This window comes from Streptomyces sp. NPDC001530, assembly GCF_042894545.1.
Taxonomy (GTDB): domain Bacteria; phylum Actinomycetota; class Actinomycetes; order Streptomycetales; family Streptomycetaceae; genus Streptomyces.
In genome coordinates this window covers 112,395-167,309 of sequence record NZ_JBIAVS010000001.1, presented here as the reverse complement: position 1 = coordinate 167,309, position 54,915 = coordinate 112,395, and the positions used below count along the sequence as shown (strand labels likewise).

The following is a 54,915-nucleotide window of genomic DNA, read 5'->3' as shown; positions in this document are numbered from 1 at the left end:
TGATGGTGCCGGCAGTGGTGATGCGGCCCGTCGCGGGGTCGTAGGTGGCGAGGCCGATCCCGGTGCCGCCGCCGTCGACCGACGTGTACGTGCCGAGGAACAGCGGGCGGGGTCCGGAGCGGTGGGTGGGGGACGGCGAGGATCCCGCGGTCGGTGCGGTCGGTGCGGTCGGTGATGCCGGTGTCGTCGTGGCCGCCGCGGGGTCCGCCCTGGGGGCGGCCGGTGCCGGGACCGTCGTCACCACGGCGGCACCCGCCAGCGCGCCGACGAAGCGGCGCCTGGTCCAGCCGCCGCCCGAGCCTCGCGCCGGTTCTGCACCACTGCTCATGCCTGCACCTCGGGTGTCGGTTGCCTCAGCTGTGAGAGCCACCTTGGCGTGCGACACCCGTGGAGTGCAAGAACGGCAACAGTCGTTGCACACACTGCAACGACCTGTTGTCGATGAACAGTCGCCCGTGGTCGACTACCAGTCGCCGTCCTCGACCGGCTTGCCCGGCGCGTCCCCCAGCGGCTTCACCTGGTGGGGCGAGGGCTGCTGCCAGGGCTCGTGGTCGTCGCCGATCCAGTCGCCGACCGGCTGCACCGAACCCAGCGTGTCCGTCGGGGCCAGGTCGGTGGCGTCCTGGTCGTAGTAGTCGAACCACGGGAGGCCGGCCCGAGTGTAGGCAGCGCGGTCCACCGGGGACGGCGGGGGCGCCTCGCCGGTGATGCGACGCCACTCCGGAGGTGTCACGAGATGGACGAACACGCGTCCGGCCGGCTCCTTGGCCCAGGCCTTCAGCGGCCGGTCGTCCCGGTAGACCTCCTGACGCATGGAGCCGCCGACGCCGAGGCCCATCGCGGGGGCACTCCTCGGGCGGCTCGCCGGAGCACCCGCGGGCGCCGGTGCGGCGCCCGGTGCGGCGGGCGCGGCCATGGGGAACGCCGCGCCGTACCCACCGGCCGGCAGGGGCATGTCCCTGATCGCCTCCGCCCTGCGGCGCTCGGCCTCGCGCCACGCGGCCAGCTCCGTGTCATTGAGCGGGAACGACTGCAGCTGTACGCCGCCCCACACCTCCTCGCCGGTGACCTGGCCCTCGACGGTGGCGCCCAGGCCCAGGGGCACCGCCACGAACTGCCGGACGGTCCCCTTCCCGGAGTTGATCCCGTCGAGCCATGGCTGGCGCGGCAGCACCACATAGTTCTGCGGGTCCCGGGTGAGCCGGGAACTCCACGGCTTGCCGGAGACCGCGCACACCTTGCCCACGCCGACCTGCAGGGCAGCCGGCTCCGACGTCCCGGCGAAACTCAGCCACATGGCCTCCCGCAGATACACCGGCAGCATCACACCGCCGCGCGCCCGCCATGCGGCGGGCACGGTGTCCGCGTAGTCCTCGACCCGGCGGATCGGGAACTCGCCGAGCCCCGGGGGCAGCGCGTGCGTGCCCTTCTCGGGCAGCCGCAGGGTCCGCATGAACCGCACCTGCACCCCGCCCGGCAGTCGCAGTGTGTTCCCGTCGATCCGCACGGTGCCCTCGGTCATCCGCCCGCCCCCTCGTCGTATCGCTTCTCCGACGCCACACGCTTCGTCGGCGTCGTACCGCTACGTCACGTAGAACGACGAGAAGCAGCGGGGCGGTTCCGCTTCCGGCGCAGTGGCGGCGGGAGGCGCAGGTGGCGCCGCAGGCGGGTGAGGTGCGGGCGGCGCTCGCGCTCCTCCTGGGTGCAGCGGTCCAGCTCCTCCAGGAGCCGGTGGGTGCGGTGCTCGGTGTCGAGCTCGTCGATGAGGCGGTTGACCTCGGTCAGGACGGCGCCGTGCAGTTGCCACAGGCCGGCGTCCCGCTGGACCTCTTCGAGGAAGAGCTGGGCCAGCTTGTCGCGGGTGGCGGCCGCCGTGGTGAGTTCCGCGCTGAGCCGGGCCTCCGCCGAGGCGGCGCTGCGGCTCACATCGGTGGTGACCAGGACGGCGAAGCTGACGATGGCGTCGGCGACCTCGGACAGCAGCTGCTCCAGGGCGGCCCCGGCCTGCGGCTCGAACAGCGGCTGCGGTTCGCGCTCCTTGGCGAGATCGGTGAGGCTGCGCGCGAGGACGCGCAGAACCACCGTGCAGATCTCCAGCGTGTCGAGCCCGGTGCGCAGCACGACCCGGTGCAGCAGTCCCTCACGGACGCGCGGGTTGAGCTTCAGGCTGTCCTCGGCCTGCCGCAGCGCCGCGTCCACCTCGATGATGTCGTGGTCGAGGCGGCGTGCCTCGTGCAGCCGCTCGGCCGCCAGCTGGAAGGGGGTGCGGCCGGCGGCCTCCTCGCCGATCCGCAGCATCAACTGCCGCATCCGGCGTGCCAGGTCCTCGATGGACTCCCCGGCCTCGCTCACCCAGACCGGAGGCGGGAACACGAGGTTGGCGCCGAGTCCCACGACCGCCCCGATCAGCGTTTCCACCACTCGGGCCCACGCCGTGTCGCCCACCCTGGTGACGCCGAGGACCAGCATCGCGCTGATCGCCACCTCGGGCACGAACTCGTCGACCCGTACGAAATGCCCGACCACCAGCGAGGCCAGGATGATCAAGGCCAGGCTCCACCAGGTCAGCCCCACGAGACTGCTGAAGCCGATGGCGATGACGACACCGGCCACCACGGAGTTCACACGCCGGACACCGGTGGTGATCGTGGCGTACAGGGTGACCTGCACGACCAGCAGCGCGGTCAGGGGCGCGGTGAGGGGCGCGGGCTCGGGGCTGAGATGCAGGGCGACGACGTACGCGATCGTCGCGGCAGCCGTCGACCTCAGGGTCTGCACGACCACGGGCTCCCGGCGTCGCTTCACGAGCTGGGCGACCGATGTCGCCCACTCCTCACGTACCTCTCGCATCCTTGGGCTTTTCCCGTTCCACAGGTGTACCGAACGTTGTCCTTGAGGACTGTATCTGTCCGCAAGCGAGCCTAGATTGTTGTCCATCAGCCGGGCACCAGGAGGGGACCAGGATGAGCAACGTCGAGGGCATCGAACTGTTGACGCGGGCGCACACCTACCTGCGCGAGGTGGTCGCGGCCGTTCCGGAGGGGGCGTGGGGTGCGGCTACGCCGTGCGGTGAGTGGACGGTACGCCAGGTCCTCAACCATGCGCGACTCGATCAGCAGGCGTATGGTGCCGCGATCACCGGCGCGGGGTGGCCCGACTCCGACCCCTTCCGGCCCGCCGACGCGCTGGACGCCGACGCCGGGGCGGCGCTCGACAAGGTGCTGCGGGACGTCGCGGACACCTACGCGCCCTTGCCCGCCGACGCGGAGGAGGTGGCGACCCCGCTGGGACCGCTGCCGATGCGACTGGCCGCCGCCGCGGGCGCCATGGACGCGGCCGTGCACGCCTGGGACATCGCCGTCGCGACGGGCCAGGACGCGCCGCTGGACGAGGAGTTGGCCGACGGCATCTGGGCCGCGGCGGAGCGGCTCGCCGATCATTTGCGGGACTCGTTCGGGGTGTTCGCCGCCGCGCGCGAGGTGCCCGAGGGCTCGAGCCGGGCCGAGACGCTGCTCGCGTTCCTCGGCCGCGACCCGCACTGGACGCCCGCCGCGTCCTGAAGCCGGCGCGCCGGGAGTCGAGGGGAAACCACAGCGCCTGCCGCGAGGCTTTCCCCAGCCCCGGTGGGAGGCCTGACCGGTGGTCCGGGCGAGCCACGCACGGGCGCCTTGGATCATGAAATGGCACCGGTCTGGATATGCCTTAGCCCTGTTTCCACCCGAAGCCGCGCCCGGCAACGGCGCGGCAGGTGGGAATCGCCCTCCCTTAGGCGGGCGAGGATGTGAACCCAAGAATGCGGCCGTCCTCGGATTCCAGCTCACCAACCTGCAGATCCACGGCTACGACCCCCGAGAGGACCTGGGCGAGCCGGCCGACCGGGTCGCGGCCGGCAGGTACCGCGTATCGGTCGAGACCGTGCTCCCGCTGGACCAGGCGCGCGCGGCCCACGAGGGCCCGGAGCGACGCGACAACCGGGGCAAGATGTGCTCGTCGTCGGGGAGAACTGACGCCGACGGCGCCAAGGCGGGCCCCTGGCTCACGCGGCATGCTCACCGCATGAGTTTGTCCAGGAAGGCGGACAGGTTGCCCACGGTGCGGGCGATCTGCTGCTCCATGGTGAGGCTCTCCTCGAAGCGGCTCCCGGACTCGGGGACCTTCTTGCCTCGTACGTAAAGGGAACAGGCGAGGTCGCCGCACATATAGACGCCGACCGAGTTGCCCTCGCGGCCGGCCGCGCCCGCCTTGCGGGCCGTCATCAGCGAGACCCCGTTGCCCGGGTGGGTCGTCAGGCACAGCGAGCACATGCTGCGGTGCAGGAAGCCGCGTTGGGAGGAGGGGAAGCGCAGGGTGATGCCGACGAGACCCTCGTCCCGCTCGGTGACGAGATAGCTGCGGTCGGGCGCTCCGGGATCTCGCCAGCCCAGGAAGTCCAGGTCGTCCCAGGGGCGTTCGTCGAGGTCGCGAGGTATCGCCAGGCGCTTGGCCTCACCCTTGGAGCAGTTGATAAATGAGTTGCGGATGTCCTGCTCGGTGAGTGATCTCATGGGGGGAGTTCTCCTGGGGCATCGATGCGTGAAACCTAGGGGTACTAGGTTTTGCCCTAAGCTACATAGCCTCATGGGGGAGATCCAGTGGATTTCGGGAACGGCCGCACACCACAGGAGCGGGCACTGCGTCACGTCGCGGCCCGCTCGTGCGGCCCGGCGGTCGATCCCGCAATGCGCGTGACCCTGAACTTCCACCCCGACCGGCTCGTACGTGGGCTCCCGATCCTGCAGGCGCTGGCCCAGGACGGCACGTACCGCTCGCAGTTCGTCACGGGCGCGAGCAACGGCGGGCTGACCGCACACCCCGGCGGTGATCGCTGGCGCTGGGAGAGCCGGATCTTCGGCGCAGCGTACGACGCCGCGCCCGCGCACGAGCGCCCCGTGTACGGCGGGCTGAACTTCCGCGGCCAACTCGTCGGCGCATCACCCCGGTTCGGCTCCTCGCACTTCCGCATGACGGGCGCGGCACTGCGGCGCGCCACCTTCTGCTACCCCGACAGCGCCGCCGAGCCGTCCGCGTTCGGAGTGGCGGCCGGCATGTCCCTCATCGCGCTGGCCGAGGCGGACGACCGCGACGCCCTCGACGACTACATCGAGGCGCATGTGCACGGCCGGGTCGTCCTGGCCCGGGACATGGAGGCCCTGGTCCTCGACGCCTCATACCGTGGCACACCCGTCGAGGCCGCGGCCCTGCGGCTGCCGTGCCCGGTGGAGTGGCATCCCGGATACCGGCTCTCCGTCGAGGAGTTGCGCCGCCACCCCGACTTTCGCGGTCCGGAGTTCGTCGAGCTCGGCGCGCGGATCGCCGAGGGCGGATACCTCGACCCACGGATCATCGGGGACGCGGCACGTACGGGACGGTACGCACCGCAGGACCTGAAGATGGTGTGGCACTGCCTCGCCCGCTTCGGCGCCCCTCAGGGCGCGGGCACGGCAGTGGGTGGCCATACGCTCGGCCTCAGCACCCCCACCGGCTAGGCATTGGCAGCGCCCCAGCGCTCGGACAGCCGCCGCAGGTGACAGGTGACGCCGTCCACGGTCGGCCCGTCTCCCGGGCGGCCTGCGCCGTTGTCGCGCCCCGGCGAGCAGCGCCAGGATGCGGGCGGGCCTCGGCGGCGCCGACGGTCGGGGCGGACGGCTCGATGCTGCCGGGGCATTCGCCGCCCGCGCGGGAGTATGGCCAGCAGGGCGGTGGACGCCTCGACGCTGTCGCTGACGGGGTCCGCGGTCAGCTCACCGTGGCGCCGCACCCCCGTCGGCCGCGTCCCAGCGCGCCGAGATCGGGCACCGGGAGCGGTGGTGCAGCCGCAGCGCCTGGGCGATCCGCTCCACCTGCATCGCCTCCTGCGGCCGGAACAGGTCGAGCACGTTCCGGCCCCGCAGCCGGCCCGGCGCTTCGCCCCACTCCGCCGCCATCGCGGGACGCGGGTGGACGCCGCGGCGGGCCGCGACGGCGCGCGGCGGGTCTCCTCTCCCCGAGGTGCCCGCGAGAGTAAGGAGAGGCGCCTGGGGAGCGCGATGTTCGCGGGTCAACATCCTTCCGGGGAACGGCATTTGTCCCCATTACGAGTCGGCCACGAACCCTGCGCACACTCTGGTCGGACTCTCGATACCTCCCCACAATGACGGGCCACCCGAAGCGTTCTTGGGGGCACCATGCACGCCAGAGCCGCACTACTCACCGCCGCCCTCGTCGCCGCCGCGCTCACCGCCTGCTCCGACAACAGCCAGGGCCACGCCGAACGCGCCCCGCACGCGACGGCCGGCAAGGAGACCCGGACCCAGCAGACGCCCGACTGCGGGCCCGACTCCACGCTGTCGCAGTCCGACTGGATCGACCAGTGCGGCGACGCCGCCACGCCCACCGACAACCAGCCCGACACCGAGCTCGCCGTCGGCGACGCGTTCACCTACGACGACGGGGTGAAGATCACCGTCACGAGCATCCGGAAGCTCATCCGCTTCGGCGAGTGGGACTCGCGGCCGGACGCCGACCAGACCGCGTACCGCGTCACCTGGACCGTGGACAACGCCACCAAGCGTCCGTTCGACCTCGAGAACGTGTACGAGCAGGAGCAAGGCGCCAGCAACGGCGGCGAGGTCGACACCCTCTCGGTCGACAACGGATCGCGCACGATGACGGGCCGCATCGCGCCAGGCAAGACCGGCACCTTCACCAACGAGGGCGCGATCGACAAGACCTACGGCACCGACCTGGTCATCACCTTCAGCCGCAGTGACATCGGGGAGGACATGCTCGCCGAGGACCCGCACTGGACCGGCGGCATCAAGTGAGCCGGAGGTACGTCCCGTGTCCCGCAGGCGCACGCCGACGTGTGGGCCGCCGGATAAGGAGTGCAGGCCGGTGGGCCCACCTGGCAGAGTGGGTCCACCGGCGACAAGGGGGACTGCGGTGGACACCTGGGAGCGGGCGCGGTGGGTTCTCGAGACGGCGGGGCTGCCGCCCGAGGGCCTCGTGGACTGCCGGGCGTTGTCGGGCGGGACGTACAACACGGTCGAGGAGCTACGACTCGGCGACGGCACCCGGTACGTCCTGAAGAGCCCTCCGTCGGCCACCACCCCCGGCCTGAGCCACGAGCGGGAACTCCTTGTGTCGGAGGCGGAGTTCTACCGGGCGGCCGCGGCGGTCGGCGTACCCGCGCCCGAAGTGGTCACGGCAGGCGAGCGCCACCTCCTGATGACCCACTGCCCGGGCAGCCCGTGGGGTGACCTGGAACCTGGTGAACAGGGGTCTCTGCGCGGGGAGTTGGGTCATCTCGTGGCCCGCCTCCACAGCGTGACCGGCCCCGGCTTCGGCTATCCCTCCGGTGCCCTCGGTCCCCTCGCCCCCGACTGGCGGACCGCCTTCACCACCATGTACGACGCCGTCCTGGACGACGCCCGCCGCTACGACGCCTGGCTGCCCCGCCCCGCGGACGAGGTGGCCCGCACGGCGAAGACCGCGTACGACGCCCTGGACGAGGTCACCGTCCCCCGCCTCGTCCACTTCGACCTGTGGCGGGGCAACATCCTGGTGGACCACGCGCCGGCGGCACCCCGGATCGGCGGTCTGATCGACGGCGAGCGCATGTTCTGGGGCGACCCCCTGGCCGACTTCGTCTCCCTGGCCCTGCTCGGCGACATCAAGCGGGACGAGGATTTCCTGACGGGCTATCAAGGGGCGGGTGGACGGTCCGAGTTCGACTCCTCGGCCCGACAGCGCCTCGCCCTCTATCGCAGCTACCTCTACCTGATCATGCTCGTCGAGACGGTGCCCCGCGCATACGGCGCCGAACAGGTCGCCTGGGTGCGCGAGGCGGTGGCCCCGGAACTGCTCGCCGCCCTCGACGAACTCGGCTAACGCCTGCCCCGGCAAATCAGGGCCTATGCCGCGCTGCGCCCCCTCCCGCCGTGCGCCCGGATGATGTCCGCGTACCGGTGGCCGCTCCCCTTGATCGTGCGCTTCTGTGTCGTGTAGTCGACGTGCACGAGCCCGAAGCGCTTGTCGTAGCCGTACGCCCACTCGAAGTTGTCGAGCAGCGACCAGGCGAAGTAGCCGGCGAGCGGCGCGCCCTTGCGGACCGCCGACGCGCAGGCCGCGAGGTGCTGTTCGAGATAGGCGGTGCGCTCGGGGTCGTCGACGGTCCCGTCGGGGCGTACGACGTCGGGATAGGCGGAGCCGTTCTCCGTGACGTACAGCTTGCGGGCGCCGTAGTCCTCCGTCAGGCGGAGCAGGAGGCTCTCGATGCCGGCGGCGTCGACCTCCCAGTCCATGCCGGTGCGGGGGACGCCGAGTCGGCGGACCGTGCGGACGCGGGGCGCCGGTCCGGTCGGGTCGTCGGCGACGGTGGAGGGGAAGTAGTAGTTGAGGCCCAGCCAGTCCAGTGGCTCGGCGATGGTCTCCAAGTCGCCGGGCAGCTCCGGGAGTTCGACTCCGTACACCTCGCGCATGTCCGCCGGGAAGCCGCGGCCGTGGACCGGGTCGAGCCACCAGCGGTTGGTGTGACCGTCCAGCCGGTGGGCCGCCGCGATGTCCTCGGGGCGGTCGGTGGCGGCCTCGACGCTGGACAGGTTGTTGACGATGCCGACCTGTGCGCCCGGTACGGCGGCGCGGACCGCCTGGGCGGCCAGGCCGTGGCCGAGGAGCAGGTGGTAGGAGGCGCGGACCGCGGCCGTGAGGTCGGTCAGGCCCGGCGCCATCCGGCCCTCCAGATGGCCGATCCAGGCCGAGCACAGCGGCTCGTTGAGGGTGGTCCAGTGCTGGACGCGGTCGCCCAGCCGCTCCGCGACGACGGCCGCGTACGAGGCGAAGTGGTGCGCCGTGTCGCGGACCGGCCAGCCGCCCCGGTCCTGGAGCACCTGCGGCAGATCCCAGTGGTAGAGCGTGACGGAGGGCGTGATGCCCGCCTCCAGCAGGCCGTCGATCAACGCGTCGTAGAAGTCCAGCCCCTTGGCGTTGACCGGACCGTCGCCGCCGGGCACCACGCGGGGCCAGGCGATGGACAACCGGTAGGCGTTGGCGCCGAGTTGCCGCATCAGCCCGATGTCCTCGCGCCAGCGGTGGTAGTGGTCGCAGGCATGGTCCCCGTCGTCGCCGTTGTCGATCTTGCCGGGGGTGTACGAGAAGGTGTCCCAGATCGACGGTGAACGGCCGTCCTCCGCCACGGCTCCCTCGATCTGGTATGCCGATGTGGCCGTGCCCCACAGGAAGTCGTGCGGGAGTGCGGCGAGGTCGATGCTCACAGAAGTCCTCTCAGAATCAAGGGAGTTGGTCACTTGACGGCCCCGGCCGTCAGTCCGGCGACCAGATAGCGCTGCAGGAGCAGGAAGCCCGCGACCACGGGCACGCTGACGACGAGTGAGGCGGCCATGATCTGGTTCCAGTAGACGTCGTTGAGCGTGGAGTAGCCCTGCAGTCCGACGGCGAGTGTGCGGGTGGTGTCGTTGGTCATCACCGACGCGAACAGCACCTCGCCCCACGCGGTCATGAAGGCGTAGACGGCGACCGCGACGATGCCGGGGATCGCGGCCGGCACGACGACCCGGAACAGCGCGCCGAGCGGTCCGCAGCCGTCCACCAGCGCCGCCTCGTCCAGGTCGCGCGGCACCGAGTCGAAGTACCCGATGAGCATCCAGATCGAGAACGGGAGGGAGAAGGTCAGGTACGTCAGGATCAGCCCGCCGCGTGAGCCGAACAGGGCGATGCCGGTGGCGTTGCCGATGTTGACGTAGATCAGGAACAGCGGCAGCAGGAAGAGGATGCCGGGGAACATCTGCGTGGACAGCACGGTGACCGTGAAGACGCGCTTGCCCCGGAATTGGTAGCGGCTGACGGCGTAGGCGGAGAAGACCGCGATCACCACCGAGCAGACCGTCGCGGCGCCCGCCACGATCAGCGAGTTCACGAAGTACTTCGCGAGCGGGACCGTCGACCAGATGTCGATGTACGGGCGGATGGTCAGGCCGCTCGGCAGCCAGCGGAACTTCCCCGAGACGTCCGCGAGCGGCTTCAGCGAACTGGAGACCATGACGTAGACCGGCACCAGGACGAACCCGGTGAGCAGGGTCAAGAAGATCCGCCGGGACCAGAGGAAGGACCGGGGCGGGGCCATCGGGGAAACCACGGACCTAGGCATCGGCGGCCCTCCGTCCGCGTGAGGTGAGCACGAGGTAGACGCCCGTCACAATCAGCAGGAAGAGCAGCAGCAGGACGGACATGGCGGAGCCGCTGCCGAAGTTCCAGGTGACGAACGAGGCTTGGTAGATGTGCACCGAGATGAGGTCCGCGGCCTCCGGAGCCGTCTTGCCGAACAGGACGTACGGCGTGTTGAAGTCGTTGAACGTCCACAGGAACAGGACCAGGATCAGCACCTGGTTGACCGGGCGCAGCGACGGCAGCGTGATGCGGCGGATCCGTTGCCACATCCCGGCCCCGTCGAGGGCGGCCGCCTCGTACAGCTCGCCCGGGATGTTCTGCAGCCCTGCCATGACGATGAGGAAGGCGAACGGCCAGCCCTTCCACACGGACACGGTGAGCAGCGCGATGAAGCTGTTGTCGCCGATGAGCCAGAAGGACGGCTTGTCGGTGAGGTGCAGCTGGTCGTGCAGGACGTGGTTCACGAGGCCGTTGTCGTGCTGGAACATGAAGACCCAAGTGATGACGGCCGCGTACACGGGCAGCGCGTACGGGACGAGGAACAGGGCGCGCAGCAGGCCCCGGCCGCGGAAGGTGTCCTGCATATAGATCGCCGCCGCGGTGCCGATCAGCCAGCACAGGCCGACCGACAGCAGGGTGAAGCCCACGGTGACGAGGAACGAGTGGAGCAGCGCCTCGCCGACGGGCGCGTCGAAGTCCACCGACACCTTGTAGTTGTCGAGGCCGGACCAGGGCGCGGTGCCCCAGTCGCGGATGTAGAACTGCGTGAGCTCCTTGAAGCTCATCACGATGCCGATCACCATCGGCACGAGGTGGACCAGGAGCTCGAGGATCAGCGCGGGCAGAAGCAGCAGGTACGGCAGTCCGATGCGGCGGATCCGCCCGGTGCGGCGGCGACGCGGGTCGCGCGCCGCCGCCGCACCGGGTGAGCCCTTGCCCACCGGCTTACCGACGTCAACGGTGGTGGTCATCGTGCTCACTTCGTCGGCATCTGCTGCTGGGCCTTCTCCAGCGCCGCCTTCACCGACGACGCGGTGACCGGGCGTCCGGCCGCCGCGTCGGCGAACAGCCCCTTGATCGCCGTACCGACGGCTGTCTCGAACTGGGACTCGTCGGCGACCTGCGGCAGCGCGGCGGCGCTCTGGGCCAGGGTGTCCTTGAGGACGGCGTTCGACGGGGTGTTGAACGTGGCGTCCGCCTGGGCGGCCTTGACCGGCGGGATCGAGCTGTACGCCGTGTTGAGGATCTTCTGCTCCCCGTCGCTGGTCATGAACTTCACGAACGTGGTGGCGCCGTCGAGGTTGTCGGTGTTCTTGAAGACGGCCAGGTTGATGCCCGCGACCATCGAGTTGACGTTCGTGCCGGTCCCCGGGGTGCCGGACTGCACGGGCACCGGCGCGATGCCGTACGCGTCCTCGCTCATGCCCTGCGACGTGAGGTTGGCGGACGCCGACTGCCACAGCAGCATCGCGTTCTTGCCCTTGGCGAAGTCGCTCACGGACTGGTTCTGCGCGTACTCGGCGTTGCCCGGCGCGATGATCTTGTCCTTGGCCATCAGGCCGACGTACTGCTGGACCGCGGCGACCGCCCCGTCGTTCGTGAAGTCGGCCTTGCCGTCGGCGGTGAAGAAGTCGGCGCCGTGCTGCTTGGCGAAGACGAAGGCGTGGTGGATGTTCTCCGACGGGTTCGAACCCTCCGCGCCCAGGCCCCACTTGCCGCCCTTGGAGAGCTTCTTGCCGTCGGCGATCAGCTCGTCCCAGGTGGCCGGCGGCTTGGCGATGCCCGCGTCGGCGAACATCTTCTTGTTGTAGTAGAGGGCGTACGCCATCGAGTACAGCGGCACCGCGGCCGGGTCCTTGCCCTGCGCTCCGGTCGAGCCGAGCGCCGAGTCGACGAAGCGGTCCTTGCCGCCGATCTTGTCGAAGTTCTTGGCGTTCCACGGCAGCAGCGCCCCGGTGGCCTGCAGGGAGGCGCTCCAGGTGTTGCCGATGTTCAGGACGTCGGGGCCCTGACCGGAGGTGGTCGCGGTGAGGATCCGGTTGAGCAGGTCCGACCAGGGCACGACCTCCAGCTTCACCTTGATCCCGGTCTGCTTCTCGAACTTGTCGAGTTCGGGCTGGAGGACCTTCTTGTCGATCTCGATGCTGGCGCCCTGGTTGGAGGCCCAGTAGGTGAGCGTCTTCGGCGAGTCGTTGGACCCGCCGCCCGTCGAGCCGCCGCCACAGGCGGTCGCGGCGGTCAGCAGGGAGATGGTGACCGCACCGGCGGCCGCGGCTCGTATTCTGCGCATGGCTGCTTGTGTCCCTTTCCCGGAGGGAGAGCCGCGAGAGCCGTGCGCGTTCACTTCCCGAACGACCCTCATGGCTTAATTTAGGACGTGAGTTAAGACCCGGAAGAAAGTCGCGTCAAGGGATCGCGCAGGGGTATCTTGCAGGTCGGGCAGTCCGGAAGGGATTCATATGGCGGGGCGGAACGGACGGACAGTGCGTGACCTGCGGCGGGGCAATCGCACGGCCGTGCTGCAACGGTTGTATTTCGACGGGCCGATGAGCCGCTACGAGCTGGGCCCGGCCACCGGACTGAGTTCCGGATCCATCAGCAACGTGGTCGCCGAACTCGTCGCCGACGGACTGGTCGAGGAGGCCGGCAGCGTCGACTCCGACGGCGGCCGCCCGCGCACCCTGCTGCGCGTCGCGCCCGGCAGCGGCCACATGATCGGCGTCGACGTCGGCGAAACCCGCGTCCGCGTCGAGCTCTTCGACCTGACCCTCACCGAACTCGCCCGCACCGAACGGCCGTTGGAGCGCCAGGGCTACGACGTCGACGTCATCGTCGGCCACATCCGCGACGGCATCGCCGAGGTCCTCGCCGAGGCGGAGATCGCCCCCGAGCGGCTCCTCGGCGTCGGCATCGGCGTCCCCGGCATCGTCGCCCGCACCGCCGAGCGCGGCGCGGTCGTGCACGGCCAGACGATCGGCTGGGACGCCGTCCCGCTCGAATCCCTGCTCCGCTCCGCCTGCGAACTCCCCGACACCGTCCCGTACTTCGCGGACAACGGCGCCCGGACCCTCGGCCAGGCCGAGATGTGGTTCGGCGCCGGACGCGGCGCCCGCAACGCGGTCGTCGTCCTCTTCGGCTCCGGCGTCGGCGCCTGCCTCGTCACGGAGGAGGTGGAGAACGGCCGGTCCGTCGAGTGGGGGCATCTGACCGTACGGGTCAGGGGGCGCCGCTGCCGCTGCGGCGCCCTGGGCTGTCTGGAGGCGTACGCGGGCGCCGAGGCGCTCCTCGACCGCTGGCGCGAGGAAGGCGGACGCCCCCCCGAGGGCACCGACGAGGAGACCGCGCTCACCGCGATGCTCGCCGCGGCCTATCCGGCCGGGGACGGCGAGCCCGACCCGGTGGCCCTCGCCGTCCTGGAGGAGACCGCCGAGTACCTGGGCGCGGGCCTGTCCGACCTGATCAACCTCTTCCAGCCCGAGCGGATCCTCATCGGCGGCTGGGCGGGCCTCCAGCTCGGCACCCGCTTCCTGCCCGCGGTACGCCGGTACGCGGCCTCGTACGCCCTGCGCTACCCCGCCGAGCGCGTCTCCATCGACCTCGGCAAACTCGGCCCGGACGCCGTCACCGTCGGCGCCGCGATCCTGCCCCTGGCCGACTTCTTCGCGCGCGGCGGCCGGCGCGCCGAGCCCGTACAGGAGGGCAGGTCACCCGCCTGGCGCACGGCCCTGGAGGAGCGCGCTCCGCACTGATCCCGTGCGGGCGGTTTCGCTGGTCACCCCTGCGGTACTCGCGCCGGGCCCAAGACGGCCCGGCCAGCGTGTGCGGGCCGCGCCGACCTGCTGAAGAATGGAGTGCCGTGACCGAACAGCGACTGGAGGGTCCCGGCGAGAACGGTGAGCCGATCCCGCGGGACATGCCGGACCAGCAGGCGTACGAGGACGAGGAAGACCCCTGGGACGCGCGTCCCGCTTCGGGAGGCGCCGACGAGGACACGCCCGCCACGGACGTCCCGGACACGGACGAGGCGGGCACGGGCCGACAGGGCACCCCGCGCTCGGACACCGTCCACCCCGAGCACCCGGACCCGGACGAGTCCTCCGGCTGACCCGGGCAAGGAGACCCCAGGGAGACCGCATGGGCATCACCGACCGGTTCCGCGGCTGGCCCGTCTACCGTCAGCTCACCGGCGAGGACCGCCTGGGCCGGGGTGCCGCCGTGAAGTCCCGGCAGACCGACCAGCTGCGGCCCCGTACCGACACCGCCGACCGGGTGACGCGGTCCGTCTGCCCGTACTGCGCGGTCGGCTGCGGCCAGCAGGTGTACGTCAAGGACGACAAGGTCGTCCAGATCGAGGGCGACCCCGCCTCGCCCGTCAGCCGTGGCCGCCTCTGCCCCAAGGGCTCCGCGACCCTCCAGCTCACCACGGGGCCGGCCCGGCGCCACCAGGTCCTGTACCGGCGCCCGTACGGCACCGAGTGGGAGCCCCTCGACCTGGACACGGCCATGGACATGGTCGCCGACCGAGTGATCCGGACCCGGCGCGAGACCTGGGAGTGGGAGCGGGACGGCGTGCGCACGGCCCGCACGATGGGCATCGCCAGCCTCGGCGGCGCGACCCTCGACAACGAGGAGAACTACCTCATCAAGAAGCTGCTGACCGGCCTCGGCGTGGTCCAGGTGGAGAACCAGGCCCGGGTCTGCCACAGCTCCACCGTCGCCGGACTCGGCACCTCTTTCGGCCGCGGCGGCGCCACCACCTTCATGCAGGACCTCCAGCACTCCGACTGCATCGTCATCCAGGGCTCCAACTACGCCGAGGCACACCCCGTCGGCTTCCAGTGGGTGATGGAGGCCAAGGCCCGCGGCGCCCGCATCATCCACGTCGACCCGCGCTACACCCGCACCAGCGCGCTGGCCGACCTGTACGTCCCGATCCGCGCGGGCAGCGACATCGCCTTCCTCGGCGGGATCATCAACCACGTCCTCACCGAGGAGAAGGACTTCCGCGAGTACGTCCTCAACTACACCAACGCCGCCACCCTGGTGAGCGAGGACTTCCGCGACACCGAGGACCTCGACGGAGTCTTCTCGGGATTCGACGAGGACAAGCGGCACTACGACCCGCACAGCTGGCAGTACGAGGGCGTGGAGGTGCAACAGCCCACGGGCGACGTCGACGAGCAGTACGAGGACCGGGTGCGCGCGGCGGGCGGCGCAGAGACCCACGGTTCCGGCGGCGCCCGCACCGGCCACCGCGCGCCCACCGATCCCACCCTCCAACACCCGCGCTGTGTCTACCAGGTCCTCAAACGGCACTTCGCCCGCTACACCCCCGAGATGGTCGAGGAGGTCTGCGGCATACCCCGCGCGACCTTCCTGCGCGTCTGCGACGAGCTGACGTCCAACTCGGGCCCGGACCGCACCAGTGCCTTCGCCTACGCGGTCGGCTGGACCCAGCACTCGGTCGGCTCCCAGTACATCCGCGCCGCGAGCATCCTCCAGCTGCTGCTCGGCAACATCGGCCGCCCCGGCGGCGGCATCCAGGCCCTGCGCGGCCACGCCTCCATCCAGGGCTCCAGCGACATCCCGACCCTCTTCAACCTGCTGCCCGGCTATCTGCCCATGCCGCACGCCCACGCGCACATGGACCTCGACGCGTTCGTCACCGCGAGCCGCACCGAAAAGGGCTTCTGGGCCAACATGCGGGCTTACTTCGTGAGTCTGCTGAAGGCCTACTACGGCGACGCCGCCACCCCCGACAACGACTTCTGCTTCGACCACCTCCCGCGCCTGACCGGCTCCCACTCCACGTACGAGACGGTCATGGCCCAGCTCGACGGCGTCTGCAAGGGCTACTTCCTGATGGGCGAGAACCCGGCCGTGGGATCCGCCAACACCCGTCTCCAACGCCTCGGCATGGCCCAGCTGGACTGGCTGGTCGTCCGCGACTTCTCGCTCATCGAGTCCGCGACCTGGTGGCAGGACGGCCCCGAGATCGAGAGCGGCGAGCTGCGCACCGAGGACATCGGCACGGAGGTCTTCTTCTTCCCGGCCGCCTCCCACACCGAGAAGTCCGGCTCCTTCACCAACACCAACCGCTGGGTCCAGTGGCACTACGCGGCCGTCGAGCCCGAGGGCGACGCGCGCAGCGACCTGTGGTTCACGTACCACCTCGGCCGCCGCATCAAGGAGAAGCTGGCCGGGTCGACGGACCCGATGGACCGGCCCATCCTCGACCTTGCCTGGAACTACCCGCTGAGCGGACCGCTGAAGGAGCCCGTCGCCGACGCCGTGCTCGCCGAGATCAACGGCCACGGCCCGGACGGGAGCCCACTCAGCGCGTACACCGAGCTCAAGGACGACGGCTCGACGCGCTGCGGCTGCTGGATCTACTGCGGGGTGTACGCCGACGGCGTCAACCAGGCGGCCCGCAAGAAGCCCGAGTGGGAACAGGACTGGGTGGCCGCCGAATGGGCCTGGGCCTGGCCCGCCAACCGGCGCATCCTCTACAACCGGGCCTCCGCGGCCCCCGACGGCACCCCGTGGAGCGAGCGCAAGGCGTACGTCTGGTGGGACCGGGACGCCGGGAAGTGGACCGGCCACGACGTCCCCGACTTCGTACCCGACCGTGCCCCCGGCTTCGTACCGGACGAGGACGCGACCGGTCCCGACGCGCTGCGCGGCGACGACCCGTTCATCATGCAGGCCGATGGGAAGGGCTGGCTGTACGCCCCCGCCGGACTGGAGGACGGCCCGCTGCCCACCCACTACGAGCCGCAGGATTCCCCGTTCACCAACGCCCTGCACCCCTCGACGCCGCGCTCTCCGGTGCGCCGGCTGATGCCGCGCGAGGGCAACCGCTATCACCCCAGCGGTGACGAACCGGGCGCGGACGTCTACCCGTACGTCGTGACGACCCACCGCCTGACCGAGCACTTCACCGCGGGCGGTATGAGCCGCTGGTCGTCCTATCTGTCCGAGCTGCAACCGGAACTCTTCTGCGAGGTCTCCCCGCAGCTGGCCGCGGAGCGAGGTCTGGAGCACGGCGGCTGGGCGACCGTCATCACCGCGCGCAACGCCATCGAGGCCCGCGTCATGGTGACCGAGCGGATCCGGCCCCTGACGGTCCGGGGCCGCACCGTCCACCAGATCGGCCTGCCCTTCCACTGGGGTCCCAACGGAGTGTCCGCCGGCGACGCGGTCAACGAACTGGTCGCCATCGCGCTCGACCCCGACTCGCACATCCAGGAGGACAAGGCCCTGACCGCCGACATCCGCCCCGGCCGTCGGCCGCGCGGGCCCGATCTGCCGCGTCTGGTCGCCGAGTACCGCCGCCGCGCGGGCATCACCGCCACCACCGGAACGGAGGCCCGGAAATGAGCGAGGAACGGGTCGGCTTCTTCACCGACACCTCCGTGTGCATCGGCTGCAAGGCGTGCGAGGTGGCCTGCAAGGAGTGGAACGCGATCCCGGAGGACGGCCTCTCGCTGACGGGCATGTCGTACGACAACACCGAGGCGCTCGGCGCGTCCACCTGGCGGCATGTGGCGTTCATCGAACAGCCGAGGCCTCAGGGACGTACGGAACTGCCGCTCGCCGACGGCGATGTGGGAGGTGAGATGCGCTGGCTGATGTCCTCCGACGTGTGCAAGCACTGCACGCACGCCGCCTGCCTGGACGTGTGCCCCACCGGATCGCTGTTCCGCACCGAGTTCGGCACCGTCGTCGTCCAGGAGGACATCTGCAACGGCTGTGGCTACTGCGTACCCGCCTGCCCGTACGGCGTGATCGAGCAACGCCCCGCCGACGGACGGGCGTTCAAGTGCACCATGTGCTACGACCGGCTCGGCGTCGGCCAGGAACCGGCCTGCGCCAAGGCGTGCCCGACCGAGTCCATCCAGTTCGGTCCGCTGGACGAATTGCGGGAACGCGCCGCGCTCCGCGTGGACCAGCTCCACGAGGCCGGCGTCACCGAGGCCCACCTCTACGGGCACGACCCCGAGGACGGGGTGGGCGGCGACGGCGCGTTCTTCCTGCTCTTGGACAAGCCGGAGGTCTACGGACTGCCTCCGGACCCCGTCGTCACCACCCGCGACCTGCCCACCATGTGGAAGCACGCGGGCGCGGCCGCCCTGTCCCTGCTGGGCGGCGTCGCACTGTCGTTCGCGATGGCACGGAAGGGGCGCCGATGACCAGCTCCCGGAGCACAAGCCCACAGGAACCCCGGCGACGCGGGCCGGGGCGTGGACGTCGTGGGGAACAACTCATGGTCCCGCGCGCCGAGTTCGAGTCGTACTACGGCCGCCCCGTCATCAAGGCACCGGCCTGGGCCGCCCGGGACATCGCGGGATACTTCTTCCTCGGCGGCCTCGCCGGCGCGGGGTCGGTGCTGGCGGCGGGCGCGCACCTGACCGGTCGTACCACCACGGCCACCGCGATGAAGGTCTCCTCGCTCACCGCCGTCTCGCTCTCCGCCGCCGCGCTCATCCACGACCTGGGACGCCCGGACCGCTTCGCGAACATGCTCCGGGTCTTCAAACCCACCTCGCCGATGAGCGTCGGATCGTGGCTGCTGAGCGCGTACGGGCCTGCGGCCGGGGCGGCCGCCGTCAGCGCGGTGACGGGCCGGCTGCCGCGGGTCGGGGCCACCGCGACCGGCGCCGCCGCACTGCTCGGACCGGGCGTCGCGGCGTACACCGGAGTCCTGGCGGCGGACACGGCCGTGCCCGCGTGGCACGGCGCCCACCGCGAACTGCCCTACCTCTTCGCCGCGTCCGCGACGGCCGCCGCCGCGGGCATGGCCCTGGTGGCCGGCCCGACCTCCGAGAACGCCCCCGCCCGCTGGGCCGGCGCGCTGGCCGCGCTCGCCGAGCAGGCGGTCACCGAGGCCACGGAGCGGCGGCTCGGGCTCGTCGCGGAGACATACCGGGAGGGCAGGGCGGGCACGCTGCTGCGCACGGCCCGGGCCCTCACCGTGGCGGGTGCGCTGGGCGGGGCCGTCCTCGGCGGCCGGTACCGCGCCGCCTCGGCCCTGTCCGGCCTCGCCCTGCTCGCGGGCTCCGCCTGCACCCGCTTCGGCATCTTCGCCGCGGGGATCGCCTCGGCCGAGGACCCGAAGTACACGGTGGTTCCGCAGCGTGAGCGGGTGGAGCAGAGGCGGTAGGCGCCGCAGCGGGCGGTGCGCGACCCGTGCCGCGGCCGGTATATGACCTGGGGGGTAATCGACGCGTCGGCGGGCTCCCGGAACCATGAAGGACGTACCACTCGCCCCTCATGTCACCGGATTCCGGGAGGTTTCCCATGCCGTACTTCGAGAGCCCCGTCGATGGCGCCCGCCTCCACTTCGTCGACTACGGGCCCGCTGCCGGGCAGGTGGTCGTGTTCGTCAACAGCGCGTACTTCGGCACGGAGATGTGGGAGTACCAGATGCTGCCGCTCGCCGAGGCCGGGTACCGGTGCGTCGGGTTCGACCGGCGCGGGCACGGCCGGTCCGACGACGCGTGGGGCGGCTTCGACCTCGACAGCCTCGCCGATGACGTCGACGGGCTGCTCCGGCACCTCGATCTGCGGGAGGTGACACTGGTCGGTCACTCCGTGGGGACCGCCGAAGTGGTGCGCTGTCTGACCCGGCACGGTGTCGAGCGGGTGGCGAGGGTGGCGCTGGTCGCGGGCATGGCGCCGGGGCCCGCGCGGTCCGCGGACCACCCCGCAGGCGTCGACCCGGCGCTCATCGAGGCCGGCAACGAGACGTTCCGACGCGACCGGGCCGCGTTCTTCGCGGAGGGTGCCCGCGCGTTCTTCGCCCTCGACCTCCCCGGCAACGACCTCTCCGAGGCATATGTGCAGTCCATGGTCGACCGATGCCACGGAGCGACCGCGCGCGCCGGGACGGCCCTGAGCGACCTGGTCGTCACCCTGAACGTGGCCCCCGAGCTGGCCAAGCTCGACCTGCCCGTCCTCGTCGTCCACGGCACGCACGACGCGTCGGCGCCGCTGGATCTGACCGGCCGTCGGGCGGCTCAGCTGCTGCCCGACAGCACGCTCAAGGTCTACGAGAACGCGGGCCACGGCCTTTTCGCCACGCACGCCGAGCAACTCACCGACGACCTACGGGAGTTCATGGCCCGCGGCTGACGCCGCCCGGACGTCACGCGAACGCGTTCACCCCGGTCAGCTCCGCGGACAGCTGCCACAGCCGCGCGGCCTGCTCGGGGTCGATCGCGTGCTCGCATACGCCGACGCGCGTGCCGTCCGCCGGAGCGGGCTCGGCGATGTCGCAGTCCTCGCAGTACACGCCGCCCATGCCGGTCAGCTGCGGCGAGGTCGCGGCCCACACCTGGGTGGCCGCGCCCTGCTCGGGCGTCTTGAAGGCCTCGGGGTGCAGCACGGTGCCGTTCTCGTCGATCCAGCCGCGCTCGACCATCTCCTGCTTCTCGAGGTGACGCTGGAGGGGGGTGAGGATGCCGCCGGGGTGCAGGGAGAAGGCCCGTACACCGGAGTCCCGCCCGAGCCGGTCGAGGTGCACGGCGAACAGCACGTTCGCCGTCTTCGCCTGGCCGTACGCCTCCCACTTGTCGTAGCCGTGCTGCCAGTGCACGTCGTCCCAGCGGATGCCGGAGAAGTGGTGACCGGCGGAGGACACGGCGACGACCCGCGCTCCGCCCGGCTCGATCGCCGGCCAGAGCCGGTTCACGAGCGCGAAGTGGCCGAGGTGGTTGGTGGCGAACTGGGTCTCCCAGCCGGGCCCGACCCGCGTCTCCGGGCAGGCCATGATCCCGGCGTTGTTGATGACGATGTCGAGGGTGCGGCCCGAGGCGAGGAACCGCTCGGCGAAGGCGCGCACGCTGTCCAGGTCGCCGAGGTCGAGCTCGTCCACCTCGACGCCGTCGACCAGCGCCTCCCGGGCGACGGCCGGGCGCCGCGCCGGGACGACGACATGGGCCCCCGCCTTGGTGAGCGAGCGCGTCGTCTCCAGACCGAGGCCCGAGTAGCCGCCCGTGACGATCGCGAGCTTTCCGGAGAGGTCGATGCCCTGAAGGACGTCGTCGGCGGTGCTCCGGGCACCGAAACCCGAGCCGATCTTGTGCTGTGCAGTGGTCATGCGCCGCACGCTACGAATTGGAGCGGACTCGAAGTCAAGCGGACACCACCGTCCAGGTGGTCGGCCTCCGGGCACACACTCGGAAGGCGGCCTCGGGGCAAAGACTCGGCGGACGGCCTCCGGGCACACACTCCGGGCATGACGTGGGCAAAGAAAAGACCCCGACCGGACGGGGGAATCTCGGTCGGGGCCGTCTGTGGTGGGCACGGATGGCGGTCGCCTCTCGGCGAAAGGCTCCACAGGGCTTCAGCCGAACGATCGTCCCTGTGGGCAAAAGGTGAGGCCCGGGGACACTGTCCCATCCGCACCCACGGATCGTTCAACGGGAAACTACCGGCGAGTGTTCCCTGGCAGGGCGGTTTGCGTGGTGACGTGCGTCACGGCGCCGCTCCAGGCGGCCCCATGCAGGTCAGGGCTTCCTGGCCACCGCGCCGAACTGCGGGACCACGACGGGGGAGCCGGACTCGGCGCGCCACTGCGAGCACGAGACGATTCCCGGTGCGACCGGATCCAGGCCGTCGAAGAAGGCCGTGACCTCCGTGCGGCTGCGGGCGGTGATCGGCGGCGTGGCGTTCTCGTTCCAGAACTTCATGGCGGCGACGTTGCCCTCGCCACCGAGGTCGGAGTCGGTGGTGGGGTGCGTGAGAGCGAGATAGCTTCCGGAAGGGACCGCGGCCATGATCCGCCGCACGATGTCCTGCGCCTGCCCGGTGTCGAGGACGAAGTTCAGGATGCCCAGCATCATGACCGCGACGGGTCGGCCGAGGTCGAGGGTCGCGGTAACTCCCTCGACGATGCTGTCCGGACGGTGGACGTCGGCGTCGATGTAGTCGGTGCTTCCCTCGGGCGTGCTGGTCAGCAGCGTACGGGCGTGCACGAGCACGAGGGGGTCGTTGTCGACGTAGACGATTTTCGACTCCGGCGCGATCCGCTGGGCGATCTCGTGGGTGTTGTCCAGAGTCGGCAGTCCGGTGCCGATGTCCAGGAACTGCCGCACCCCGCAGTCGGCCGCCAGATACCGCACCGCGCGGCCCAGGAAGTCGCGGTCGGCGCGGGCCACGTCCCGGATCACCGGGAACATCGCGGCGACCTGGTCACCGACCACCTGGTCGACCTCGTAGTTGTCCTTGCCGCCGATCCAGTGGTTCCAGACCCGGGCGTTGTGCGCCACGCCGGTGTTCACCCGGGCCGAACCGCCCACCGGGCCCTCGCTCTCACTCACGTCGTCCCCTCTCCACATCCCCATGAGATTGTCCTGGGCCGAATAAACCAGACCCGAGGGGACCACGTCAGCGGCTTGGCGCGCGGGCCGGAGTCTCCCGGTCCGCGGCCCAGGTCAGCAGCTCTTCCGCGCTCCACGTGGTGATCACGCGCTCGGCGGGCACCCCGCACTCCTCGGCCCGCGCGCAGCCGAGGAGCTGCCAGTCGAGCTGGCCGGGGGCGTGCGCGTCGGTGTCCACGGAGAACAGCACGCCCGCGTCGACCGCCCGGCGCAGCAGCCGGCGGGGCGGGTCGAGCCGCTCGGGGCGGCTGTTGATCTCCACGGCGGTCCCGGACTCCGCGCAGGCCGCGAAGACCGCGTCCGCGTCGAATGTCGACTCGGGCCGGCCGCGCTCGCCGAGCAGGCGGCCGGTGCAGTGCCCGAGCACGTCCGACAGCGGATTGCGGACGGCGGCGACCATACGGCGGGTCATCGACCTCGCGTCCATGCGCAGCTTGGAGTGCACGGACACGACCACGACGTCCAGCCGGCCCAGCAACTCCGGCTCCTGGTCGAGCGATCCGTCGTCGAGGATGTCGCACTCGATGCCCATGAGCAGCCGGAAGGGAGCCCACTGTGCGTTGAGCTCCGCCACCACGTTCAGCTGCTCGCGCAGGCGCTCCGGGGACAGGCCGCGCGCCACCGTCAGCCTCGGCGAGTGGTCCGTGAGCACCGCCCACTCGTGTCCGAGCCGTGCCGCCGTGCGGCCCATGTCCTCGATCGGGCTGCCGCCGTCCGACCAGTCCGAGTGCAGATGACAGTCGCCGCGCAGCAGCGCCCGCAGCCGCTCACCCCCACGGGCGAGCGACCCCGCGGCCTCCCGCTCCAGCTTCTCCAGATAGCCGGGGACCTCACCGGCCAGCGCCTCGCGCACGACCTGCGCCGTCTTCGGCCCGATGCCCTGGAGCGACTCCAGCGACCCGCCGGCGGCGCGCTGCGCCACCTCGTCGGCGGGCAGCGCGGCCACTACGGCCTCCGCGGTGCGGAAAGCCCGTACGCGATAGGTGGGAGCCTGGGCCCGCTCCAGCAGGAACGCGATCCGGTCCAGGGCCTCGACGGGATCCATCGGCACCTCCTCGCTCCGCCTCCCCCCAGCGTTGCCCAGCCGTCGTCGGCCCGCACGGCGGAGGGACCCGCCCTGCCGCAGGGGCTCCGCCCGGCCGCTCACCTGGCTGGACGAACACGCTGATTCCGGCCGTCCGGCCACACGAGGAGCGGCTGCGACGGGGGCGCTCGAACGCCCCCTCAGCTGACCCGCGGTAACCGTCTTACGCTCTAGTTATGACCGAAAGCGCGAGCCCCCATATCTCCCACCCGCGGATCATGGTGCTCAAGGTACAGCCGGGCACACCGCCGTTCCGGATCATGGAGATCGACGGCGAAGTGGTCGGCGAGGCCAAAGCGATCACCGATGTCCTCGAGGCCGCCGCGGCCTACGGCATCACGGTGCACGACCTCGACGACCCGGAGGTCGTCCGCTGGGTGGGCGGCGACAAGCTCACCTGGAAGCCGCGCTGACACCGGGCGGCGCCCGGGCGCCGCCCGGCGGGCCGGGGAGAGCCCCGGAAGCGCCGGGCGGGGCCCAGGACATCCGGCCGTGACACGGCAGCGCCTGGTGGTGACGCCTCGGCGCCGGGTTGTGACGCCGGGTGCCCGGCCGTGAGGCGGTGACGTCCGGCCGTGAGCGGCAGTGCCTCGCTGGGACTCGCGAGCGCCCTGCCCCTGCCCGGCCCGTCCGCCCGCACCGGCGCGCGAAAGCCCGTAGCGGCCCGCGGAGCGCGCGGACCTGTGGGTCTCGCGCCGGTGTGAGCTGCGAGGGGACGAACGCCCCTCCGGACCCCAGCAAAGCCGGGGGCCGTGCGCCGGGGGTCGCGCCTGCGCACAGGGCGGTGGCGGCGAGGGCGGCTGCGGGCACGCCTCCTGGGCCAACCACGGCATCTCGGGACCGGGCGTCAAGGACCACGTCAAGGTCTACGAGGACTCTTGGACGGGCGGCGACATGACGATCTGCCTCACTCCGGGAGAGGAGGTCGGCTACAACGGCGTCGCCAACGACCGGGGCGACTCGCGCACCTGGGCCATGAGCTGCTGACCGGCTGAGTCCAGCCGAATCCGGCTGGATTCGGCTGGTGCCGGCCGGTGCCGGCCGACCGGTTCCGTCCGCCCGCGGTGGGAGCCGCGGGCGAGCAGTCAGGCAGGCGTGTGCCGGGGCGAGGCGGATGAGTGCCGGGTCCGTGCGGAGGGTCCGGCCGGCACACCCAGCCCGCCGGACCCTCCGCCCGCCCGCCCGAGCGGTCTCTCAGCCCACCGTCCACTTCTGGTTGGCTCCACCGGAGCACGACCAGATCTGCAACCGGGTGCCGTTGGCCGAGTTGTTGCCGGTGACGTCCAGGCACTTGTCGGCCTGCGGGTTCACGATGTCGTGGGCCGCGGTGACCGTCCACTTCTGGTTGGGGCCGCCGGTGCAGTCCCACAACTGGACGGTCGAGCCGTCCGCCGTGCCATTGCCGGTGACGTCCAGGCACTTGCCCAGTGCGCGCAGCGTGCCGTCCGAGGACACGGTCCACTTCTGGGCGGCGGTGCCGTTGCAGTCGTAGAGCTGAACGGGGGTGCCGTTGGCAGGGTTCGCCCCGGCCACGTCCACGCACTTGCCCGCGAGGCCCGTGATCGGGACGCCGGTGCCGCCCGAGCTGTCGCCCGTCGTCACCTTCACCTCGTCCACGACGAGCTGCTGCGGAAAGACGGTGGAGCCGTCGGGGTCGCCCGGCCAGTAGCCGCCGACCGCGAGGTTGAGGATCAGGAAGAACGGCTTGTTGAACACCCACGAGTTGCCGCCCAGATCGGCGGGCGTGCGCCGCTGGTAGACCGTGCCGTCCACCGACCAGGTGATCGAGCCGGGTGCCCAGTCGACCGCGAAGGTGTGGAAGGCGTCCGCGAAGGCCTGGCCGTTCGGCAGGGAGTACGCGGCGCCGATGCCGCCCGAGCCGGAGTACCCGGGACCGTGGATCGTGCCGTGCACGGTCGACGGCTCGTATCCGACGTTCTCCATGACGTCGATCTCGCCGGAGTTCGGCCAGCCGACCTGCCCGATGTCGTTGCCCAGCATCCAGAACGCGGGCCACATGCCCTGCCCGCGCGGAATCTTCATCCGGGCCTCGACATGGCCGTACGTCGTGGTGAACTTCCCGGCGGTGTTCAGCCGGGCCGACGTGTACTGGCACGTTCCGTACCAGCACTGGTAGTTGGCCGGATTCTCCTTGCGGGCGGTGATCACCAGATGGCCCTGGCCGTCCAGGGCCGCGTTGTTGCTGCCGGACGTGTAGTACTGCCGCTCGTGGTTGTTGACGTTGTCGCCGGTCTCGATCTGCCACTTGGACGAGTCGACGGCCGAACCGGCGGGGCCGTCGAAGGTGTCCTGGAACGTCACGGCCGCGGCAGCCGCTTGGGGGCCCGCGTGGGCGGGCGCGACGGCGGCGGACGCGACGAGCACGGCGGACAGTGCGGCGAAGAGGCATCTTCGGAGCAGGCGCGGGGAGTCCATGACTCTCCCTTCCGTACGGCGACCCGGGGGACGGGTGCGCCGACTGAGGTGGGGGGTGCATGCTTCGCCTCTTGATTTAAGAAGTGAGGTAAGGGGGTGTCAAGACTCTGGTACGGACCATTACTTGAGGTGACGTGTCAGGAGCGGCGAGGACTCTTGGGGTGCACCGCCCGGCCGAGCCGGCGCCCCAGCAGCAGATAGCCCACCAGCGCTCCGGCCGTGTTGAGGATGACGTCGTCGATGTCGAAGGCGCGCCCGGTGATGACCGCGCCCTGGACCAGCTCGACGAAGAGCATGACCGTCGCGGTGAGCAGCGCAACGCGCAGGATTCCCCGCGTCCTTGGTGCCAGCACGGGCAGCAGCACGCCGAAGGGCACGCCGAGCAGAAGGTTCCCGCCGATCTGCTTGACGGCGTCGCGCAGCGCCGGCTGGGAGAGGTAGGCGTGCAGGGAGCGGCCGGGGTGGATGTTGCTGTGGGTCAGTGCCTCCGACGCCGGGGACGGCTCCAGCGTCAGCCGGGCCAGCGCGGCCGCGAACGCCACCATCGCCGAGAACGCCAGCACCATGACGAGGAGTCGTACGGGAAGCGGGAGCGATGCTCGCTCCCGCTCGCGTGTTGCCGGTGTGCGGCGGCCGGACTTCGCGGCACGCGTGCGTAACCCCGTACGAGCCATGCGATCCTCCCGGTTTCAACTGCCTTCTGGTGAAAGGCGGTTACCCGCATCGGAGGCATCGATGCCGAGCCGCACCGCGACTGGGGGAGCTGTGAACCAAGGGGTGTCGTGAGGCAGGTCCGGCGCGCCCCTTCGCCGCCCGGCCGGTTTCCCTTCGCTCTGTCAGGGCACTCCGGGAGCCTGCCTCTTCGCGCGCCGCTGCCTCGCCGAGGTGGGGCGATGCTTGGATGGCAAACCGAACATATCCGTCCGAAGCGGCGATCGTGGGACTGCGGAGGTGGCTCATCAACCGACAGGCGATGCTCGGGGCCGCGCTCGAAGTCCTGGCGTGGTGGGCCGCCCTGGCCGTGTTGTGGCTGGTTCTCATCAGCACGGTGGACACGCTGGAACTCGTCGTGGGGGTGGCCACCGCGCTGGTCAGTGCCGTCGCGGCGTGGGCTGCGCGGCGGGCGGTGAGCGGGCGGTGAACGGCTGGACCGTCGCGGCGACGGCCGTGCTCGCCGGGGGAGTCGGGGCCACGGTCCGGGGCGTTGCCACCGGGCCGCTGCGGCGCCGCGTCGTCGCGCAGAACCTGTCCACGTCGCTGGCCTGCCCCGGTCTGCTGCTTCTGGCCCAGGGCTACGACCGGCCGTCGTACGTCGATCTCGCCCTGGTCCTCGCCCTCCTGGGCCCGGTCGGCACCCTCGTCTTCGCCCGGCTGCTCGCCGAGGACCTGGAGCAGGACCCGCCGAAGGCCCAGCGGGTCACGTACGCGGTCGCCGGGTTGGGAGGCGGGGTCGTGCTCGTGCTGTGCGCGGCCGCCGGGCCCGGCCGGGCGATGGTGAAGCTCCTGGTCACCGGCGCGCTGCTGATCGGCGGGAACCTCGTTGCGTCACGGGCGCTGTCCGGCGGATTCGCGAGGAACCGCCATGGATGACCCGCTCATCGTCGTCGCGCTGCTGCTGGTGGCGGCCTGCGCCACCGCGGCCGTCGCGGTGCGCGATCCCGAGCGCCAGGCCCTTGTGCTGGCGGTCCTCGGCACGACCCTGGCCGTCCTGTTCACCGTGCTGCAAGCCCCTGACGTGGGCCTCTCCCAGCTGGCCGTGGGCTCCGCCCTGACCCCGCTGTTGCTGCTGCTGTCGGTGCGCAAGGTCAGACGGCGCGAGCGGAAGCAAGGCGAGCGGAAGGAAAGCGAGCGGAAGCCGGGCAAACGCAAGCAAGGCGAGCGGAAGGAAGGCAAGGTGCGGTGACGCGGCGCGTACGGCTATGGATCCTGGCCCTGGGCGGCGCGGGCCTCGCGGCGCTCCTCGTCGCCGCCTGCCTGAAGCTGCCCGCGTTCGGTGGTGCCTCGCACCCGTACGGGGACCGGGCAGTCCGCGCGTCGCTGGACCGCCGCACCGCCAACACCATCGCGTCCGTCAACTTCGACCAGCGCGCCCTCGACACCCTCGGCGAGATGGGCATCCTCTTCGCCTGCGTCCTCGGCACGGTCGTCCTGCTGCGCCAGACCCGCGACGAGCGGCGCGCGAAGCCGGAACCCGCGTACGTGGCGCTCCCCGTGCGCCGCTACGCGCTGATCGTCCTGCCCGTCGCCCTCCTCACCGGCCTGTACGTCATCGCCCATGGACAGCTCAGCCCGGGCGGCGGCTTCCAGGGCGGCGTCGTCGCGGCGACCGCCCTGCATCTGCTCTACCTCGGCGCCGACTACGGCGCCTTGGAACGGATCCGGCCGGTGGGCCTGTACGAGGTCGGTGACGCGCTCGCCGCGTGTGCCTACCTGGTCACGGGTGTCGCGGGGCTGATCGGCGGCACCGCGTTCCTCGCCAACACCCTTCTTCCGTACGGCACGTTCAACACGCTGTCGTCCGGCGGGACCGTCCCCCTCCTGAACGCGGCCATCGGCATGGAGGTCGCCTGCGCGGTCGTCGTGCTGCTCGCCCGCTTCCTGGACCAGGCCGTGGAGATCGAAGAGGGGAGTGCGAAGTGATGTCCGTACTGCCGTATCTCGTCGCCGTGTGGATCTTCCTCGTCGGCTGTTACGGGATCGCCACCAGCCGGAACCTCATCCACGCCGTGGGCTGCCTCGCGGTCTGCCAGTCCTCCACCTACGTCCTGCTGCTGTCCGTCGGCTACCGCGACGGCGGCACCGCGCCCGTGTACTCCGACGTCAAGCCCGGATCGCGGCCCGTGGTGGACCCCGTCGTGCAGGCCCTCGCCCTCACCGACGTGGTCGTCGGGGCCACCGTCACCGCGCTGCTGCTCGCCCTCGTCCTGCAGATCTCCAAACGCCACGGCACCGTCGACCCCGACGCACTCTCGGAGCTGCGCGGCTGATGAATCACCTGCTGCCGTTGCTCGTCGCCGTACCGCTGCTCGGGGCCGGACTGCTCGTCGCGGGCGGCCGCCGACTCCCGCGCGCCGCCGCCGAGACGGTGGGCTGCGTCGTCTCCGCGGGCACGGCGGGACTGGCGATCGTTCTGCTGCTCAACTCCTCGCCGCCGATGACCGAATGGGTGGGCGGCTGGGTGCCGAAGGAGGGCCAGAGCGTCGGGATCGTCCTCGTTGGGGACGGGCCGGGGCTCGGCATGGCCGCGCTCGCCTCGCTGCTGACGATGGCGGCACTGGCGTACTCCTGGCGCTACTTCGAAGAACCGCCGCGCCGCCATGTCGGCTCCTTCCCCGCCCTGATGCTGCTCTTCCAGGGCGGCATGTGCGGCTTCGCGATCACCGGGGACCTCTTCGACGCGTTCGTGTTCTTCGAGTTGATGAGCGTCGTGGCGTACGCGCTGACCGGCCATCGTGTCGAGGAGGCGAAGGCCGTGCAGGGCGCGCTGACCTTCGGAGTCGTCAACTCCCTCGGCGCGTACGCCATGTTGCTGGGCATCGGGATGCTGTACGCGCGCACCGGCGAGCTCGCCATGGTGAAGATCGGCCGCGGCCTCGACCAGTACGGCGGGCCCGACGCGCTGACCCTCGCGGCCTTCGTGCTCGTGCTGACCGGACTGCTGGTCAAGGCCGCGGCCGTGCCCTTCCACTTCTGGCTGCCGGACGCGCACGCGGTCGCGCCGACACCCGTGTGCATGCTGCTGTCCGGGGTGATGGTCGAACTCGGCGCGTACGGCGTCTGGCGGGTGTACGGGACGGTCTTCTCCGGGCCCGGCGGGATCCCGGCGGCCGACCTGGAGCGCGCGCTCATCGTCCTCGGCGTGCTGACGGGCGTGGTCGGCGCGGTCATGTGCTGGTACCAGCGCCATGTGAAACGGCTGCTGGCGTATTCGACGGTCGCCCACATGGGACTCTTCTTGATCGGCATCGGACGGCTCACGCCCGAGGCGGACGACGGGGTCGCGCTCTACATCCTCGGGCACGCCGGGGTGAAGGCCGCCCTGTTCGCCTGCACGGGCATCCTGCTCGACCGGTACGGCAGCGTCGACGAACACGCGCTGCACGGACGTGCCCGGCAACTGCGCGGCGTCGCCGTGCTGTTCGTCGTCGGCGGCCTGGGACTCGCCGGACTGCCGCCCTTCGGCACCGGGCTCGGCAAGGCCGTCACGGAGGAGGCGGTCGGCGGTCCGCTCACCGCGCTGTTCGTCGTCGTGTCGGCGGTGACCGCGGGCGCTGTGCTGCGCGTCGCCGCGCGGGTGTTCTTCGGTCTCGGCCCCAAGCCGAAGGACGAGTCGTCGTACGAGACCACCGGCTCCGGTGAGGAACCGGAGACCCGGCACCGGCTGAAACGGGTGCCGGACACGATGACGGCGGTTCCCGCGCTGCTGCTGGCCGCGTCCCTCGCCGTCGGCGTGGCGCCCGGCTTCGCCGCCGTGGTCGGGCACGCGGTGAGCGAGGCAGGGTCCGGCGGGGCGATCACCTCGCCCCACTGGACCCTCGCCGGGGTGCTCCTCGACCTCACTTCGACCGTGCTGGCCCTCGGCCTGGCAGCGCTCGCCGTGACCCGCCCGGGGCTGCTGGGGGAGCAGCCCTGGACCGGGCCGCTGCGGCGCCTGCAGTCCGGCCACATCGGCGACTACGTGGCCTGGATGCTGGCGGGCGCGACCCTGCTGGGGGCCCTGGCACTGCCGGGGATTCTGAGTGGCTGAGCGGGTCTTCCCGCCAGGTGTCCGGGCGTGTGGTGCCCTAGGCGTTCGGCGCCTTCGCGTACTCCTTTGCCATGCTTCCCGCGAAGTCGTACACGACGACCTGCTCGTCGCCCACGACCCATGCGTCGTGTCCGGGCGGGCAGACGAAGACATCGCCCGGTCCGACCTCGCCCTCGCCGCCTTCGTCCATGCGGAGGTGCATGCGTCCCTGGACGACGTAGCCGTTGTGGTGGATTTCGCAGCTCTTGGTCCCCGCGATGGGCCCCACGGACTCCGTCCAGCGCCAGCCGGGTTCGAAGGTTGCCACGGCGAAGTCGAGGCCGGTCAGGTGGACCGCTTCGAGGTGGCCGCGGGGGAAATCACGCCGTTCATCCGGCTTTTCGACGGTCTTGATCTCCAGCATGACGGCTCCTCCCTTCGGTTGCCCCTCTCCATCGTCTGCCCGCGGCCGGGGGACTGCCATCCGGGAAGAAGGTCTCTGACGGGCGGTTGCCCCGCGGGGTGTGGGAGCGCTTCCATGGATGCCATGTCCATGCCACTCAGTGCAGGAAGACCCCTCCGGTCCGCACTCGGCGTGCTGCTCGCGGCGCTGGTCCCGTTACTCGCCGCGGTGCTGCTCACCGCGCCCCCGCCCACCGCCGCGCCCGCCGTTTCCGCCGCACCCGCGGCCCCCCCACCGCGTCCCTCGCCGAGGTGACGAACTTCGCCAGCAACCCCAGCAACCTCCAGATGTACCTGCACGTGCCCGACAGCGTCACCGCTCACCCGGCGGTGCTGGTGGCCAAGCACTACTGCACCGGCTCCGGTCCGGCGACGTACTCCGGCACCGAGTACGCCTCTCTGGCCGACCGCTACTGCATGGCGGCCCGCGTCCTCACCTTCTTCGGCCTGGACAGCACTGGTCCCGCGCCCCAACCCCAGCCGGGCGGCTGTCGGGTGGCGGTCACGACCAATGCCTGGGACACCGGCCTGACCGCCTCCGTGACCCTCACCAACACCGGCACCACCGCCGTCACCGGCTGGCAGCTGGGCTTCACCCTTCCCTCCGGCCAGACCATCACCAACGGCTGGGGCGTCGGCTACGCGCCGGCCACCGGAACCGTGACCGCGACCAACGCCTCGTACAACGGCACGATCGCCCCAGGCGGCGCCGTCACCATCGGCTACCAGGCAAGCCATACCGGCAATTTCGCCGCTCCCCTCGCCTTCACCCTCAACGGCTCGGCCTGCACTGTCACGTGACCTCGATGGGTCAGGCGCCGTAGGTGACCGTCACCTCCTTGAAGCCCAGGGAGCGCAGGAGACCTTCCAGCATGCCGGTGGTGTTCGCCTCGGCGCGCGCGGTGAGGCGGCTGTCCTTCGCCGCCTCACCGATGTGCTTCACCGCGAGCTTCTGTACGGCACGCTCGCTGTTGGGGTTGTCGGAGAAGAGATCGCCGAGCCGATCCAGCAGACCGCGCTGCTTGGAGACGGCGTACGAGTGGTCGGCGTCGAGAGCGGGCTTGCCCAGCGCCGCGTGGGGGAGTTGGAGCGTGGCGGACGTACGGTCGTCGTTGACCGTCACGTCGTTCTTGTCGAGCCGGCCCAGGTCGACGTACGCGTCGACGGTGCCCGCACCTACGTACAGGGTGCGGGTGCCGCGGATCGCGTCCGGCAGGTACTTGGCGTCCTTCTCCAGGTCCACGACCACCTGGAAGTTGCCCGAGGCGGCGTCGTAACGGCTCATGTCCTGGATGGACTTCAGGAGCGCGGGCCCCGACCGGTCGTGCGTCTCCGTGCCGAACAGGTCGCGCAGCCCCGGCAGCACGCTGAGCCGCAGCCCGGCGAACAGCACCACGAGCACCAGCACGATCGCGGTGACCACTTTCGCCCAGCCGGGCATCCTCCGCTTGGTGGACGTCGAGGGGGGCGTCTGCTTGATGGACGTCGTCATGTCGACAGTCCTCCCTTCTCTCCCGCGAGTGCCCCCCAAATCCCCTGTCAGAACGCCCTGTTGGACATCTGTGGACCTGATGGCCCCCTGCGCCGACCGCAGTTCGCTGTACGCCGATGACGCATCGCGTCTGCTGGGGATACGGAATCTGGGGGTTGCCCTACACCCGTCGGCCTCCCGGCCGCAGTACTCGATCCCCCGACACCCGCGACCACCACACTCCCTCCCCGTGCGTCAGCCCCGGCAGCCGCAACTCGACGTCCCGCACATGCCGGGCCGGCAGCTCACCGGTGACCAGCCAGGCGGTACGCCCTCCGGTCGTCTCCTTGAAATCCGCTCCACAGGAGGCGAGTTGAGCCGTCACCGGAGCCAGCGCGTCGAGCGGGAGCTCCACCTCGAAAGCGTGATACGGCTCGTACACGCGCGTCCCCGCCCGCTCCAGGGCCCGGCGCAGCACGATCGGGGTGAGTCCGCGGAAGTCGCCGGCCGTGCTGATCGGTGCCGCGAATCCGGAGCGGACGAGGGTGACCCGGTAGTCCGTCACCGGCCAGCCGTGCGGACCGGTGAGCAGGGTCGCGTGGACGGTGTCCTCGATCGCCTGGTGGAACGCCCGGGGCAGGGCGCCGAGTTCGGTCTCGTACGTGAAGACGCCGCCGGAGCCGCGCGGTCCCGGCTCGACGCGCAGCCCCACCGTCGCCCAGAACCCGATGTGCCCGTGCCGCTGGATCTCCTCATGCGCCTCACCGGTGCCCTCCGGCCGCTCCAGGAACCGCACCGTGCTCGGCTCGAAATCGGCCTCGATGCCGAAGTCCTGGGCGAGCGTGGCCGCGAGGACCTCCTTCTGGACCTCGCCGTAGAGCAGCAGCGCGGTGCTGCCGGATGCGTCGGGCCTGGCGTGCATCAGCGGGTCCTGGTCGGCCAGCGTGAGCAGGGCGGAGCGCAGCGGGGCGGCCTGGGCGGGACGCTTGGCCCGTACGAGCGTCTCCAGCGTCGGAGCCGCGAATTGGGGTGCGCGGTCGGTGACATGGCCCAGGCGGTCGCCGACGCGGATGCCGGCGACGCCTTGGAGCGCGGCGATGTTGCCCGGGGTGAGGGAGGCGGCTGCGGGCTGCCCGATCACCTCCAGGCCGAGCGCGCGGCCGGGCACCCGCGTGGTCCGGCCGTCGGCCTCGCGGCGCAGGAAGGTGAGTCGCTGACGGGGCGTCACCTCACCTTCGTGCAAGCGCAGATACGCCGTTCGCTCGCCGCCCGGTCCGGGCCGTACGGCGAAGACCGTGCCGCGCGGCTCATCGGCACGGGGGGCCGCCGGGCGGGGGATCAGCCGGACCACGCCCTCGACGAGCTCGGCGACTCCCTGTCCGCCGAGCGCGGATCCGAAGAAGACCGGATGAATCGAGCCGTCGGCGGTGCGCGCGGTGAGGGCGGCCCACAGCTCGTCCCGCGTCGGCGGCGGGCCGTCCACGAGGGCGGCCAGGACGTCGGAGTCCACCTCGGCGAGCGTCCCGGCCGCGAGGTCGTCCAGCGGGCGGGGCCGGACACGGGCGGCCGAGGTGCCGATGTCCGTCACGCGCGCGAGCGGGACGGCGTACGGGGTGAGGCGGCGCCGGATGTCGTCGAGGAGACCCTCCCCCCGTGCCCCCGCCCGGTCGATCTTGTTGACGAAGACGAGGGTGGGCAGCCCGAGCCGCCGCAGGGTCTTCATCAGGACGCGGGTCTGCGCCTGGACGCCCTCGACGGCGGAGAGCAGCAGCACCGCCCCGTCCAGGACCTCCAGGGCGCGCTCCACCTCGGCGATGAAGTCGGAGTGCCCGGGGGTGTCGATCAGGTTGATCTGGACGTCCCCGGCGCCGAGGACGTCTCCGGCGTGGAAGGCGGCGACGGCCGAGCGGATGGTGATGCCGCGCTGCCGCTCGATCGCCCCGTCGTCCGTGCGGGTGTCCCCGGCGTCGACGCTGCCGAGCCGGTCGATGGCGCCGCTGTCGAACAGCAGCCGCTCGGTGAGGCTGGTCTTACCGGCGTCGACGTGGGCCAGAATTCCGATGTTCAGGGTGTGCATGCGGGGTCGAGTCCTCGAGAACAGTCGTCCGGTGGGGGCGCTGAGACGTTCCGAGGAATCGGCGCATTCGGTTCTCCTGAATTCGAGGGGGGTGCTGGCACGGTCATCATGGCGCGGTCCGGGTGGCCGTCCGCAACCGAATTTTCCCCCCGTTCGAGTGTCCGAAAGGTGCCCAGTAGCATGAGGTACGCACCCCGGGTCGATGATGCCAACCGGCGACGCAACCCGGTTCGATCATGCGAGGAGCGGTCGTGCGTGACATCGCCGTGTTCAGCGGTAGTGCCCATCCCGAGCTGGCGGCCGAGGTCTGCGCGCACCTCGGTGTGCCCCTCAGCCCGACCCGTGTCAGCCGGTTCGCCAACGACTGCCTGGAGGTGCAGCTCCAGGCCAACTGTCGCGAGCGCGATGTCTTCCTGATTCAGCCGCTGGTCACGCCGGTGCAGGAGCACCTCGTCGAGCTGCTGATGATGTGCGACGCGGCACGCGGGGCGTCCGCTGGGCGGATCACCGTGGTCATGCCGCACTACTCGTACGCCCGCTCGGACAAGAAGGACATGCCGCGGATCTCCATGGGCGGGCGGCTGGTGGCGGACCTGCTGGTGGCCGCCGGGGCGAGCCGGGTCCTCGCGATGACGCTGCACTCGCCGCAGGTGCATGGCTTCTTCTCGGTGCCGGTGGACCATCTGCACGCCCTGCGGGAGCTGGCCGCGCACTTCCGCGGCTACGACCTGTCGCGTACGACGGTGGTGTCGCCGGACCTGGGCAACGCCAAGGAGGCGGCGGCGTTCGCGCGGCTGATCGGGGCGCAGGTGGCCGCCGGTGCCAAGCAGCGGTTCGCCGACGACCGGGTGAGCATCAGCTCCGTCATCGGTGAGGTCGCCGACCGGGACGTCATCGTGCTGGACGACGAGATCGCCAAGGGCAGCACGGTCCTCGAACTCCTGGAGCGGCTGCGGGAGTTGGGGCCACGGTCGATCCGGGTCGCCTGCACCCACGGCCTGTTCGCCGCCGGCGCGCTCAAGCGGCTCAGCGAGCAGCCCGACATCCTGGAGATCGTGTGCACGAACACCGTGCCGGTCCCGGTCGAGGAGCACACGGAGAAGCTGCGCATCCTGTCCATCGCCCCGGCGCTCGCCGAGGCGGTGCGGCGCATTCACAACGGTGAGTCCGTCAGCGCCCTGTTCGACGCGCCCCAGAGCGAATAGACAGGAAGGAGCGGAACTTCCTGCCCGTTCGCTCGGCGAGGGAGGCGGCGGGGCGCGCACCGAGAAGGCGGTGCGGCGCCCGGCCGGCAGGCCGCGAAGCAACGCTCGGCGTCACCCAGGTGATCAGGAGGGCTTGCAGTGGCGAAGGCGAAATTCGAGCGGACCAAGCCGCACGTCAACATCGGCACCATCGGTCACATCGACCACGGCAAGACGACGCTGACGGCGGCCATGACCAAGGTGTTGCACGACCAGTTCCCCGACCTGAACCCCTACACGCCGTTCGACCAGATCGACAAGGCCCCCGAGGAACGCCAGCGCGGCATCACCATCTCGATCGCCCATGTCGAGTACCAGACCGAGAACCGGCACTACGCGCACGTCGACTGCCCGGGGCACGCGGACTACATCAAGAACATGATCACCGGCGCCGCGCAGATGGACGGCGCGATCCTGGTCGTGGCGGCGACCGACGGACCGATGCCGCAGACCAAGGAGCACGTCCTGCTGGCCCGGCAGGTCGGCGTCCCGTACATCGTCGTCGCTCTCAACAAGACGGACATGGTGGACGACGAGGAGATCCTGGAACTCGTCGAGCTCGAAGTGCGCGAGCTGCTCACCGAGTACGAGTTCCCGGGCGACGACGTCCCGGTCGTGCAGGTCTCCGCGCTCAGGGCCCTCGAAGGCGACCCCAAGTGGAGTGCGTCCATCCTCGAACTCCTCGCGGCGATCGACGAGTTCGTGCCCGAGCCGGTCCGCGATGTCGACCGGCCGTTCCTGATGCCCATCGAGGACGTCTTCACCATCACGGGCCGCGGAACGGTCGTCACCGGCCGCATCGAGCGCGGTGTGCTGAGGGTCAACAGCGAGGTCGAGATCATCGGCATCCACCAGCAGAAGACGAGGACCACGGTCACCGGCGTCGAGATGTTCCGCAAACTCCTCGACGAGGGCCGGGCGGGGGAGAACGTCGGACTGCTGCTGCGGGGTGTGAAGCGCGAGGACGTGGAGCGCGGGCAGGTCGTCATCAAGCCGGGCTCGGTCACCCCGCACACGGAGTTCGAGGCGCGCGCGTACATCCTGTCCAAGGACGAGGGCGGCCGGCACACGCCGTTCTTCGACAACTACCGGCCGCAGTTCTACTTCCGTACGACGGACGTGACCGGAGTCGTGACCCTCCCCAAGGGCACGGAGATGGTCATGCCGGGCGACAACACCACCATGCAGGTGCAGTTGATCCAGCCCATCGCCATGGAGGAGGGGCTGAAGTTCGCCATCCGCGAGGGCGGCAGGACGGTCGGCGCGGGGCAGGTCACCAAGATCCGGAAGTAGCCACCGGGAGCCGGGGGCCGGGGGCGGTCACACGGAACCCGACGTGGCCTCGGGCCGGGCCAGCGCCTCGTCCAGCGACGCCGAGGGCGGCAGCAGGCGCGCGAGGCCGGTCACCCGCAGAATGCGCAGCGTCAGCGGCTGGGTGCAGACGAGGTGCAGCCGTCCGCCCCGGGCGAGGACACGGCGTCTGGCCCGGTACAGCAGACGCAGCCCCGAGCAGTCGAAGAAGTCGACGGGCCGCAGGTCGATCACGACCTGCGGTGCCGCACCACCGGTCGCCGAGTCCAGGAACGGGGTGATCTCCATGGCCGCGAGGATGTCGATCTCCCCGTGGAACTCCAGCACCAGATGACCGCGGTCCGGGCGGATACGCAGATGCCGGGTGGGCGGTGCGGGGTCGTGCGACACGAAGACATCACCTCCAACCGGCAGCTACCTGCTCCCGAGGGCAGGGGCCAGGGTCACCGGGGGCCGGGGCGAGGACGTCCAACGAGCGTAGACACGCCACGGGGGCACCGGTGGTTGCAAAACCGTTCCTTGCTCTGCAAGTTACCCTCGATGGAGTGAATTCCAGCATGTTCGATTGACATATGTCTTCGATTTGCGCGGCGCGTTGCCCCCTGAGGTGCGGGCCGACGTCCTGTGGGGTGCGCGGTCGGCGTTACGACAGTGCGTGCCAGGCCTTGGACAGTGCCTGACGGAACTGGTCGGTCTGGTGGGATGTGAGGTCCCGGACCATGCGCTCCTCCAGCTCCCGCACCGCCCCCGCGAACCGCGCGAGCAGCTCCCGCCCCTCGTCGGTCAGCAGGATCAGCAGCTCGCGCCGGTTGCGCGGATTGCGCTCGCGGCGCACCAGCCCGCGGCTCTCCAGTGAGCGCACCAGATCGGCCATGGACTGCGCCGTCACGAACGAGTCGCGCGCCAGCTGTGCCGCCGACAGGCCGTCGTGCCGCTCCAGAACGGTGAGCGAGGTGTACTGCAATGCGGTGATTCCGGCCGGTTTAACCAGTTCGTCAAGGTGTGAGCGCACCACCAGCTCCACCTGCTTGACCATGTAGAGCAGGGAGGGGGGTGCCTTCGTTGCCTGGGTGCCGACCATGGGTTCAGCCTAAGGCATTGACAGGAAACCTGTCTGTAATGAGACTGCGAACCAACAGGAATCCTGTTGGTTGAAATCTTGGCGATCAAGGCTGGGGAGTGGGCAATGACGACCACCTTCGAGAGTGGGCCCGGGCAGCTGTTCATCGGCGGACAGTGGCGCGAGGCGGCCGACGGAGCGCGTACGGACGTGATCGATCCGTCCACGGGCCAGGTGGTCACGACCGTCGCGGAGGCGGGCGCGGCCGATGTGGACGCGGCCGTACGCGCCGCACGCGAGGCCTTCGACCACGGCCCGTGGGCCGCGATGAGCGGCCGTGAGCGCGGCCGGGTGCTGCACCGTGTCTCCGAGCTCATCCGCGAGAACGCCGACGAGCTCGCCGCTTTGGAGAGCCTCGACGTCGGCAAGCCCATCTCCCTGTGCCGCCCCGTGGACGTGCTCACCGCCGCGGACGAGTACGAGTACTGCGCCGCCCTCGCCCAGACCCTGGACGGCGCCACCCGCGACACCCCGCTCAACGCCTTCGCGTACACGCGCCGCGGCCCGCTCGGCGTGGTCGCCGCGATCACGCCCTTCAACTTCCCGCTGATCCTCTCCAGTTCGAAGCTCGCCCCGGCACTCGCGGCCGGCAACGTCGTGGTGCACAAGCCCGCCGACGAGACCCCGCTGAGCGCCCTGTACATGGCCCGCCTGCTCCAGGAGGCCGGTGTCCCGGACGGCGTCGTGAATGTCGTCACCGGCAGCGGACCGGTCGCGGGCGAGGCGCTACTGCGCAACCCCGGCATCGACAAGGTCGCCTTCACCGGGTCCACCGCGGTCGGTCGGCACGCCGCGAGCGTCGCCGGCGAGGCGCTCAAGCCCGTCACCATGGAGCTCGGCGGCAACGCGGCCCACCTCGTCTTCGCGGACGCCGACCTGGAGAAGGCGGTCGGCGCGGTCATCAAGGGATTCGTCTTCAACACTGGACAGTTCTGCATGGGCGGGCCGCGTCTGCTGGTGGAGCGCTCCGTGTACAGCACCCTGCTGGGCATCCTCGCCGACGCCGTCCCCGGGGTGCCGGTCGGCGACCCCCGGGCCCCTGAGACCGTCGTCGGGCCGATGGCGGGGGACAAGCACCTGAAGAAGGTGGAGGAGTACGTCGCCCTGGCCCGCAAGGAGGGCGGCCGCATCGTCTGCGGCGGTGAGCGGCTCGACCTGAACGGCGGCTACTACTACAAGCCCACCGTGATCGCCGACCTCGCGGCCGACTCCCGCGTCGTCCAGGAGGAGATCTTCGGCCCGGTCCTCACCGTGCAGGCCTTCGACTCCGAAGACGAGGCCGTCGAGCTCGCCAACTCCACGCCGTACGGCCTGGCTTCGGGCATCCAGACCACCAACCTCACCCGCGCCCACCGCGTCGCCGACCGGCTCCAGGCGGGCATCGTCTGGATCAACGACTGGGCGATGCTCGACCCCGCGGTCCCCTTCGGCGGTGTCAAGGACTCCGGCTTCGGCCGGGAGTACGGGCCCGAGGCGCTCGCCGCCTACACCAAGGTCAAGTCCGTCGTCGTCTCGCTCGACTGAGCGCCCCCGAAGCTGTCGCAGTCGGCACAGTCTCTGCAGTCCCCGCAAAGGAGTTCATGCGATGCCCACCACTACTCGCGCCGCCGTGGTCGAATCGGGCGGGGCGCCGTTCACCCTCTCCGACGTCGTGCTCGACGAGCCGGGCCCGAACGAGGCGCTCGTCCGCATGGTGGCGACCGGCCTGTGCCACACCGACCTGGGAGTGGCGAGCGGCGGACTGCCCTTCCCCCTTCCCGGAGTTCTGGGCCACGAGGGGGCAGGCGTCGTCGAGGCCGTCGGCTCGGCGGTCACCGGTGTCGCGCCGGGCGACCACGTCGTGCTGTCCTTCACGTCCTGCGGTGACTGCCGCAACTGCCGGGGCGGGCACCCGGCGTACTGCGCGACCTGGCTGCCCCTGAACCTCATCGGTGGCCGCCGGGCCGACGGCACCAGCACGATCAGCCGGGACGGAGAACCGCTCGGCGGCCACTTCTTCGGCCAGTCCTCCTTCGCCGAACGGGCGCTGGTGGACGAGCGCAGCCTCGTCAAGGTCGACCGGGACGTACCGCTGGAGTCGATCGCCCCGTTGGGCTGCGGCGTACAGACCGGAGTGGGCGCCGTCTGGAACGTGCTCAAGCCCCAGCTCGGCAGCACCGTCGTCGTCCTCGGCGCCGGAGCCGTGGGCCTGTCCGCGGTGATGGCCGCCGCCCTCACCCCCGCGACGCGGATCATCGCTGTCGACAAGGTCGGCGAACGCCTGTCCCTGGCCAAGGAGTTGGGTGCCACTCACACCATCAACGCAGGCGAGGCCGACCTCGGCGAGACCCTCGCACTGCTGACGGACGGCCAGGGCGCCGACGGCATCGTCGAGACCACCGGCAGTGTCGCCGTGCTCCGCCAGGGCGCCGACGCGCTCGCCGCGCGCGGCACGCTGGTCGTCGTGGGCGCCCCGCCGTTCGGCACCGAAGTCGCCCTGGACGTCAACGGGTTGATCCCCGGCAAGCGGATCGAGGGCCTCACCCTCGGCGACAGCGAGACCCGGACCTTCATCCCCGCCCTGGTCCGGCTGGTCAAGGAGGGACGGCTCCCGTTGCACCGCCTGATCAGCACCTATCCGTTCGCGGACATCGACCAGGCGGTGCGGGACATGGGCGCGGGCAAGACGATCAAGCCCGTGCTGACGTTCTGATCCCGGTCAGTCCATCACCAGGACCAGCTTCCCCGTGGTCCGGCCGGTGTCGCCGAGCGCGTGCGCCTTGGCGGCATCGGCCAGCGGGAAGGTGTCGGCGATCGTGGCGCGCAGCTTGCCCGCCTCGACGAGCTCCGCGATCGCCTTCATGCCGGTGCGGTCGGCGTCGACGAGCATCCTGCCCGCCCGTACGCCGAGCCGCTCGGCCTCCTCGTAGAAGTCCTCCGACCCGACCGGCAGGATCGAGACCACGATCCCGCCCGGACGCAGCACGCGCAGCGAGCGGACGGAGTACTCGCCGCCGATCGTGTCCAGGACGACGTCGACGTCCCGCGCGACCTCGGCGAAGTCCGTCTCCCGGTAGTCGATCGCCTCGTCCACGCCGATCTCGCGCAGGAAGTCGTGCTTGCCCGCGCTCGCGGTACCGATGACGTACGCGCCCCGCGCCTTGGCGATCTGCACGGCCACGTGCCCGACGCCGCCGGCCGCCGCGTGGATCAGTACCCGCTGCCCCGGCCGCACGTCCGCCGTCTCGACCAGGGCCTGCCACGCGGTCAGGGAGACCAGCGGAAGCGCGCCCGCCTGGATGTGGTCGATCCCGGCCGGCTTGTGGGTGAAGGCGCGGGCCGGGCCGGTGACGTACTCGGCGTGCGAGCCGTGGCCGAACGGGTAGGGCAGCATGCCGAAGACCTCGTCGCCGGGCTTGAAGTGGGCGACGCCGATGCCCGCCGCCTCGACCACGCCGGAGACGTCCCAGCCGAGGACGAACGGCGGCTCGCCGAGGAAGCCGCCGGTCTCCCGGTGCTTCCAGTCGGTCGGGTTGACGCCGGCCGCGCGCACCCGGACCAGCACCTCGTTGGGGCGCGGCGCGGGCCGCTCCAGCTGCACTTCCTTGAGTACCTCGGGACCGCCGAGGACGTCCTGACTGATGGCTCGCATGGTGTTCACAGTGCTCATGGTGAACCAGCGTGCCCGGGTGGAGCCGACAAGAAAATGGCATGATTGCCAACCTTCGATAGGATCGTGCCATGCATCCCGTGGAGCGAGTGGTCATCCTGGCGCTGGATGGCGTCTACCCCTTCGAACTGGGCATCCCCAGCCGGATCTTCGGCGCGGCGGACGGCCGGTACGAGGTGGTGACCTGCACCGTCGACGGAGAGCCGGTCCGCACCAACGCCGATTTCTCGGTCACCGTCGACCACGGCCCCGAGGCCCTGCGCACGGCGGACACGGTGGTGATCCCCGCCATCACCCCGGCGAGCGTCACCGCGCACCTCCCCGACGAGGTGGCCGCCGCGCTCGCGCTCATCCGGCCCGGCGCCCGGATCGTCTCCATCTGCACGGGCGCGTTCGTCCTGGCCGCGGCGGGTCTGCTGGACGGGCGGCGGGCGACCACGCACTGGCAGCTGGCCGACCAGTTCCGGCGCATGTTCCCGCAGGTGTCCCTGGATCCGGACGTGCTCTTCGTCGACGACGACCCGATCCTCACCTCGGCGGGCGCCGCGTCCGGAATCGACGTCTGCCTGCACATCCTTCGCAAGGACCACGGCAGCGAGCTGGCCAACAAGGTGGCCCGGCGCTGTGTGGTCCCGCCCCTGCGGGAGGGCGGCCAGGCCCAGTACATCGAGCAGCCCGTCCCGGAGACGGCGGCGACGAGCACGGCCGCCACGCGCGCATGGGCCCTGGAGCGCCTCGGCGACCCGCTGACACTGACCGATCTCGCGGGCCACGCCCGGATGAGCCTGCGCACCTTCGCCCGCCGGTTCAACGACGAGGTGGGCGTGAGCCCCGGCCGCTGGCTGATCCAGCAGCGGGTCTGCCGGGCCCGCCATCTGCTGGAGGCCAGCGACCTGTCGGTGGACCAGATCGCCGGCGAGGTCGGCTTCGCGACCGGCACCTCGCTGCGCCAGCATCTGCACGCGGCGATCGGCGTGTCGCCGCAGGCGTACCGGCGTACGTTCCAGGCGACCCGCTAGATACCGAACGATCACCGTCACTCGTGCGTCGAAGGAGGGCTAACACAAGTCGGCGAACAGGGGTTGGTATGCGCAGGGGGATCTTGGCGACGGTGGTGCTGATCGGTCTGACGGCCGTGGCGTGCGACGACGGGATGCGCGACGACCTCGTGGTCACCGGCACGCCCCCGGCCGCGCCGTACGCCGGGCCGCTGGACGTGCCGTTCAAGGAGAGCGCCGACGGCAGCCCCCGAGAGGCCGAGGAGAGTTCGGGCGCGGCGGGCCGGGCGCTGGAGTGCGACGGCGAGATCTACATGGGCAGCGGGGGCGAGACGTGGACCAAGGGCGACGGCGGCTCGACGCCGGAGGAGGGCCTGAACGCGTACTTCGACATGGAACAGCCCGACGTGCCCGACCACGGCTACCGCGTGGAGCGCAAGGAAGGGGCCCGCGTCCTGTTCTCGTACGACGTCAAGGGCAGGACCAAGGTCGCCGTCGTCGTCGCCAAGGACCAGCCGCACCGGCCCGGTTGGGGACCGGAGACCAGTGCTTCCTGCGACCCCGCCGAACTCCCGCCGAGCTTCACCGACTCGAAGTCGCTCGAGATCTGGACCGATCGGAGCGGCCATCGCGTGCCCACCACCGAGGTGAGCAGCTCCGTCGGCCCGGAGCACTGCGACTGGGACAGCGCGCACTTCCTTGCGCTGGGCACGGGCAAGGAGGCCAGGCAGTACGCGCGCGATCCGCGCGGGGTGCTCGGGAGGGAGCTGCTCACCGCCGAGTACGACGGAGACGTCCGCATGCCCGCCGGCGCACGCGACACCGGATACCGCTTCAACGACTGGGAACTGTGGCTGACATCCGACAGGGCAAAGGCGTACATCCGCACCTCCGACGGGGTGGAGGCATGGCCCGCGGCGAAGGAACGGGTGGCCTGCAGGTGACCCGTCACCGGCTCCGGTGCAGGGCGACCAGCAACTGCCAGACCTGATGGGCGATGTCCTGCGGCGTGCCCTCCAGCAGTCCGTGCAGCCAGTCGGCGAGGACCCCCGCGAAGGTGGCGGCGACCGCGGAGGCGACGAGCGGGGCGTCCGGGGCGCCCACGAGGGTGCGCTCGGCCAGGCTGCGGGCGCGCAGGTCCCGGTGCAGCACGAGGCCGAGCGGGCCACCGCCGCCGGGGCTGAGGAGTGCGCGGTAGAGGGCGGCGTGCGGGGCCAGTTCGGCGAAGAACGTGAGGAGCGCGGGGGGCGCGGACACCGGGTCGGGCCGCCCCCGCCACGCGTGCAGCGCCTCCACGGCGTCCCGTACGACATCCGCGCAGGCGTCGACGGCCAGCGCCTCCAGGTCGGCGTAGTGCACATAGAACGTGGCCCGGCCGACGCCCGCCTGCCGCACCAGCGCGGCGACGCCGACCTCTTCCAACGGGCGCTCGGCGCACTCCTCCAGCAGCGCCTGGCGCAGCCTCGCGCGGGTCCGGGCGGCCCGCGGGTCCTCGGGCGTCACCGCGCGAGGAGGACGGCGGCCAGGGCGAGCGCGCCGGGCAGGGCCTGCGCGAAGAGGATGCGGCGGTTGGCGGTGACGGCTCCGTAGACACCCGCGATCACCACGCACACCAGGAAGAAGACCTGCACACGGAAGCCGGTCGGATCCGCGGCGATCAGACCCCACACCAGGCCTGCCGCCAGAAACCCGTTGTAGAGCCCCTGGTTGGCGGCCATCGGCGCGGTTGCCCGGGCCATCTCCGGGTCGAACCCGTGCAGCCCCCGCCCTGGCTTCTTCTCCCACAGGAACATCTCCATCACCAGGATGTACGCGTGCAGCGCGGCCACCAGGCCCACCAGCACGTTCGCGACCGTCTCCATCGTCAGCAAGCTCCGTCGTACGCAGTTATTTCTTGGACAGGTGTCCACTATAGCTGGACACCTGTCCAAGAAGTGCCTCAGGCCTTGGCTGAGATCCCGGGGCCGCCTTCGGCGCGCACTGTTGGTGAGTAATTGCAAAATTCCAGGACATACAAGTAAATTTCCAGCCACCGCTTCGAGAGGTCACCGGCAGACGGGGGCAAAGGATGAGCACGGGCGACCGCGTCGCGGTGACGACCGGGATCGCACGACTACACGCGTCGACCGGACTTGCCGGGCCCGGCCGGCTCGGGCTGGTGACCAACCACACCGGCGTCCTCCCCGACCTGCGCCCGGCCGCGCCCGCGCTGCTCGAGGCCGGCGCGCGGCTGGTCGCCCTGTTCGGTCCCGAGCACGGGCTGCACGGTACCGGCCAGGCCGGCGAGAGCGAGGCCGCTCAGGCGGACCCCACCACCGGCCTGCCGGTCCACGACACATACCGGTGCGACGGCGAGCACCTCGACAAACTGCTGCTCGGCAGCGGCGTCGACGCACTGGTGTACGACCTGCAGGACATCGGGGCCAGGTTCTACACCTACGTGTGGACCATGTTCGACCTGATGGTCTCGGCGGCCCGTACGGGCGTACGGTTCGTGGTCGCCGACCGGCCGAATCCCCTCGGTGGACTCGTCAGCGAGGGCCCGCTGCTCGACCCGGCGTGGGCCAGCTTCGTCGGGCGCGCCCCGATACCCGTCCGCCACGGCCTCACCTGCGGCGAACTCGCCCGGCATCTCAACGCCTCGATGGTGCCCCAAGTGGCGGGCAGAGCCGCTGACTTGACGGTGATCGAGGCTGTCGGCTGGCAGCGCGCCATGGACGCGGAGGCCACCGGCCTGCCGTGGGTCGCGCCCTCGCCGAACATTCCGACGCCCGCCACTGCCACCGTCTACCCCGGCACCTGCCTGTTCGAGGGGACGAATCTCTCAGAGGGCCGAGGCACCACGCAGCCCTTCGAGATCGTCGGGGCCCCGTACATCGACGCGCGGTTCGCGCCCTCGCTCGCCGAACTCGCCCTGCCGGGAGTGCACTTCCGTGATCTGCGGTACGTACCGACCTTCCACAAACACGCCGGACAACCGCTACGCGGGGTCCAGCTCCACATCACCGACCGCGAGGCGTTCGCTCCCGTGCGTACCGCCGTCGCGATGCTCGCCACGCTGCGGCGGCTGTACCCGGACAACTTCGCCTGGCGCACCGCGGACGGCGGCGTGGAGGGGAGCGCCCACCGTCACTTCATCGACCTGCTGTGGGGGTCCGACCGGCTGCGGCGCGCCGTCGACGCGGGCGACGACCCGCTGCCGCTGTGCGATCCGCCGGCGCCGCCCAGCCGGTGGGCCGGCGACGACGTGCTGCTCTACCCCTGAGACCTCCTGCCCCAACGCCGCGCACAGCCCCGTCGCCCAACTCGCCCTCGTGGACCGCGTCCTGATCGCCGTGGCGCAGCGCACCCCGCACCAGACCGAGTCAGCGCCGCGGGCGACGTTCGACGCCGTCCGCGACCTGCGTATGGAAGGACAACCCCGTCGATGACCGATCGCACGACGACATCCCGGGCCGAGATTCGTGGCTTTCGCGCGGGCGACGGCCCGCAGTTGGTGGAGGCGTGGCGCCGGAGTGCGCCGGCCGACCCCATCACCCCGGACCGCTTCCGCTCCCTGGTGCTGCTCGACGCCAACTTCGATCCGGAGGGGCTTCGGGTCGCCGTCGACGGCGACCGAGTCGTCGGCGCGGCCTACGCGGTGCGCCGTCTGACGCCGATGGCCGGCACCGACCTGGAGCCGGAGCAGGGCTGGATCCCGTTCTTCTTCGTCGACCCGGCCGCCCGCGGGCGCGGCCTCGGCCGCCGGCTGCTCACCGACGCCCTCGACTTGCTGCACCGCCACGGCCGCACCCGGGTGGACTTCTCCTCGTACACCCCGAACTACGTCCTCCCCGGCCTGGACGCCGAGGCGTACCCGGAAGCGGCCGGGCTCCTTGAGTCCCTGGGCTTTCGCACTCTGTACGAGGCGGCGGCGATGGACCGCGGCCTGGTCGGCTATCGCATCCCCGAGGACGTCGCGTGCCGCTTGGACGAACTCACGGCGCAGGGCTACCGGTTCGCCACCCCGTGCGACGACGACCTGGTGGACCTGTTCGCGCTCGCCGGGAACCACTTCGGCCCGGACTGGGCGTGCACGATCCGGGAGTGTCTGGCCGCGGGCACGCCGCTCGACCGGATCGTCGTCGCCCGGGACCCTTCGGGCCGCCTGGTCGGCTGGGCGATGCACGGCACGTTCGATTCGGTGGACGAACGGTTCGGGCCGTTCGGCGTGCTGGAGGAGATGCGCGGCACCGGACTCGGCAAGGTCCTGCTCCATCTGGTCCTGGAGCGGATGCGGGCGCGCCGTGCGCACTCCGCGTGGTTCCTGTGGACCGGCGAGCAGTCCCCGGCGGGCCACCTGTACCGCAAGACCGGTTTCACCACGACCAGGGTGTTCCGCGTGATGCGCCGGGAGGCCGCCCGATGACGCCGTCACGCCGCACCGGCGGCCTGAGCCGCCGTCACTTCGCGCTCGCGCTCCCCTCGGCGCTGCTCGCCTCCGGATGTGCCGCGCCGCACCAGGGCACCGGGCGGCCCGGGGATCCGATCGTCCTCACCCTGCTCTCCCACTACGCGAGCGGGGAGCTCAAGGAGGCCCTGCAGGGCCCGGTCGACGAGTGGAACGCCATGCACGACCGGGTCAAGGTGCGGACGAAGGCTGTCGAGTTCACGGACCTGCTGACCACGTTCATGGTCCGGCAGGCCGCGGGCCAGGGCGCCGACATCATCCAGCCGTACTGCCTATGGAACGGCCAGCTCGTCCAGGCCGGCGTCCTGCGGCCCGCTCCGTCCGAGCACGCCGAGGAGATCAGGCGCGGCTACGGCGAGGCCGCGGTCGGCTCCGCGTCGGTGGGGGGCAAGGTCTACGGCTACCCCACCGAGGTGCAGACGTACGCCCTCTACTACAACAGGCGGCTGCTGCGTGAGGCCGGCATCGACGGCCCTCCGCGCACCTGGCGGGAGCTGGAGGAGACGGCCTACCGCACCACGAAGCGGGACCGGTACGGCAACACGCTGGTCCAGGGGTTCGGGCTGTCGACCTTCGACGACTCCACCACCGTCGGCCAGACGCTCGCCCTGCTCAACGCCGCCGGCGGAAGGTTCGTCTCCGCGAACGGCAAGCGCACCGCCATCGATTCGCCGGCCGGCCGGGCCGTGCTCGATCTGGAGCACCGCTTCGTGGCCAAGGGCGCGAGCGACCCCGGCGTCAACGTCTACAAGGCGTTCGCGTCCGGGCAGGTGGCCATGGTGGTCAGCGCCGGCTGGTGGACCGCGAACCTGAAGGCCCTGATGGGCAAGGACTACGGCGATGTCGGCGTCGCGCCCGTGCCCGTCCCCGAGGCGGACGACAAGCGCGCCACGCTTTCCACCGGCTTCATGCTGGGGGTCAACGCGGCCAGTGAGCACCCGCGCGAGGCCTGGGAGTTCCTGCGCTGGCTCAACACCGAGAAGGTGAGCGCGAAGAGCGCCAAGAAGGGCGCGACAGCGACCCGGATGAGCTCCCTGCAAGTGTCGGTCGGCTCCCTGACCGGCCGCGCCGACGACATGCGGACGCTCCTGGGCGAGGGCAGCGATCCGAACCTGCGCCCGTTCCTGGACGCGCTGGCGTACGCGGTGCCGGAGCCCAACGTACCGGGCGCGCAGCGGGCCAAGTCGCTGCTGCGCAAGAACATCGAGGCGTTGTGGACCGGTCAGCAGTCGGTCGACGAGGCACTGCGCACCACCCGCCGTCAGGTCGATCAGGAGGTGTCGCGCTCATGGTGAACACCCTGGCGCCGGAGACGACCGAGCGAGCGCACAGGCCGCGGTCCGTCGCGCCCGCCGTCGACGGCCGCGGCTGGCCCCGGCGCCGCCAGGCCGTCGTCGCCTATCTCTTCCTGGCACCGACGTTGCTGTTCTTCGCGGTCTTCCTGATCCTGCCGCTCGGCTTCGCGCTGCTGCTGTCGATGTCCCGGTGGGCCGGGTTCGACCTCGGCGACATCGATCCGGTCGGCCTGGACAACTTCACCGGCCTCTTCGCGGACGGATCGACGTTCCTGGCGCCGATCCTCACCAACACGCTGCTGTTCGCCCTGGGCACCGTGGCCCTCGCGCTCGCCGGCTCCGTGCTCGTCGCCACCTGCATCGACAAGCTGCGGTTCCAGGGGCTGTGGCGCACCCTGTACTTCCTGCCGATCGTCACGACCGTCGTCGCCGTCGGCAACGTATGGAAGTACATGTACGAGCCGGGCGGCCTCGTCAACGGCGTCCTCAACGCCCTCGGACTCGGCTCTGTGGCCTTCCTCCAGGACCCGGACACCGCACTGCCCTCGGTCGTGATCGTCCAGGCCTGGGCCTCGGTAGGCTCGGCGATCCTCGTCCTGACCGCCGGGCTGAAGTCCATTCCCGAGTCGTACTACGAGGCCGCCGCGCTCGACGGCGCCGGGCCCGTCACCGTCTTCTGGAGGATCACGGTGCCGCTGCTGCGGCCGTCCCTGCTGTTCGTGTGCATCACCCAGTTCCTCACCGGACTGCAGTCGTTCGCGCTGATCATCGTGATGACCAAGGGCGGGCCGGGTGACGCGACCAACGTGGCCGCGCTGGAGATGTACCGGCAGGCCTTCTCGTACGGCGACTGGGGCACCGCGAGCGCCGCGGCCTTCGTGCTGTTCGTGGTGGTCCTCATGGTCACCCTGGTGCAGTTGTGGTTCTTCCGGCGCAAGGGGGAGGACGTATGATCCGCCGCCGTTTCCCGTGGTTCTCGTATCTGCTGGTCGTGACCGGCGCCGTGCTCATGGTGGTGCCGTTCCTCGACATGGTGATGACGTCCTTCAAGGGGCCCGGCGAGTACGGCACGCTGCCGTACCGGTTCCTGCCGAAGGCGTTCGACCTGTCCAACTACCGGGCGGCGGTCGGCCAGCTCGATCTGCCGGCACTCTTCCGCAACAGCGTCATCGCCACCGCCGTGATCACCGGATCGGTGCTGCTCACCTCGTCCCTCGCCGGCTACGCGCTCGCCAAACTCCGCTTCCCCGGCCGGGACTTCGTCTTCCGCCTCGTGCTGTCGACGATGATGTTCCCCCCGTTCCTCTTCCTCATCCCGCACTTCCTGATCCTGGTGCACTGGCCGCTGGCGGGCGGCAACGACCTGTTCGGGCGCGGCGGCGCGGGCCTGACCGTCAGCATCGCGGCACTCGCCATGCCGTTCCTCGTCAACAGCTTCGGGATCTTCCTGATGCGCCAGTTCATGGTCTCGATCCCGGACGAGGTCCTCGAGGCCGCGCGCATCGACGGGGCCGGCGAGTTCGCCGTGTGGTGGCGGATCGTGCTGCCGCAGACCAAGCCGGTCCTGGTGACGCTCGGGCTGCTGACCTTCGTCGACGCCTGGAACGAGTACATCTGGGCGCTGCTCGTCTCGACCGCCAACCCGGACGTGATGACCCTGCCCGTCGGCATCCAGCTCCTGCAGGACTACGTCGACCCGACCCGCACGATGCCCATCGTCATGGCCGGCCTCGTCCTGAGCATCCTGCCGGTCCTGATCCTCTTCCTGCTGCTGCAGAAGCACTACATCCGCGGCGTCATGCTCAGCGGCCTCAAGTAAAGAGCGAATCCGTGACCGGCACGAGAACGAAGACGATCCTCGCCATCGGCGGCCACATCGGCGACATGGGCCTCACCGCAGGCCCCCTGCCGGCCGAGCACAGCCTCAACGGGCACCGCGGTGTGCTCCTCGCCCTCACACCCGGCGAACGCGGCCACCCGCGCCCGGCACCCGAGGTGTACAAGCTCCAGAAGATTGCCGAGGGCGAGGAGTTCGCCAAGGACATCGGCGCGGAGTTCCGCTGCTTCGACGACCTCTCCGACGGGTTCCTCGGCACCGGCGACGACGTCGCGCTGCGCATCGGCGACGTGATCCGCGCCGTCGGCCCGGACGTCCTCGTCGCCCACTTGCGCCACAGCATTCACAGCAACCACGCCATGCCAGGGCCGCGTACCCCCTGGGACCGATCAAACGTAGCCCGAGCAGTGTGCATCGAAGTGATGCGCCGTCAGTCTCCTTGTCCCGTGCCTGGAGCAGCAGGGACAGCATGTCCCCGGTGTCATGACCCGAGGACCGCAGCTTTTCGACGGCCTCGCAGATGGTGGCGCGCACGGCGGCGCGGGCTGCGTTGAAGCGCCGGCTGGCGGGCAGCGGGAGCCGCTCCACCCAGTCGGGGAGCATGATGCGCGCGCCGACGCCGTTCATCACCACCGACAGGTCGCGGCGCAGCTGCTGGCAGGCGTGCTCGTCGAGGCTGGAGGCGAAGACGGTCGACGCGAGCATGTCGAGGGAGAGCTTGACCATCGCCTCGCGCACGTCGATGGTCTGTCCCGGCGTCCAGCTCGCGACCGTTCCGGTCACCTGCTCGCGCATCAGGTCGACGTACCGGGTGATCTCCGTGCGACGGAAGGCGGGCTGCAACCGGCGTCGCTTGCGGACGCGTTCCGCTCCTGCGGCGGTCACCACGCTGTCGCCGAGCAATTGGCTCATCTTCTCGGAGAAGCGGCCCTTGTCCAGGGTCGGCCCGAGGTCCACCAGCATCGTGCGGATCAGCTCGGGGTCCTTGATGACGATCATCGGCTTGGGGATGCGGATCTCGACCCGTCGCCCATAGCCACGCAGCAGAGGCGATGAAGCCGAGGTTGTCGCGCATAAGGGGGTGCGCGTGACCCAGCAGGGGAAGCGATCCCGCTGCCTTGGGTATGGGGGGAGGCGCGGTGACTGTCACGACGGCTCAGTGGCTCCCTGCGAGGTGATCACGGCGCAGGTAATGACTTCCCTTCCCGCCCCTGGCGTCATACGTGTTGTTGGCCACTTGGTGGCCCGGTGCCGCACGGCACGGGTTGTCGGGTGGACGCGGCGGGTAGCGATGCAGCGTTTTTCCGTCGCTGGAAGGGGAGTTGACGTGTCGGGCAGCCTCGCGCCGGGTGGGTGGAGCGGGAGTGAGCGGGGAATGTGGGCCGCTTTCCGCAGGGGGGAGTGGTTCGCGGACCGGGGTGAGGTCCGGGCGGCCGTCGTGCGCAGGCTGCTGCTGGCGCCGCCGCCGGCCGAGGCGGGGCATCTGCCGCGGCTCAGGCTCAGGGACGTACGGATCACCGGGCGGCTGGACTTGGCCGAAGCGGTCGTCGCGGGGACCTTACGGTTGCGCAACTGCCGTTTCGAGCAGGCCCCTTGTCTCGACGGCGCGTCGCTGGGGGCGCTGGAGATGCGGGACTGCGTGCTGCCCGGACTGTCGGCCGTGGGTGTCACGATCGGCTGGAAGTGCGAGATCTCCGGGTGCCGGGTGGAGGGGCCCATCGATCTCTACGGGGCTTCGATCGGCGGCTCCCTGCACCTGGAGAACAGCCGCCTGACCGGGCGGGGTGAGCGGCGCGGCGAAGGAGCGCTGCAACTGCTGTGCGCCACCGTCGGAGGGGACATCCAGGCGGGCACGGGGCTGCATGTCGACGGCTGTACCGACCTGCGGGACACCTCGGTGCGCGGCAGCGTCGTCCTCAAGCGCGCCGAGCTGCGCAACCCGTCGGGGCTGGCTCTCAAGGCCAACAGGCTGCACATAGGAGGGGACTTGAACTGCCGGGGCGGGCTCATCGCCGAAGGCACCGTCGATCTGTGTGACGCCCGGGTCGGCGGCGGCGCCCTCTTCGAGGATGCCTCCCTGACCGCCGAGCACGGGCCCGCGCTGCGCGCCCACGGCATAGACGTGGGCGCCGAGTTCAACCTCTGCGACGGCTTCACCGCGCACGGCAGGCTCTCCATGAGCAGCATCACGGTGCGCAGCCGGTTCTGCTTCAAGGACGCCCTCATCGACGCACCGGCCGGACAGGCGGCCCTGCTCAGCCGCCGCTCCACCGCCTCCGAACTCGACATGCGCTTTCGCGAACCCGTGAAGGGCACCGTCGACCTCAGCCACACCCGCGTGACCGTGCTGAGCGGCACTCCGGAGAGCTGGCCCACGGCGCTGCGCATGGAGGGCGTGGTGTACGATAGCCTGCTGCCCCAACTCCCCGCCGTGCAACGGCTTCCGCTGCTCGCCCGCGACCCCGAGGGCTTCACCCCGCAGCCGTACGAGCAACTCGCGGCCGCCTACCGGCTGCACGGCCACGACGGCGACGCCCGCACGGTGCTGCTCGCCAAACAGCTGCGCCTGCGCACCACCCTGCCGTGGCCGGGACGGGTGTGGAGCAGCCTCCAGGACGTCACCGTCGGCTACGGCTACCGGCCGATGCGCGCGGTGTGGTGGCTGTGCGCGATCATGCTCAGCGGGATCCTGTTGTTCACGCGCTGGCCCCCGCAGGCGGTCGATCCGGGCAAGCCGCCCCACTTCCAGGCCGCGATCTACACCTTCGACCTGGTGCTGCCGCTCGTCGACTTCGGGCAGGAGCAGGCCTTCAGCCCGCGCGGCGGCCTGCAGTGGGCGGCCGTGGCCCTGGTGTGCCTGGGCTGGCTGCTCGCGACGACGGCCGCTGCGGGCGCCAACCGCACGCTCCGCAGAGCGTGATCTCACCGTCTCGGGCGAGCCGTGCCCGCCCCCGGCCTCGACGCCACGGACGCCGGGGGAGGCCGCTCTCCGCTAGGCGGTGCGCGGGTGCGGCGTCATCGACAGTTTGTCCGGCTTGACCGTGACTTGGCCTGCGGGCGCGGGGGAGCCGAGGCGAGCGTCAGCCGCCAGCGCTGGAGCACCGTGGCCAGGATGATGAGGAGCTCGGTCCAGGCGAACTCCTCGCCGATGCACTTGCGACGGCCGTCGCCGAAGGCGAGGAACGAGGAACGGTTGAGGCCCTTGGCCCGCTCGGGCTCCCAGCGGTCCGGGTCGAAGGTGCCGGGGGCGGCGTAGATCTCGGGGTCGTGCTGGTGGACGTACGGGCTGTAGATGACGTCCGCGCCCTAGGTATCGGGTGTCCGTCCAGCGTGACCGGGCGGGTGGTGGTGCGCGTGACCAGCCAGGCGGGCCCGTACATGCGCATGGTCTCCTTCAGGACGCTGCGCATGTACGGCAGAGCGGCCAGGTCCTGCTGGGTGAGCGGGCGGTCGCCGCAGGCCGCGTCGAGCTCCTCGTACAGGCGCTGCTCGATCTTCGGGTTCCTGCTGATCTCGTACAGGGCCCAGGCCAGGGTCGTCCCCGTGGTCTCGATGGCGCCGGTCAGGAGGGTGATCGCCTCGTCCTGGAGCTGCTGGCGGGAGAGGGGGCCCGTCTCGGGGTCGTCGGCGGTGAGGAGGGTCGAGAACAGGCCGCCTCCGGGGGCCTGTTCGGCGGGCTGGTGTGCCGGGCAGCCGACCGGCGCCTCGGAGGCGGCCGGTGCGGCGGCCGACAGCTGGGCACGGTGGTGGTCGATCGCCTGGTCGATGAGGGCCCGCAGGCGCGCCACACGCCGCTCGTGCGCGCGGTTCGCCGGCAGCGGCAGCTTCGTCACCCAGCCGGGCAGGATGGTCTGGCGGATCGTGCCGCGCATGATCGCGGGCATGAGGCCGGTGAACTCCTCCTCGACATGGGCGGGCAGACCGGAACCGAAGAGGGCCACGAGGAAGGTCGAGAGGGTGAGGTCGTTCATGTCCTCGTAGGTCTCGCGCGCGACCCCGGGCGTCCAGGCGTCGGTCGCGGTCCGCACATGGTCGATCATCACGTCGCCCCGAGTGGCGATGTGCGCCTTGTTGAACATCGGCTGCATCAGGCGCCGGTGCTTCATGTGCAGGTCGCCGTCGGCGATCGTGGCGAGGCCGTCGCCGAAGAACACCCGCAGCGCGTCGAT

At 70.9% G+C, this 54,915-nt stretch carries 52 protein-coding genes and 5 pseudogenes (2 of these 57 running past the window's edge); 32 read left to right on the top strand and 25 right to left on the bottom strand.

The annotated features are described in order from the left end of the window. From ACFY0T_RS00805 to ACFY0T_RS00795, 3 genes are all read right to left on the bottom strand, one after another. Positions 1-328 carry the 5' end (the start) of a lactonase family protein gene (locus ACFY0T_RS00805; RefSeq protein ID WP_388863441.1) on the bottom strand. Its footprint begins 914 nt before the window's first position, so the window shows 328 of its 1,242 coding nt (coding positions 1-328); its start codon is at positions 326-328; the stop codon falls past the left edge of the window. Positions 329-463: 135 nt separating this feature from the next. After that, positions 464-1,522 carry a hypothetical protein gene (locus tag ACFY0T_RS00800; RefSeq protein WP_388863439.1) on the bottom strand — a complete coding sequence of 353 codons (1,059 nt, stop codon included), beginning with the start codon at positions 1,520-1,522 and terminating at the stop codon, positions 464-466. Between the two features lie 65 nt (positions 1,523-1,587). Further along, entirely contained in the window at positions 1,588-2,850 is a 1,263-nt protein-coding gene (locus ACFY0T_RS00795) for an aromatic acid exporter family protein (protein ID WP_388863437.1), read from the bottom strand. A gap of 113 nt (positions 2,851-2,963) precedes the next feature. On the opposite strand from ACFY0T_RS00795, the gene ACFY0T_RS00790 reads away from it, so the two are divergent. Together ACFY0T_RS00790 and ACFY0T_RS00785 are read left to right on the top strand one after the other, a co-directional pair. Beyond that, positions 2,964-3,560: a TIGR03086 family metal-binding protein gene (locus ACFY0T_RS00790; protein WP_388863435.1), complete on the top strand. Its 597-nt coding sequence runs from the start codon at positions 2,964-2,966 to the stop codon at positions 3,558-3,560. A 115-nt stretch (positions 3,561-3,675) separates the two neighbouring features. Beyond that, a pseudogene (locus tag ACFY0T_RS00785) lies at positions 3,676-3,972 on the top strand (hypothetical protein); the annotation flags it as partial. A gap of 77 nt (positions 3,973-4,049) precedes the next feature. Here ACFY0T_RS00785 and ACFY0T_RS00780 read toward each other — a convergent pair. Further along, entirely contained in the window at positions 4,050-4,544 is a 495-nt protein-coding gene (locus ACFY0T_RS00780; RefSeq protein ID WP_388863433.1) for an FBP domain-containing protein, read from the bottom strand. Between the two features lie 174 nt (positions 4,545-4,718). Between ACFY0T_RS00780 and ACFY0T_RS00775 the strand changes: the two genes are divergently transcribed. Further along, positions 4,719-5,525 (top strand): DUF3626 domain-containing protein, encoded by an 807-nt coding sequence (locus ACFY0T_RS00775; protein WP_388864188.1) that lies wholly within the window; start codon positions 4,719-4,721, stop codon positions 5,523-5,525. On the opposite strand, the pseudogene ACFY0T_RS00770 reads toward ACFY0T_RS00775, so the two are convergent. Next, positions 5,522-5,969: pseudogene (locus ACFY0T_RS00770) on the bottom strand (diguanylate cyclase); the annotation flags it as partial. The gene ACFY0T_RS00775 and the pseudogene ACFY0T_RS00770 overlap by 4 nt on opposite strands. 234 nt (positions 5,970-6,203) lie before the next feature. Here ACFY0T_RS00770 and ACFY0T_RS00765 point away from each other — a divergent pair. Both ACFY0T_RS00765 and ACFY0T_RS00760 read left to right on the top strand, forming a co-directional pair. Next, positions 6,204-6,842, top strand: coding sequence for a hypothetical protein (locus ACFY0T_RS00765; RefSeq protein ID WP_388863431.1), 639 nt, complete (start codon positions 6,204-6,206; stop codon positions 6,840-6,842). Between the two features lie 118 nt (positions 6,843-6,960). Then, positions 6,961-7,908 carry a phosphotransferase family protein gene (locus ACFY0T_RS00760; protein WP_388863430.1) on the top strand — a complete coding sequence of 316 codons (948 nt, stop codon included), beginning with the start codon at positions 6,961-6,963 and terminating at the stop codon, positions 7,906-7,908. Between the two features lie 23 nt (positions 7,909-7,931). On the opposite strand, the gene ACFY0T_RS00755 is transcribed toward ACFY0T_RS00760, so the two are convergent. From ACFY0T_RS00755 to ACFY0T_RS00740, 4 genes are read right to left on the bottom strand one after another with little or no spacing between them, the layout of a single operon-like run. Then, positions 7,932-9,290, bottom strand: coding sequence for a GH1 family beta-glucosidase (locus tag ACFY0T_RS00755; protein ID WP_388863428.1), 1,359 nt, complete (start codon positions 9,288-9,290; stop codon positions 7,932-7,934). Positions 9,291-9,319: 29 nt separating this feature from the next. Then, the gene (locus ACFY0T_RS00750) at positions 9,320-10,159 is read right to left on the bottom strand and encodes a carbohydrate ABC transporter permease (RefSeq protein WP_388863426.1); all 840 of its coding nucleotides are present in this window, start codon (positions 10,157-10,159) and stop codon (positions 9,320-9,322) included. Between the two features lie 16 nt (positions 10,160-10,175). Continuing rightward, on the bottom strand, positions 10,176-11,174 hold the full coding sequence (locus ACFY0T_RS00745) for a carbohydrate ABC transporter permease (protein WP_388863424.1): 999 nt from the start codon (positions 11,172-11,174) through the stop codon (positions 10,176-10,178). 5 nt (positions 11,175-11,179) lie between these two features. Continuing rightward, a complete protein-coding gene (locus tag ACFY0T_RS00740) occupies positions 11,180-12,493 on the bottom strand; it encodes an ABC transporter substrate-binding protein (protein WP_388863422.1) in 1,314 nt (437 codons plus the stop codon). Positions 12,494-12,662: 169 nt separating this feature from the next. On the opposite strand from ACFY0T_RS00740, the gene ACFY0T_RS00735 reads away from it, so the two are divergent. The 6 genes from ACFY0T_RS00735 to ACFY0T_RS00710 all read left to right on the top strand — a co-directional run bounded on the left by ACFY0T_RS00735 (position 12,663) and on the right by ACFY0T_RS00710 (position 20,337). Continuing rightward, positions 12,663-13,952 carry an ROK family protein gene (locus ACFY0T_RS00735; protein WP_388863420.1) on the top strand — a complete coding sequence of 430 codons (1,290 nt, stop codon included), beginning with the start codon at positions 12,663-12,665 and terminating at the stop codon, positions 13,950-13,952. A 107-nt stretch (positions 13,953-14,059) separates the two neighbouring features. After that, the gene (locus ACFY0T_RS00730; RefSeq protein WP_388863418.1) at positions 14,060-14,308 is read left to right on the top strand and encodes a hypothetical protein; all 249 of its coding nucleotides are present in this window, start codon (positions 14,060-14,062) and stop codon (positions 14,306-14,308) included. 29 nt (positions 14,309-14,337) lie between these two features. Beyond that, a complete protein-coding gene (gene fdh, locus ACFY0T_RS00725; protein WP_388863416.1) occupies positions 14,338-17,583 on the top strand; it encodes a formate dehydrogenase in 3,246 nt (1,081 codons plus the stop codon). Further along, positions 17,580-18,395, top strand: a complete 816-nt coding sequence (locus ACFY0T_RS00720; protein WP_388863414.1) for a 4Fe-4S dicluster domain-containing protein — start codon at positions 17,580-17,582, stop codon at positions 18,393-18,395. The genes fdh and ACFY0T_RS00720 overlap by 4 nt, the downstream gene beginning before the upstream one ends. Before the next feature lie 74 nt (positions 18,396-18,469). Continuing rightward, positions 18,470-19,366, top strand: coding sequence for an NrfD/PsrC family molybdoenzyme membrane anchor subunit (nrfD, locus tag ACFY0T_RS00715; RefSeq protein ID WP_388863412.1), 897 nt, complete (start codon positions 18,470-18,472; stop codon positions 19,364-19,366). A 137-nt stretch (positions 19,367-19,503) separates the two neighbouring features. Continuing rightward, complete coding sequence (locus ACFY0T_RS00710) at positions 19,504-20,337, top strand: alpha/beta fold hydrolase (protein WP_388863410.1); 834 nt, start codon at positions 19,504-19,506, stop codon at positions 20,335-20,337. Between the two features lie 13 nt (positions 20,338-20,350). Here the strand turns inward: ACFY0T_RS00710 and ACFY0T_RS00705 are convergent, their stop codons facing one another. The 3 genes from ACFY0T_RS00705 to ACFY0T_RS00695 form a co-directional block, all read right to left on the bottom strand. After that, positions 20,351-21,304, bottom strand: a complete 954-nt coding sequence (locus tag ACFY0T_RS00705) for an SDR family NAD(P)-dependent oxidoreductase (protein ID WP_388863408.1) — start codon at positions 21,302-21,304, stop codon at positions 20,351-20,353. A 409-nt stretch (positions 21,305-21,713) separates the two neighbouring features. After that, positions 21,714-22,526, bottom strand: coding sequence for an SAM-dependent methyltransferase (locus ACFY0T_RS00700; protein WP_388863406.1), 813 nt, complete (start codon positions 22,524-22,526; stop codon positions 21,714-21,716). Between the two features lie 67 nt (positions 22,527-22,593). Further along, complete coding sequence (locus ACFY0T_RS00695) at positions 22,594-23,631, bottom strand: PHP domain-containing protein (protein WP_388863404.1); 1,038 nt, start codon at positions 23,629-23,631, stop codon at positions 22,594-22,596. A 215-nt stretch (positions 23,632-23,846) separates the two neighbouring features. Between ACFY0T_RS00695 and ACFY0T_RS00690 the strand changes: the two genes are divergently transcribed. Continuing rightward, positions 23,847-24,083, top strand: coding sequence for a hypothetical protein (locus tag ACFY0T_RS00690; RefSeq protein ID WP_388863402.1), 237 nt, complete (start codon positions 23,847-23,849; stop codon positions 24,081-24,083). Between the two features lie 781 nt (positions 24,084-24,864). Here the strand turns inward: ACFY0T_RS00690 and ACFY0T_RS00685 are convergent. Together ACFY0T_RS00685 and ACFY0T_RS00680 are read right to left on the bottom strand one after the other, a co-directional pair. Then, entirely contained in the window at positions 24,865-26,106 is a 1,242-nt protein-coding gene (locus tag ACFY0T_RS00685) for a ricin-type beta-trefoil lectin domain protein (RefSeq protein ID WP_388863400.1), read from the bottom strand. 137 nt (positions 26,107-26,243) lie between these two features. After that, positions 26,244-26,780: a VanZ family protein gene (locus tag ACFY0T_RS00680; protein WP_388863398.1), complete on the bottom strand. Its 537-nt coding sequence runs from the start codon at positions 26,778-26,780 to the stop codon at positions 26,244-26,246. A 227-nt stretch (positions 26,781-27,007) separates the two neighbouring features. Between ACFY0T_RS00680 and ACFY0T_RS00675 the strand changes: the two genes are divergently transcribed. From ACFY0T_RS00675 to ACFY0T_RS00650, 6 genes are read left to right on the top strand one after another with little or no spacing between them, the layout of a single operon-like run. Then, positions 27,008-27,247 carry a hypothetical protein gene (locus ACFY0T_RS00675; RefSeq protein WP_388864223.1) on the top strand — a complete coding sequence of 80 codons (240 nt, stop codon included), beginning with the start codon at positions 27,008-27,010 and terminating at the stop codon, positions 27,245-27,247. Then, positions 27,244-27,696, top strand: coding sequence for a monovalent cation/H+ antiporter complex subunit F (locus ACFY0T_RS00670; RefSeq protein WP_388863396.1), 453 nt, complete (start codon positions 27,244-27,246; stop codon positions 27,694-27,696). Before ACFY0T_RS00675 ends, ACFY0T_RS00670 begins: the two co-directional genes overlap by 4 nt. After that, entirely contained in the window at positions 27,689-28,009 is a 321-nt protein-coding gene (locus ACFY0T_RS00665; RefSeq protein WP_388863394.1) for a Na(+)/H(+) antiporter subunit B, read from the top strand. Before ACFY0T_RS00670 ends, ACFY0T_RS00665 begins: the two co-directional genes overlap by 8 nt. Further along, positions 28,006-28,746: an MnhB domain-containing protein gene (locus ACFY0T_RS00660; RefSeq protein WP_388863392.1), complete on the top strand. Its 741-nt coding sequence runs from the start codon at positions 28,006-28,008 to the stop codon at positions 28,744-28,746. Before ACFY0T_RS00665 ends, ACFY0T_RS00660 begins: the two co-directional genes overlap by 4 nt. Beyond that, positions 28,746-29,093: a sodium:proton antiporter gene (locus tag ACFY0T_RS00655; RefSeq protein WP_388863390.1), complete on the top strand. Its 348-nt coding sequence runs from the start codon at positions 28,746-28,748 to the stop codon at positions 29,091-29,093. The genes ACFY0T_RS00660 and ACFY0T_RS00655 overlap by 1 nt, the downstream gene beginning before the upstream one ends. Further along, complete coding sequence (locus ACFY0T_RS00650) at positions 29,093-30,853, top strand: complex I subunit 5 family protein (RefSeq protein WP_388863388.1); 1,761 nt, start codon at positions 29,093-29,095, stop codon at positions 30,851-30,853. The genes ACFY0T_RS00655 and ACFY0T_RS00650 overlap by 1 nt, the downstream gene beginning before the upstream one ends. Positions 30,854-30,890: 37 nt before the next feature. Here ACFY0T_RS00650 and ACFY0T_RS00645 read toward each other — a convergent pair whose 3' ends face one another. Then, complete coding sequence (locus ACFY0T_RS00645) at positions 30,891-31,256, bottom strand: cupin domain-containing protein (RefSeq protein ID WP_388863386.1); 366 nt, start codon at positions 31,254-31,256, stop codon at positions 30,891-30,893. A 129-nt stretch (positions 31,257-31,385) separates the two neighbouring features. On the opposite strand from ACFY0T_RS00645, the pseudogene ACFY0T_RS00640 reads away from it, so the two are divergent. Next, positions 31,386-32,095: pseudogene (locus ACFY0T_RS00640) on the top strand (cellulose binding domain-containing protein). 10 nt (positions 32,096-32,105) lie between these two features. On the opposite strand, the gene ACFY0T_RS00635 reads toward ACFY0T_RS00640, so the two are convergent. After that, on the bottom strand, positions 32,106-32,786 hold the full coding sequence (locus tag ACFY0T_RS00635) for a DUF4230 domain-containing protein (RefSeq protein ID WP_388863384.1): 681 nt from the start codon (positions 32,784-32,786) through the stop codon (positions 32,106-32,108). Positions 32,787-32,946: 160 nt separating this feature from the next. Then, positions 32,947-34,842: a tetracycline resistance ribosomal protection protein Otr(A) gene (otr(A), locus tag ACFY0T_RS00630; RefSeq protein WP_388863382.1), complete on the bottom strand. Its 1,896-nt coding sequence runs from the start codon at positions 34,840-34,842 to the stop codon at positions 32,947-32,949. A 251-nt stretch (positions 34,843-35,093) separates the two neighbouring features. On the opposite strand from otr(A), the gene ACFY0T_RS00625 reads away from it, so the two are divergent. Both ACFY0T_RS00625 and tuf read left to right on the top strand, forming a co-directional pair. Beyond that, positions 35,094-36,047: a ribose-phosphate diphosphokinase gene (locus tag ACFY0T_RS00625; protein ID WP_388863380.1), complete on the top strand. Its 954-nt coding sequence runs from the start codon at positions 35,094-35,096 to the stop codon at positions 36,045-36,047. Between the two features lie 138 nt (positions 36,048-36,185). Then, complete coding sequence (gene tuf, locus ACFY0T_RS00620) at positions 36,186-37,379, top strand: elongation factor Tu (RefSeq protein ID WP_388863378.1); 1,194 nt, start codon at positions 36,186-36,188, stop codon at positions 37,377-37,379. 27 nt (positions 37,380-37,406) lie between these two features. Here the strand turns inward: tuf and ACFY0T_RS00615 are convergent, their stop codons facing one another. Beyond that, positions 37,407-37,787, bottom strand: coding sequence for an anti-sigma factor antagonist (locus tag ACFY0T_RS00615; RefSeq protein ID WP_388863376.1), 381 nt, complete (start codon positions 37,785-37,787; stop codon positions 37,407-37,409). Between the two features lie 253 nt (positions 37,788-38,040). Beyond that, complete coding sequence (locus ACFY0T_RS00610) at positions 38,041-38,478, bottom strand: MarR family winged helix-turn-helix transcriptional regulator (protein ID WP_388863374.1); 438 nt, start codon at positions 38,476-38,478, stop codon at positions 38,041-38,043. Positions 38,479-38,583: 105 nt separating this feature from the next. On the opposite strand from ACFY0T_RS00610, the gene ACFY0T_RS00605 reads away from it, so the two are divergent. Both ACFY0T_RS00605 and ACFY0T_RS00600 read left to right on the top strand, forming a co-directional pair. Further along, complete coding sequence (locus ACFY0T_RS00605; RefSeq protein WP_388863372.1) at positions 38,584-40,041, top strand: aldehyde dehydrogenase family protein; 1,458 nt, start codon at positions 38,584-38,586, stop codon at positions 40,039-40,041. A gap of 61 nt (positions 40,042-40,102) precedes the next feature. Then, on the top strand, positions 40,103-41,209 hold the full coding sequence (locus ACFY0T_RS00600) for an NAD(P)-dependent alcohol dehydrogenase (RefSeq protein WP_388863370.1): 1,107 nt from the start codon (positions 40,103-40,105) through the stop codon (positions 41,207-41,209). A 6-nt stretch (positions 41,210-41,215) separates the two neighbouring features. Here ACFY0T_RS00600 and ACFY0T_RS00595 read toward each other — a convergent pair whose 3' ends face one another. Continuing rightward, the gene (locus ACFY0T_RS00595; protein WP_388863368.1) at positions 41,216-42,166 is read right to left on the bottom strand and encodes an NADP-dependent oxidoreductase; all 951 of its coding nucleotides are present in this window, start codon (positions 42,164-42,166) and stop codon (positions 41,216-41,218) included. A gap of 71 nt (positions 42,167-42,237) precedes the next feature. Here ACFY0T_RS00595 and ACFY0T_RS00590 point away from each other — a divergent pair, with 71 nt between their 5' ends. Continuing rightward, positions 42,238-43,185, top strand: coding sequence for a GlxA family transcriptional regulator (locus tag ACFY0T_RS00590; protein ID WP_388863366.1), 948 nt, complete (start codon positions 42,238-42,240; stop codon positions 43,183-43,185). Positions 43,186-43,253: 68 nt separating this feature from the next. After that, the gene (locus tag ACFY0T_RS00585; protein WP_388863364.1) at positions 43,254-44,108 is read left to right on the top strand and encodes a hypothetical protein; all 855 of its coding nucleotides are present in this window, start codon (positions 43,254-43,256) and stop codon (positions 44,106-44,108) included. A gap of 4 nt (positions 44,109-44,112) precedes the next feature. Here ACFY0T_RS00585 and ACFY0T_RS00580 read toward each other — a convergent pair whose 3' ends face one another. Both ACFY0T_RS00580 and ACFY0T_RS00575 read right to left on the bottom strand, forming a co-directional pair. Further along, on the bottom strand, positions 44,113-44,667 hold the full coding sequence (locus ACFY0T_RS00580) for a TetR/AcrR family transcriptional regulator (protein WP_388863362.1): 555 nt from the start codon (positions 44,665-44,667) through the stop codon (positions 44,113-44,115). Further along, positions 44,664-45,026 carry a DUF1304 domain-containing protein gene (locus ACFY0T_RS00575; RefSeq protein WP_388863360.1) on the bottom strand — a complete coding sequence of 121 codons (363 nt, stop codon included), beginning with the start codon at positions 45,024-45,026 and terminating at the stop codon, positions 44,664-44,666. The genes ACFY0T_RS00580 and ACFY0T_RS00575 overlap by 4 nt, the downstream gene beginning before the upstream one ends. Positions 45,027-45,232: 206 nt before the next feature. On the opposite strand from ACFY0T_RS00575, the gene ACFY0T_RS00570 reads away from it, so the two are divergent. The 6 genes from ACFY0T_RS00570 (at position 45,233) to ACFY0T_RS00545 (ending at position 51,300) form a co-directional block, all read left to right on the top strand. Further along, positions 45,233-46,429, top strand: coding sequence for an exo-beta-N-acetylmuramidase NamZ domain-containing protein (locus tag ACFY0T_RS00570; protein WP_388863359.1), 1,197 nt, complete (start codon positions 45,233-45,235; stop codon positions 46,427-46,429). Positions 46,430-46,591: 162 nt separating this feature from the next. After that, the gene (locus ACFY0T_RS00565) at positions 46,592-47,572 is read left to right on the top strand and encodes a GNAT family N-acetyltransferase (RefSeq protein ID WP_388863357.1); all 981 of its coding nucleotides are present in this window, start codon (positions 46,592-46,594) and stop codon (positions 47,570-47,572) included. Continuing rightward, positions 47,569-48,909, top strand: a complete 1,341-nt coding sequence (locus tag ACFY0T_RS00560) for an ABC transporter substrate-binding protein (RefSeq protein WP_388863355.1) — start codon at positions 47,569-47,571, stop codon at positions 48,907-48,909. Before ACFY0T_RS00565 ends, ACFY0T_RS00560 begins: the two co-directional genes overlap by 4 nt. Then, positions 48,903-49,862, top strand: a complete 960-nt coding sequence (locus ACFY0T_RS00555) for a carbohydrate ABC transporter permease (RefSeq protein ID WP_388863353.1) — start codon at positions 48,903-48,905, stop codon at positions 49,860-49,862. Before ACFY0T_RS00560 ends, ACFY0T_RS00555 begins: the two co-directional genes overlap by 7 nt. Further along, entirely contained in the window at positions 49,859-50,728 is an 870-nt protein-coding gene (locus ACFY0T_RS00550) for a carbohydrate ABC transporter permease (RefSeq protein ID WP_388863351.1), read from the top strand. Before ACFY0T_RS00555 ends, ACFY0T_RS00550 begins: the two co-directional genes overlap by 4 nt. Before the next feature lie 65 nt (positions 50,729-50,793). Further along, the gene (locus ACFY0T_RS00545; protein ID WP_388864186.1) at positions 50,794-51,300 is read left to right on the top strand and encodes a PIG-L deacetylase family protein; all 507 of its coding nucleotides are present in this window, start codon (positions 50,794-50,796) and stop codon (positions 51,298-51,300) included. Here ACFY0T_RS00545 and ACFY0T_RS00540 read toward each other — a convergent pair. Next, positions 51,233-51,709, bottom strand: a pseudogene (locus tag ACFY0T_RS00540) (cytochrome P450); the annotation flags it as partial. The gene ACFY0T_RS00545 and the pseudogene ACFY0T_RS00540 sit on opposite strands and share 68 nt — an antisense overlap. Positions 51,710-52,121: 412 nt before the next feature. Between ACFY0T_RS00540 and ACFY0T_RS00535 the strand changes: the two are divergent. Next, positions 52,122-53,666 (top strand): oxidoreductase, encoded by a 1,545-nt coding sequence (locus ACFY0T_RS00535; RefSeq protein ID WP_388863349.1) that lies wholly within the window; start codon positions 52,122-52,124, stop codon positions 53,664-53,666. 95 nt (positions 53,667-53,761) lie between these two features. Here the strand turns inward: ACFY0T_RS00535 and ACFY0T_RS00530 are convergent, their stop codons facing one another. Together ACFY0T_RS00530 and ACFY0T_RS00525 are read right to left on the bottom strand one after the other, a co-directional pair. Beyond that, positions 53,762-54,004: a cytochrome P450 gene (locus ACFY0T_RS00530; protein WP_388864184.1), complete on the bottom strand. Its 243-nt coding sequence runs from the start codon at positions 54,002-54,004 to the stop codon at positions 53,762-53,764. 110 nt (positions 54,005-54,114) lie between these two features. After that, positions 54,115-54,915, bottom strand: a pseudogene (locus ACFY0T_RS00525) (cytochrome P450) (its annotated part continues 240 nt past the right edge of the window); the annotation flags it as partial.

Bases quoted from the DNA above. Each gene is read 5' to 3' on its own strand.
- ACFY0T_RS00800 (WP_388863439.1), bottom strand. From the start codon at position 1,522: ATGACCGAGGGCACCGTGCGGATCGACGGGAACACACTGCGACTGCCG.
- ACFY0T_RS00795 (WP_388863437.1), bottom strand. From the start codon at position 2,850: ATGCGAGAGGTACGTGAGGAGTGGGCGACATCGGTCGCCCAGCTCGTG.
- ACFY0T_RS00790 (WP_388863435.1), top strand. From the start codon at position 2,964: ATGAGCAACGTCGAGGGCATCGAACTGTTGACGCGGGCGCACACCTAC.
- ACFY0T_RS00780 (WP_388863433.1), bottom strand. From the start codon at position 4,544: ATGAGATCACTCACCGAGCAGGACATCCGCAACTCATTTATCAACTGC.
- ACFY0T_RS00775 (WP_388864188.1), top strand. From the start codon at position 4,719: ATGCGCGTGACCCTGAACTTCCACCCCGACCGGCTCGTACGTGGGCTC.
- ACFY0T_RS00765 (WP_388863431.1), top strand. From the start codon at position 6,204: ATGCACGCCAGAGCCGCACTACTCACCGCCGCCCTCGTCGCCGCCGCG.
- ACFY0T_RS00750 (WP_388863426.1), bottom strand. From the start codon at position 10,159: ATGGCCCCGCCCCGGTCCTTCCTCTGGTCCCGGCGGATCTTCTTGACC.
- ACFY0T_RS00745 (WP_388863424.1), bottom strand. From the start codon at position 11,174: ATGACCACCACCGTTGACGTCGGTAAGCCGGTGGGCAAGGGCTCACCC.
- ACFY0T_RS00740 (WP_388863422.1), bottom strand. From the start codon at position 12,493: ATGCGCAGAATACGAGCCGCGGCCGCCGGTGCGGTCACCATCTCCCTG.
- ACFY0T_RS00735 (WP_388863420.1), top strand. From the start codon at position 12,663: ATGGCGGGGCGGAACGGACGGACAGTGCGTGACCTGCGGCGGGGCAAT.
- fdh (WP_388863416.1), top strand. From the start codon at position 14,338: ATGGGCATCACCGACCGGTTCCGCGGCTGGCCCGTCTACCGTCAGCTC.
- ACFY0T_RS00720 (WP_388863414.1), top strand. From the start codon at position 17,580: ATGAGCGAGGAACGGGTCGGCTTCTTCACCGACACCTCCGTGTGCATC.
- nrfD (WP_388863412.1), top strand. From the start codon at position 18,470: ATGGTCCCGCGCGCCGAGTTCGAGTCGTACTACGGCCGCCCCGTCATC.
- ACFY0T_RS00710 (WP_388863410.1), top strand. From the start codon at position 19,504: ATGCCGTACTTCGAGAGCCCCGTCGATGGCGCCCGCCTCCACTTCGTC.
- ACFY0T_RS00705 (WP_388863408.1), bottom strand. From the start codon at position 21,304: ATGACCACTGCACAGCACAAGATCGGCTCGGGTTTCGGTGCCCGGAGC.
- ACFY0T_RS00695 (WP_388863404.1), bottom strand. From the start codon at position 23,631: ATGGATCCCGTCGAGGCCCTGGACCGGATCGCGTTCCTGCTGGAGCGG.
- ACFY0T_RS00690 (WP_388863402.1), top strand. From the start codon at position 23,847: ATGACCGAAAGCGCGAGCCCCCATATCTCCCACCCGCGGATCATGGTG.
- ACFY0T_RS00685 (WP_388863400.1), bottom strand. From the start codon at position 26,106: ATGGACTCCCCGCGCCTGCTCCGAAGATGCCTCTTCGCCGCACTGTCC.
- ACFY0T_RS00680 (WP_388863398.1), bottom strand. From the start codon at position 26,780: ATGGCTCGTACGGGGTTACGCACGCGTGCCGCGAAGTCCGGCCGCCGC.
- ACFY0T_RS00675 (WP_388864223.1), top strand. From the start codon at position 27,008: ATGGCAAACCGAACATATCCGTCCGAAGCGGCGATCGTGGGACTGCGG.
- ACFY0T_RS00665 (WP_388863394.1), top strand. From the start codon at position 27,689: ATGGATGACCCGCTCATCGTCGTCGCGCTGCTGCTGGTGGCGGCCTGC.
- ACFY0T_RS00655 (WP_388863390.1), top strand. From the start codon at position 28,746: ATGTCCGTACTGCCGTATCTCGTCGCCGTGTGGATCTTCCTCGTCGGC.
- ACFY0T_RS00650 (WP_388863388.1), top strand. From the start codon at position 29,093: ATGAATCACCTGCTGCCGTTGCTCGTCGCCGTACCGCTGCTCGGGGCC.
- ACFY0T_RS00645 (WP_388863386.1), bottom strand. From the start codon at position 31,256: ATGCTGGAGATCAAGACCGTCGAAAAGCCGGATGAACGGCGTGATTTC.
- ACFY0T_RS00635 (WP_388863384.1), bottom strand. From the start codon at position 32,786: ATGACGACGTCCATCAAGCAGACGCCCCCCTCGACGTCCACCAAGCGG.
- ACFY0T_RS00610 (WP_388863374.1), bottom strand. From the start codon at position 38,478: ATGGTCGGCACCCAGGCAACGAAGGCACCCCCCTCCCTGCTCTACATG.
- ACFY0T_RS00605 (WP_388863372.1), top strand. From the start codon at position 38,584: ATGACGACCACCTTCGAGAGTGGGCCCGGGCAGCTGTTCATCGGCGGA.
- ACFY0T_RS00600 (WP_388863370.1), top strand. From the start codon at position 40,103: ATGCCCACCACTACTCGCGCCGCCGTGGTCGAATCGGGCGGGGCGCCG.
- ACFY0T_RS00595 (WP_388863368.1), bottom strand. From the start codon at position 42,166: ATGAGCACTGTGAACACCATGCGAGCCATCAGTCAGGACGTCCTCGGC.
- ACFY0T_RS00590 (WP_388863366.1), top strand. From the start codon at position 42,238: ATGCATCCCGTGGAGCGAGTGGTCATCCTGGCGCTGGATGGCGTCTAC.
- ACFY0T_RS00585 (WP_388863364.1), top strand. From the start codon at position 43,254: ATGCGCAGGGGGATCTTGGCGACGGTGGTGCTGATCGGTCTGACGGCC.
- ACFY0T_RS00575 (WP_388863360.1), bottom strand. From the start codon at position 45,026: ATGGAGACGGTCGCGAACGTGCTGGTGGGCCTGGTGGCCGCGCTGCAC.
- ACFY0T_RS00570 (WP_388863359.1), top strand. From the start codon at position 45,233: ATGAGCACGGGCGACCGCGTCGCGGTGACGACCGGGATCGCACGACTA.
- ACFY0T_RS00565 (WP_388863357.1), top strand. From the start codon at position 46,592: ATGACCGATCGCACGACGACATCCCGGGCCGAGATTCGTGGCTTTCGC.
- ACFY0T_RS00560 (WP_388863355.1), top strand. From the start codon at position 47,569: ATGACGCCGTCACGCCGCACCGGCGGCCTGAGCCGCCGTCACTTCGCG.
- ACFY0T_RS00555 (WP_388863353.1), top strand. From the start codon at position 48,903: ATGGTGAACACCCTGGCGCCGGAGACGACCGAGCGAGCGCACAGGCCG.
- ACFY0T_RS00550 (WP_388863351.1), top strand. From the start codon at position 49,859: ATGATCCGCCGCCGTTTCCCGTGGTTCTCGTATCTGCTGGTCGTGACC.
- ACFY0T_RS00545 (WP_388864186.1), top strand. From the start codon at position 50,794: ATGGGCCTCACCGCAGGCCCCCTGCCGGCCGAGCACAGCCTCAACGGG.
- ACFY0T_RS00535 (WP_388863349.1), top strand. From the start codon at position 52,122: ATGTGGGCCGCTTTCCGCAGGGGGGAGTGGTTCGCGGACCGGGGTGAG.